Origin of the sequence: Streptomyces cupreus, from assembly GCF_014257025.1 — a bacterium.
GTDB classification, from domain to species: Bacteria; Actinomycetota; Actinomycetes; order Streptomycetales; family Streptomycetaceae; genus Streptomyces; species Streptomyces cupreus.
In genome coordinates this window covers 1-57671 of record NZ_JACMSF010000052.1, presented here as the reverse complement: position 1 = coordinate 57671, position 57671 = coordinate 1, and the positions used below count along the sequence as shown (strand labels likewise).

Here is a 57671-nt window from a genome sequence, read left to right as displayed (position 1 = left end):
CGAACGCCACGCCGCTGGCCCAGGTGGCCGCTTCGTTACAGGCATGCAGGGTCGCCTCAAGTGCCGCCGCCTGCAAGGGCGTCGGCAGCAGCCTGATCTGCACCACCAGCTTCACGATCACCGAACTTACACACGCGTACGACTGCCCGCCGTACGTTCACCACGCATCACCCGACCGAGTGAACCCGCCACCGCGTGGACGCGGCACCGGCTCCCGCTGGACACGGACGAGAGATAGCGAGCGCTAACGCTGCGCTGCGCGCCGCGACCACGAGGATGTGATTCCTCCCAGGGCTGAAGCCCTGGGGGTGCCTCGCAAGAATCAGCTGAAGAACGCCCAGTGCAAGTCGGGCACCTGCACCGGCACCTTCACGGGCACCCACCTCCGTCTCATCGACTGGAACGGCAAGTTCCAGACCCCGGACAAGGTGGTGAGCGCCCGCATCACCGGCGACATAGCGGTCCAGAAGGACGCCACGCTGACCTGGGTGTACGTCCCGGTGACTCCGTCGTACGCCAAGCCGCTCACGGGGGCGTCACCGATGTCGACGAGCCTGCGGATCGCGCGTCTGACGCCCTGACACGTCGACCCGTCCGTCCCCGACCCGGATCCGGGTCTCCTCACCGCCCGCCCAGCGAATGACGACCTCCTCGGCATTCACCGCACTCACCGCGGCCGTACCGGCCAGCTCAGCAGGATCCGGATCCGCGGTGAGTCGGGCGAGCGCGGCGAACACGGTGGGCCCGTCCCCCGTGACCCCCCTGAGGTCCTCGTTCAAGCCCACCGCCGGCACCAGTTCCGCCCGTACGCCCTCTCCCCCAGCCCACCCCGTCACCCGTACCGGCGTCCCCGGCTCCGCCCCCGCCACCAGATGCACCCGCACCTCCACGGCGTCGCGCACGAGCACCACGCTCGTCACCCGCGCTCCCGAGGCCACGCTGTGCCGCGAGGCCGCCCAGCCGTCGCCGACGCCCAGTGGCTCGATACCCGTGCGGCTCGGATCGTCGCCCACGAACACACTGTTGTCGTACGACGACGGCTCCGTCGCCGTCGAGTACGCGAGCCGCGTGTAGTACGGGTCGTAACGGACGTCCTCGCTGCCATGGTTGTGGAGGCGGACGACGCCGTCCGAAACGGTCGACTGGAGCAGCCAGTTGGGCGGGGCCACCGGATGGGCCGTGGACGAGCGCTCCGCCGGGCCCGGTTCCTCCGTCGCCGTCCACACCTCGTGGTCCGCCGGCAGCAGCAGGCCCACGAAGCCCTTGCTCGCCCAGTACGGGGACGCCGGGCCCGAATAGTTCTGCAGTACGGCCGGGTCCGGGCCGTGCCAGCCCAGGGTCAGCAGGTCCCGGTCGTCCACCGCACCTCGCTCCAGGAAGTAACGCAGGGCGCCCGAGGCGAGGCGTCGGGTCTCTCCCGGCGGCAGCGGTGTGTGGCCCGTCAGGGCGCCCAGCCACAGCGGGGCCGTCGTCGCGAAGCGGTACGTCAGGGAGCGGCCCTGATGCATGGGGGCGCCGTCGGCGGCGAACAGGTGGGCGTAGTCCCGAAGATGGCGGGAGAGCCGGTCGCCGTACAGGTCCAGCAGCTCGGCGTCGTCCGCCAGCCAGGCGTGCAGCACCGGGTACAGGTGCATCGCCCAGCCGTTGTAGTAGTCGAACTTGCGGCCGTCGCCGTCGGTGTACCAGCCGTCCCCGAGGTACCACTGCTCGATCCGTTCCAGGCCCCGGTCGATCGCCTTGCGGGACGCCTCCGGCTCATAGCCGATCGATCCCAGGAAGCCGCCCACCGTCACCGGGAACAACTCCCAGTTGCACGGCCAGGGTTCGGCGGTGAGCGCGTCGCCCAGCCAGGCCGCCGCCCGCTGCCGTACGTCGTCGTCCAGGCGGTCCCACAGCAGCGGGCGGGTCAGGCGCAGGGCGAGCGCGATGGACGCCGCCTCCACCAGGGGCTGGCTGCGGTGCTCGATGCGGGGCCAGACCCCCGAGACGCCGGCTGCCAGGCCTTCGGCGTAGCGTTCGAGGGCCGTCTCGTCCTGGCGGAAGGCCGCCGGCAGAAGCGTACGGGCGTAGCCCTCCAGGCCGTCGGAGAGACGCCCTGACCAGCTCTCCCGGTCGCCGGGGAGGTGGTAGAGGGCGCGGTCGGCGGTGGCGTACGGCTCCACCGCGGCGAGCAGGGCGTCGGCGGCCGCCTCCCAGTGGGCGCGGGTGTAGCCGGTGCGGGGGCTGAGGACGCGGTCGTCGGGAGGCAGCTGCATCGTTTCTCCAGATGGCTTGTGACACAGACCTGGGGCGCCCCGGTTCCGGTCGGGACGCCCCAGGAGTTCATCCCACCCTCACCAGGCCCTCGGGCACCAGACCCTGGGCGAGGAGTTCGTCGCGGACCAGCCCCGCGTACGCCGTGGCTCCGCGCACCGAGGTGTGGGTGTTGTCCCGCTTCTCGTTGTACAGGTAAAGGGACTTGGAGCCCTCGACCCCGAGCGACTCGACCAGTGCCTTGGTCTTCGCCGTCAGGTCGATCAGCGGGACGCCCTCGGCCGCCGCGACCGAACGGGCGACGGCCGGATGGTCCACGCCCAGGCCGTTGACCAGCAGTGCGGTGCCGTTGTTGAGCGTGCCGTCGGAGCTGAACCAGCGCCGCACGATCGGGGTGACGAGCACGGGTTCGCCGCCGCGCTCCCGCACGCCCGCCACCAGCGCCTCCAGGTTGGCGCGGTACGTCGCCTCGTCCGTCGTCTTGTCGTTGTGCGCGAGCTGGATGAGGACGAGGTCGCCGCGGCGGATCTGCGGCTGGACGGTGGCCCACAGCTGCGGGTTCCCCAGATAGGTGACCGTACTCTCGCCGGAATCGGCGTAGTTGGCGACCGACAGGCCCTTGCGCAGATACTGCGGGAGCCGCTGGCCCCAGCCGTAGTAGGGGTCGCCGGGCTGGTCGCAGACCGTGGAGTCGCCGACGAGGAAGATCTGGCGGGCGTGCCGGGCGGGGGTCACGCGGATGTCGGCCAGGGCGGGGGCCGAGCCGCCGAGCGTCAGGTCGAGGCCGGCGGTTCCGGCGGCGCCGGTGGGCTCGCCCTCGGGGGTGCGGACGTTCACGGTGAAGCTGCGGGCGACGCGCTCACCGGCGGCAACCGCCGTCTCGGGGAGCAGGGCGCGCCGGGTCTCGCCGGTGATCGCCGTGCTCGAATCCGCCTCGCCGCCCAGCAGCACCTTCACGTCGTACGTGCCGGGCGGGACGTCGAAGTGGCAGGCGGTGGCGGTGCAGTTGCCGAGGTCCGACGTCGATTCGCCGGCCTGCGCGGGTACCGCACTCAGTGCGGCGCTCAACGCCACCGCCGCCGACAGGGCGATGCTCATACGTCTCACTCGCGGCTCCTCCGTCACGGTGAACAAGGTCTGGCGCTGGACCGTACCCGCTTGCGGCAAGCGCTTTCCAGACCTTGGCTCGAATTCACATGATTCCCAACACCCAGCCTGCGAAAGCCCTTTCGCGAAAACGATTCAACTGTCAACCTCGGTCACACCCGCAACCCCCACACCTCCCGAAGGAGGTCCTCCCATGTCCGCATCCGGATCGGTCGGCCGCCGCACCTTCGTCCTCGGCACCGCCGCCGCCGTAGGCACCGCGGCCCTCACCGGCACCGCCTCCGCCGCCGCCTTCGGCTGGAGCGACGACGGCTCGAACTACGTCATCGACACCGGCGCCAACCTGGTCTTCAAGGTCAGCAAGTCCAACGGCGATCTGTCCTCGCTGGTCTACCGGGGCGTGGAGTACCAGGGCTACGACGGCAAGAACTCGCACATCGAGTCCGGCCTCGGCTCCTCCACCGTGACGATTCTCCAGTCCGGCTCGACGATCCTCGTGTCGGTCACGTACGGCACGCTTCGGCACTACTACGCGGCCCGCAGCGGCGAGAACAACATCTACGTGTGGACCAACAAGGCCGACACGTCCGTCTCCGCGACCCGCTTCATCCTGCGTGTGAAGGCCGGGCTCTTCCTCAACGACGAGCCCGACTCCTACACCTACGCCCCCACCACCATCGAGGCCTCCGACGTCTTCGCCAAGTCCGACGGCCAGACCCGCTCCAAGCACTACTCCAAGCTGCGGGTGATGGACTACAACTACGTCGGCTGGTCGGCCGGCGGCGTCGGCCTGTGGATCGTGCGCAGCAACCACGAGAAGGCCTCCGGCGGCCCCTTCTACCGCTCGCTCCTGCGCCACCAGAGCGCGGACGGCGGCGGCCTGTACGAGATCCTCTACTACGGCCAGAACCAGACCGAGGCCCAGCGCTTCGGCCTCCAGGGCCCGTACGTCATCGCCCTCACCGACGGCGGCGCGCCCTCCTCCTCGCTCTTCCCGGGGACCCTCACCACCTCCTGGGCGGACTCGCTCGGCATGTCCGGCTACGTCGGCGCGAGCGGCCGGGGCCGGGTGGCCGGAGTCGGCATCACCGGGCGGAACACGGCGTACACCTACACCGTGGGCCTCGCCAACTCGGCGGCGCAGTACTGGGGTTCGGCGCGCGCCTCGGACGGCTGGTTCTCCATCTCGGGTGTGCTGCCGGGGACGTACACGCTCACCGTCTTCAAGGACGAACTCGCCGTGCACACCGGCTCGGTGACGGTCACCGCGGGCGCGACGACCACCCTCAACACGATCGCGATCCCCTCCTCCAACGATCCGAGCAACGCCTCCGCGATCTGGCGGATCGGGGACTGGAACGGCACGCCCAGGGGTTTCAAGAACGCCGACCTGATGACGTACGCGCATCCGTCGGACGTCCGCGCCGCCGCCTGGACCGGGAACGTGGTGATCGGCAGCGGGACCGAGACCTCCGCCTTCCCCTGCTACCTCTGGAAGGACGTCAACAGCGGGATCGTCGTGTACTTCAGACTCACCGCCGCACAGGCCGCCGCCGCGCACACCCTGCGCATCGGCGTGACGACGGCCTATGCCAACGGCCGCCCGCAGGTCGTCGTGAACGACACCTGGACGTCCGCCATCCCCTCCCCGCCCACCCAGCCGAACACGCGGTCGCTGACCAACGGCTCGTACCGGGGCAACAACCACACCTTCACCTACAGCGTCCCGGCCTCCGCCTGGCTGACGGACACCAGCGCCTACAACACGCTGAGGCTCCATGTGGTGAGCGGTTCGGGGACGACGTCCTATCTCAGCGCCGGCACATCGATCGACGCGATCGACCTGCTCGCCTGAGGTACGTCAACTCCCACGCGTCCACTGCTGGTTCGTTCCTCCGTTGCAGGTGTACGTGATGATCGCGGCGGAGTTGGCGGTGGACCCGCCGTTCACGTCCAGGCACTCACCGGTGGCCCGGGAGACGACGTTGACGTACGAGCCGGTGGTGGTCACCGACCACTGCTGGCTCGTCGCCGAGGCATTGCAGTTCTCCTGGGTCACCGTGCTCGCGTTCTCCTGCACGCACAGGGAGCTGTGCCGGGCCATCAGCCGGTAGTAGCCGCCGCCGACGGACTTGAACCAGAACTTCTGGTTGGTGCCGCCGTTGCAGTCGTACTGCTTGATCTGGCCGCCCGGCCACTGCGACTGGCTGATCACGTCCGCGCACCGGCCCGAGTGCCGGGCGATCAGCGTGTTGTACGTGGCGCTCGTGCCGCTGATCGTCCCGGTGGCCGTGTCGACGGTGACCTCCGGCGACCAGGACATCGACATCGTGGTCGAGGTCGGGAAGGTCAGCGGCAGCCACACATACCGGGAGTCGTTGACGGTACCGCCGAAGGCGTTGCCCCAGCGGTCGCCCATGTACAGGTAGGAGGTGGTCGACGTCCCCTGCACGGGAAGGACGTACGCGGTCTGCGAGCCGTAGGCCGTGGAGTCGCCGACGTTCGCCATGGCGGTCCAGGGGCCGGAGAGGGAGGTCGCGGTCGCATACTGCTGCTGGTTCGGGCTCCAGCCGGTGGCACCCGAAGTGAGCATGAAGTAGACGCCGTTGCGCTTGAACAGCGCGGGCGCCTCGCGGTGACCGCCGTGCCAGGGGTCGGCGACCAGTGCGGCGATGCCCGTGTAGTCGCTGGTCAGGCGGTAGATGTGCAGGTCGTAGTTCTCGCGGGCCGCCGAGACCATGTAGCCGGTGCCGTCGGTGTCGACGAAGACCGTGATGTCCCGGGACATGTGCTGACCCAGCGGGCGGAAGCTGCCCTGCCAGGTGTAGTCGCCGTCCACGGTGTCGGAGACGGCGACGGCGGCGCGGGCCTCGCTGTAGTCGACGCCGTTCTCCTTGTGCATCCACATCACGAACTTGCCGGTGGCCGCGTTGTACATGACCTTGGGCCGCTCGATGTTGGCGGTGGCCAGCTCGGGGTCGGTGGCCTCGGTCAGGACGTGGTTGCGGAACTCCCAGTTCTTCAGGTCCGTGGAGCGGTAGGCGGAGACGTACCGGAAGGTGTTGTCGGCGTTGCGGTTCTCGCCGAACCAGTAGTAGTACGCGCCGACCTTGATGACTCCGCCGCCGTGGGCGTGCACCGGGTTCCCCGAAGTGTCGGTGAACTGCGTGCCGTTGGTGATGGTCTGGGGTGCCGCCTGGGCGGGGCCGGCGGTGGCCAGGGCGCCGGCGAGGGCCAGACAGAGGGCGAGCAGGACCGCGTACGCGCGTCTCATCTACGCACTCTCCTCAGTCGTGTCCGCCACGGGAATGCCGAAGTCCGGGGTGCCGTCGGAGTTCCAGCCGAGGGTCTGGATCCGGGTGTGCCGGTTGGGGTCGTTGAGCGGGTCGCCGACGATCTCCTTGTACTGGCGGGCGTGGTAGACGAGGACATCGGTACGGCCGTCCTCGGCGACGGTGAAGCTGTTGTGGCCGGGGCCGTACTGGCGGGTGGTGTCGTTGCTGGTGAAGACCGGGGTCGGGGACTTGGCCCAGTTCGCGGGGTTCATCAGATCGGCGTCCGCGTCGACGGTGAGCAGGCCCATGCAGTAGTTGAAGTCGGTGGCGCTGGCCGAGTACGACATGAACAGCCGGCCGTTGCGGGCGATGACCGAGGGGCCCTCGTTGACCTTGTAGCCGATGCACTCCCAGTCGTACTCGGGTGTGGAGAGCCTGACTTGAGGACCCGTCAGGGTCCAGGGGTTGGCCATCCTCGACAGCCACAGGGCGGTGTTGTTGGCCATGCCGGGCTCGTGCTGGGCCCAGGCGAGATAGCGGCTGCCGCGGTGGGTGAAGGTGGTCGCGTCCAGGGAGAAGGTCTCCCACTGTGTCTTCAACTGGCCGCGCTCCACCCAAGTCCCCTTGAACGGGTCGGCGTTCGCGTTCTCCAGCACCCAGATCCGGATGGCCCACACGTCCTCTGCGGGCGCCGAGGCGAAGTAGATGTACCACTTGCCGCCGATGCGGTGGATCTCCGGCGCCCAGATGTGGGCGCCCATGTTCCCGGTGGCGTGCTTGCGCCAGATGACCGACTCGGCGGCGGTGGTCAGACCGCCCAGGGTTCGTGAGCGGCGCAGGATGATGCGGTCGTACTCGGGCGCGGTGGCGGTGAAGTAGTAGTAGCCGTCGGAGTGGCGGTGGATGTGCGGGTCGGCGCGGTTGGGGACGAGCGGGTTCACGTACGGGGCGGCTTTCGGGGGTGCGGCGTGGGCGACGGCGGGGACGGCGGCGAGGGCGCCGGCGGCTGCGGCGCCCTTCAGCAGCAGTCTGCGGCTGGGGACTTGGGGCAGATCGTGATCGCGGCTCATGCGGCATGCCTCTCAGAAGGGGGATTGTTCGAAATGGAGAACGTCATCTGTGATTACGAACGGCTGAAAGGTAAAGGCGCGTCCTGAGGAGGTCAACGGGTCGGACGGGACAATCGCGGCCGTCTGCCGTACCGCTCACTCGAACGGCCATATGAACCGCGGCGCCTGAGAGCCGCCGCGCCGAATTTCTGTTATCGGCCGCCGCCCCTTCCGTCTCCAGGGGTGTGCGCAGCCATACCCACAAGACAGCCGCGGCCGTAGGAGCCCTCGCCGCCCTCCTCGTCGCCGCTCCCCAGTCGTCCGCCGCGGACGGCCCCCGCGACATCACCGCCGACGTGCTCGCCGACCGCGACGTGACCCTCACCGGGGACACGGTCGTCACCGTGCCGCAGGGGACGACGACGTACGACGGCGTCCTCCGCGGCGAGGGCACGCTCACCGTGCGCGGCACGGGGACGCTGATCCTCACCAAGGACAGCGACTTCACGCTGCCCAAGTCCCGGCAGCGGCAGAAGGTGAGCATCCTCGGCGGCAACCACCCGTACGTCACCACGACCAACGCCGATCCTCCCGCGATCACGGTCGCCCGCGGCGCGACCCTGCAGTACGGCAACGGCGGCACGAGCGGACTGATCGGGCACTTCCCGTACAACACTCCGGCGTTCCGGCTCAACCAGGACAACATCCGGGTCGACGGCACCCTGCGCCTGTCGCTGAAGAGCGCCTACAACCTCGGCACGATCAGCGGATCCGGCCTGATCACCCAGCCACGATTCCTCTGGGGCACCTGGGACCTCTCGGGGACCCACACCTTCTCCGGGGTCATCGACAACGGCACGCAGGTCAACGCCGGACGGCCGGAGTTCGCGACGTCGCTGCCGAACGTGCGCAAGATCCTCAACCAGGGCACCTACACCGTGGACACCCCGCTGGGCCAGACCGTCACCATGGGCATGGACTTCTACCAGCGCGAGTACGGCAGCGACATCAACGTCCAGTCCCGGCCGGGCAGCAAGGTCGTTCTCACCGGCCACTACAGCTGGTCGGACCAGGGCGGCGACACCAGCCCCTCGCTCAGCGACCCGGCCCTGAACTGGACTCCCGCGCGCAAGAACGTCAACAAGCGCGGTACCAACATCAAGGGCGCCAACGTGCAGTGGGGCGACGGGACGACGAACAAGATCTTCATGCCGGGCACCGCGGAGACCGTCTACATCAACCTGCTGGCGGCACGGTCCCGCTCGCTGCTCACCTTCGACTACAACGGCCCGGTCACCCTTGGCGCCCCCATCGGCGGCGGCCGCTTCCACGACACCCTGTCCGCACCCGGCGCCGGGGACATCGTCATCAAGGGGACCAAGGGCAACGACGTCACCTTCGCGGCCGTGCAGTACTACGACGGCTCCACGACCGTCGAGAAGGGCGCCGTACTGCGGCTCGGCAGCGGCAAGTCAGGCGGGGATGGCGGGCTCTACACCCGGGGTGCCGATTACCGGGTCGTCAACAACGGCTCGCTGGTGCTGCGCAACACCGCCCGCGCCCTCACCCTGTCCCGGATCAGCGGCACGGGATCCCTCGTCCAGTCCGGTAGGGCGACCACGACACTGACCGGCACCGCGGTGACGTACACGGGCACCACGACGGTACGCAGGGGCACCCTCGCGCTGCGGTCGGGGGCGACGCTCGACGGCAGCAGGGCCGTCCGGCTCACCTCGGCGACGGCACGGCTGGACGTGGGGACTGCCGGGCTGCGGGTGACGAAGACGCTGACCGGAAAGGGCACGGTGAAGGGGGCTGTGACCAACGACGGTGTGGTCGCAGGGGGTTTGACGGTCGCCGGTCACTACACGCAGCGCGCCGAGGGCCAACTGGTGCTCGGAAAGAGTCCGTTGAAGGTGACCGGCGCGGTCCGCCTGGCCGGTGACCTCGACCTCGCGTCCGCCGCGACCGGGCCGGCCGCGCGCGAGATCACCGTACTGGAGCACACGGGCCGGGCCCGGACGACGGGCGCCTTCAAGGGCCTCAAGGAGGGCGCACGGGTGAAGCTCGCCGACACCACGTACCGGATCAGCTATCGCGGCGGCGACGGCAACGACGTCACCCTGACCACGGCCACCGCCAAAAGCCCCTCCCCGAGCGCCTCCACGCGTCAGGCGGCCGGTGCCGCTCCCGCCGACCCGCGCACCGCGAGCGCCGAGAGCGAGGCCTTCGGATGGTGGCCGTACGCGCTGGGGCTCGGGATGCTGGGCGGGCTGATGGTGCCGGCGACGCGACGGGTGCGGGGTGGAAGGGGACGGCGCCGGGGTGGCCGGCACGCGGCGTAGCGCCGCACGGCTCTTGCGCGGTAGCGCACGGGCCCTTACGGAACAGCGCACGGACCATTGCGGCCGAACCCCCCGGCTGTGGAAGATTGATCTCATGACGGATCAGAACGTCGTCGTGGACGACGAGGTCGAGGTGTTGATCGTCGGCGGTGGGCCCGTGGGGCTCACCGCCCGTGCGTTACTCGAACGCTGGGGTGTACGCGTCCTGATGGTCGAGAGGCATTCCGAGCTGTCCCCCTTTCCCCGGTCGCGGCTGATCAATGTGCGGTCGATGGAGATCTTTCGTCAGCTCGCGCTCGACGAGAGGATCACGGGCAACGCTTTCGCCCCTGAGTTCGGCAACATCCGCTTCCGGGACACCCTGACCGGCCCCGACTACACCATGGCGAACTGGGTCGGGGTCCACGCACCGATACCCGAGAGCCCGGCGCTCGGCGTGATCACCTCCCAGGACCGGCTCGAACCCCATCTGCTGGCCGGGGCGGCCGCACCGGTGCGGTTCGGGGTCGAGCTCATCGACCTCACCGAAGAGGCGGACGGCGTCGTGGCCCTGCTCCTCGACCACGGGCGCGGGGCGCGGACCCGCGTCCGCGCCCGCTATCTGCTCGCCGCCGACGGCGCGAACTCCACCGTCCGGCAGTTGCTGGGGATCGGCACCGCCGGCCCCGGGGTGATCGCCGACATAAGCACCGTGGTGTTCGACGCCGACCTCGACCGTTTGTACGAGCGGCAGCCCAGCGGGGTCCTCTTCCTCGCGCACGGATCCTTCATCCGGATCTACCCCGAGGGGGGCTGGGCATGGCTCGGCCAAACCCCCGGGGAGGCCGACCGCGCCGACTGGCCCGGCTTCCTCTCGCGCGTCCTCGGCATCGACTCCGAGGAACCGATACATGTGCTGCGGGTGCAGCATTGGGAGATGAAGGCGTACGTCGCCGAACGCTTCGGCCACGGCCGGATCCTGCTGACCGGCGACGCGGCACACGCCATCCCCGTCACCGGCGGACTGGGCATGAACGCCGGGATCGCCGATGTGCACAACCTCTGCTGGAAGCTGGCAGGGGTGCTCCAGGGGTGGGCCGCGCCGACCCTGCTCGACAGCTACGAGCAGGAACGGCACCCCGTCGCCCACCGGACGCTCCGCCAGGCGGTGGCCAACGCCGAGCTGCTGTTCCAGGTGCAGGCCCGGCGCCGGGAGCATCTGGAGAGCGGTGCGGCGGCCTCCGAGGAGATCGAACTGCCGTGGTCGGAGCGGTACTTCGCGCAACTCGGGCTTGTGCTCGGGGTCGCCTACGACTCGGACGCGGTGCTGGCGGACGGCAGCGCCCCGCCCGATCCGGCCGACGAGGACGCGGACTACGTCCCCAGCACACACCCCGGCCACCGCATGCCGCACTTCTGGCTGGCACCGGACCGCTCCACGCTCGACACCTTCGGAGAGTGGTTCACCCTGCTCACCCCCGACCCCGCCGCCTGGGAAGGGCAGGTCACCCCACCCTGGCCGCTGCGCGTCGAATCCCTCCCCGCGGAACTGGGCGGCCTCGGTCCGCTCGGAGCGGTGCTGGTCCGCCCCGACGGCCATGTCGCCGCCCGCTGGCAGGACGGCCCGCCCGGCGACTCCGTCCTGAGCGAGGCCCTGACGGCGATCACCGGGAAGTGATCCCACATCGTGGGCGGCCTGCCCACGTTCTGGACGCAGGCGGTCGCACGCTCGCTGTTCGACTAACGTCATGACATGACCAGCGACACCACCCTCACCCAGGCCCTCGCCGCAGGTCCCGTCGTCCTGGACGGCGGGATGTCCAACCAACTGGAGTCCGCCGGGAACGACCTGAGCGACGAGCTGTGGTCGGCGCGACTGCTCGCCGAGCGGCCCGAGGCGATCACCGAGGCGCACCTCGCCTACTTCGAGGCCGGCGCCGATGTGGCGATCACCTCCAGCTACCAGGCCACCTTCGAGGGGTTCGCGGGGCGCGGGATCGGGCGGGAGCGGGCGGCCGAACTGCTCGCGCTGAGCGTGGAACTGGCGCGCGAGGCGGCCCGCCGGGCGAAGGCGGAGCGGCCGCTGTGGGTGGCGGCCTCCGTCGGCCCGTACGGCGCGATGCTCGCCGACGGCTCCGAGTACCGGGGCCGCTACGGCCGAAGCGTCGACGAACTCGAACGCTTCCACCGTCCCCGCCTGGAGGTGCTGGCCTCCGCCGGGCCCGACGTGCTGGCCCTGGAGACCGTTCCGGACGCCGACGAGGCGCGGGCGCTGCTGCGGGCGGTGCGCGGACTCGGCGTCCCGGCCTGGCTGTCCTATTCCGTGGCCGGCGACCGCACCCGCGCAGGCCAGCCGCTGGAGGAGGCCTTCGCGCTCGCCGCCGACGCGGACGAGGTGATCGCGGTCGGCGTGAACTGCTGTGCGCCCGAGGACGTGGACGCGGCGATCGAGACGGCGGCGCGGGTCACCGGCAAGCCGGTGGTGGTGTATCCGAACAGCGGGGAGTCCTGGGACGCCGAGTCGCGTTCCTGGCACGGGCGGTCCAGCTTCGCGCCGGACCGGGTGCGGACCTGGCGGGATGCCGGGGCACGGCTGATCGGCGGGTGCTGCCGGGTGGGGCCGGGGGCCATTTCCGGGATCTCGGAGGCCTTGCGGGGCTAAGGCCCTGTCGTCACATTCCCGCCTGCCGGGTTCCTGTGACCGAGAGCCGAGTCACACTGCTAGCCTCCGCACACCGGGAACCGGTTGCCACCGGTGTTGCCGCAGTTCCCGTGGGGTGAGAGAGGGCAGGGATGACGAGGAAGAGCGAGGACGCGGGCCGCAGCACGATCCGGGACGTGGCCACCCGCGCGGGGGTGTCCGCGTCGACGGTGTCCCGGGTGCTCGGCGGCGCGTACCCGGTGAGTTCGGCGACCCGTACCCGCGTGATGCGGGCGGTGCGCGAGCTGGACTACGTCGCCGACGCGCGGGCCAAGGCGATCGCCGGGGTGGGCACGCCCACACTGGCGTTCGTGCTGGAGGACATCACCGGACCGTCGTTCGCGCACATGGCGCACGGCGTGGAGCGGGAGGCGACCCGGCTCGGGCATCTGTGCCTGGTGTGCAGCACCGAGGGCGACGCTCGGCACGAGCTGGAGTTCGTCGAGATGATGCGCGCCCAGCGGGCCGCCGCCGTGATCCTGGTCGGCGGTACGGCGGACACCCCCGAGTACCGCGACCGCACCCGCCGTATGGCCGACTCGCTGGCCTCGGTGGGCTCCCGGCTGGTGCTGTGCGGCCGCCCGCCGCTCGGCCCGGGCGCCCCCGTGACGGTCATCGAGTACGACAACGAGGGCGGCGCCTACGCCCTGGTCGCCCATGTCCTCACCCAGGGCCACCGCCGGGTGCTGTTCCTCGGCGGCAAACCGGACCACACCACGGCACAGGACCGCGAGCGAGGCTATCTCGCCGCCCACCGCGCCCGCGGCATCGAGCCCGACCCGGCGCTGCTGCTGCACGGCGACTTCACCCGGGACTCGGGGCACCGGCTGATGCGCCGGGCCATCGAGGCGGGGCTGGAGTTCACGGCCGTGGTCGCCGCCACCGACATGGTCGCCGCGGGCGCGCTCACCGCGCTGCACGAGGCGGGCCTCGACGTGCCCGGCGACATCTCGCTGGCCGGCTACGACGACATCCCCTTCGCCCGAGATCTGCACCCGGCGCTCACCACGGTCCACGTCCCCTACGAGGAGCTGGGCCGCCTCGCCGTGCGCACCGCACTCGGCCGGACCCCGGAGACCCCGGACGAGCATCTGCTGCTGGGCACGCATGTGGTGGTACGGGACTCGGTGGGGCCGGTGTCCTGACGGGATCCTGTCCCGGGCTCGGACGTGGTCAGTGCCGCCGGTCGGCGCCGGGGAGCCGAAGGCGTCGTACGACTGACCGCAGTTCCGTACCACGCATGGGCGAACCGTCGGCAGGGGCCGATGCGGGTGTGGGTTCCTCGGGAGTGACATCGGCGGTCCACAGGGCCAGCTCGCGGTCGTGGGGGCCGCACGTGGTGTACGGCTCGCCGTCGCCGAAGATCCGCACCGGGTGCGTGTCGTCCCAGTGCTGCCAGCCGGGGTCGCCGTCCTCGGCGAACCGCACCCAGGCGCGGTGCATGACCTCGGAGAACTCGGGCGGGGCGCCCTCACCCGCGAGTTTCGCGGATTCGGGGGCGTCACCGGTGTCGAACACGAATCCGAGTTCCAGGGCGTGGCAGGCGCCGAGCCCTGGCCGGTTGGACGGCCAGGCGAACTCGTACACGTACGAGGTGTCCGGGCGGGCGTCGGCCAGACAGTGCAGGGGGATGCGCAGCAGGTGGTCCGTGACCATCTGGCCGACGATCTCGGCGGTGCCGGCCTCGGGGTGCAGGGTGCGATAGCCGCGGGGCACCTCGTGACCGCAGCGGCAGCGGGCCATGGCTCCGGCCAGCGCCACCGGGCCGAGCCGGTCGACGCGCTCCACGAGGCCTCCGGGCACCAGCCACAGCCGGTACTCGTCACTGGTCCAGCCCGTCATCAGCTCGACGCCCCGCGCCGCCCCGCCCTCGACCAGGGCCTCCAGGGGGTCGCACGGCACGAGATCGCCGTCGACCACGATCCCGAAGGCGGGCCCGCCGAGCACCGGGCTGCTGAGCCTGCCGACCTCGGCCTGGGTGCGCAGCAGCAGCTCCCGGTCGACCTCGGCGAAGGCGGCGGCGGTGGCGGCGATCTTCAGCCGAGTGGCCATACGGCGCACCATCTTGCGCACCTTGTCCCGCTCGGACGCCTCGGGCGCCCCGCTCTGCAGGATCGCCCGTCGCACCAGACCCTGGGCCTGCGGAGCGGCCAGCAGGGCCCCGGCACTGATGGCTCCGGCGGACTGCCCGGACAGGGTGATCCGGTCGGGGTCGCCGCCGAACGCCCCGATCGAGGCGTGCACCCACTCCAGGGCGGCGAGCTGGTCGCGCAGCCCGGGGTTGGCGGGGGCGTCCGGGAACAGCCCGTACCCCTCGACCCCCAGCCGGTAGTTGACCGACACGAGCACGACCCCGTCGCGGGCGAAGTGCCGCCCGTCGTAGACGGGCACACCGGAGGACCCACGGGTCAGCGCACCCCCGTGCAGCCACACCATGACCGGCAGCCGGGCGCCGGGGTCGGGCTCGGGCGTCCACACATTGAGGTTGAGACAGTCGTCCCCGGCCACCACCGGGTCGGACAGATACTGGGCGAAGGCCTCGGAGTACGGCGGTTTCGGCGCCGTCGGCCCGAAGGCCCCGGCGTCCCGCACACCGTCCCAGGGTTCCGGCGGCAGCGGTGGCCGGAACCGGCGGGGCCCGAAGGGGGGCGCCGCGTACGGAATGCCGCGGAACACCGCGACTCCCTGCTCGTACCTGCCACGTACAGCCCCGTAAGGGGTGCTGACCACGGGGTTCGTCGAGTCCGCCGGCATGCGCCCACCAGCCCTTCGCCACGCTCCTGCACCGTTCACATCAGAGCACCACATCGCGCGGATGTATTCCGGTGCAGGGCGTGAACGTTCGGCTACTTGGCGTACATCAGGGTGCCGAAGCCCAGCTGGTCGTAGCCGCCGCTGGTGGAGCCGTAGTCTCCGCCGCCGCCCTCGGGGGCGACGGAGAAGCACATCTGGGCGATGTACTTGTCGTCCAGATACAGGCGCCGGTTGTAGTGGTAGTGGAGCATCGCCCAGACCGGCCGGACCTGGCCCCGGCTCGCGGAGGAGATCGCGGTGTGGGACTGCTGGGCGCAGTTCTGTCCGGTGCCCCAGGTGTAGGTGGTGAAGGGCACGCTCTTGCCGAGGTTGTACTTGGCCACGTACTGGGCGGCCTTCATGAAGCGGCGGCCGTCGTAGGAGTACAGGTCGTCGCCCTGGTTCCAGGCCATCTCGCACAGGGCGCCCATCTGGCCCATGCCCATGACGGTGTGGCCCTGGTCGCGGCCGGACTCCTGCCACTGTCCGAGGGCGTAGCCGTCCGCGTCCGTGTGGAGGAACGGCACCGCGTGCTGGATGGAGCCGTTGCCCGCGCCCGACTTGAAGTAGTTGACGGCCTGGTCGTACTTTGCGGCGTCGTTGTTGAGGATCCCGATGGCCATGATCGAGGCCATGTTGCACAGGTCCCAGTTGGCCCAGTAGTTGGTGATGCAGGCGTCGTTGTGGCCGGTGAGGAACTGGTTGTTGAGCGGGTAGAAGACCCGGACCATCATGTCCTGGAAGCGGGCCAGGTCGAACCCGCTGTAGTCCCGCATGAGTTCGGCGGCGTTCGCGAACTCCCAGCCGTAGATACCGGCCGCGAGGAACCGGTCGGCGTTGCCGGTGACCGAGGTCAGCGTGGCCGACCAGGCGTTGAGGATCCTCGCCGCGCAGGCGGCGTTGGCCTCGGTGCCGCCGATGTGCCAGCGCAGGGCGTTCTGGTAGGCGGCGGCGATGTCGTTGTAGAGCTGGGGGTAGTTCTGGCCGTCGCCGCCGCGGATGATCGTGGCCGTGGCGCGGGGTGTCCAGGTGGACTGGGAGTGGGCGTTGGCGGTCAGCCGGTTCCAGCCGGACAGCCAGGGGTCGTTGCCCGCGGCCACCCGGACCCGGGCGCGGTTGATGTCACCCCAGTTGTGCAGCATGCCGGGGTGGGTGAAGGTCGCGGGCGCCGCGTCGGCGGCCGTGGCGGTCGCCCCGAGGGCGAGTGCGGCGGTGAGTCCGCCTGCGGTCTTGAGCAGACCGCGGCGGCTCACCTCGGTGTGTTGGAGGTGCTGGTGGGGGGATGTGCGGCTCATGGCTGGTGCATCTCCAATCCCTGTGGGGATCTAGTGGGAAATGATGCTCACCTCGTTGAACTCGGTGGTGCAGCGGGCCAGGGGGTTGCGCGAGCAGACCACGAGGCCCACGTAGTAGGGGGCGTCGCCGAAGTCCGGGATCTCGCCGGAGGCGAGGGCGGTCCAGGTGGCGCCGTCATCGGTGGAGACGGAGGCGGTGAAGGCGGTCCCGCTGCGCTTCAGCCGCAGCAGGCAGGGGAGTCGGGTGGCGCCGTTGCCGGTGAAGGTCGATCGTCCCGCGACCTTCGTACGGAGCATCAGCTGGGCGGTGGTGCCGCCGCTGACGATCGTTCCGGCGGCCTGGTCGAAGGGCGACAGTGACTTCGCCATCAGCAGGCCCACCCGGTCGGTCGTGGCCCCGGTACGGGAGACCAGCCGGGCGGTGACCTCGCAGTCGCCGGTCACCGGCCGTCGTACGAACTGGCCGGTCATCCCTTGGTTGTTGACGCTCAGGTCCGTGCCGGCGCCGCGCACCACGAAGGTCCCGTCCTCGTAGGCGGTGCTGCCGGGGGTGGCGACATACGCGACGCCGTAGGCGCCGAGGGCGCGTTCGTCGAGCACCACGTCGCCGAGATCGCCGTACGACCAGGGGGTGGGGGGCGGGGTGCCGACGGTGAGGGTGAGGGTGGCGGTTGCCGTGCCCGCAGCGTTGGCGGCGGTGCAGGTGACGGTGAACTCCCCCGTCTCGGTGGGTGTTCCGGAGATCAGGCCGGTGCGCGGGTCGAGGCTCAGGCCGTCGGGCAGGCCTCGGGTGGTGAAGCGGGTGGGGTGGTGGGTGGCCGTGAGGAGATGGCCGAACTCGACGCCACGGTTCGCGAACGCGGTGTCCCGGGAGCGGAACTCCGGCTTGGCCGGCGTGGGCATCGTGGCGTGGACGGGTTCCGAACGCGGGCCGCGCCCATCGGTGTTGGTCTTGACGACGCTGTAGTGGTACGTCGCGCCGGGCGTGCCGGTGGCGTCCGCGTACCGGAGGCGGGTGCCGAAACCGACCGGGGCGATGCCTCCCGCGAGCGTGACGTACGGTCCTGCCGGGTCCGTGGCCCGCAGCACGGTGTACATGGCCGAGAGGTCGGGGTCGGCCCAGCTCAGCTCGACGGCGTCGGCGCCGGTGACGGCCCGCAGGCCGGTGGCGGTGCGCGCGGGGCGCGGGGTGCGCCAGACCTCGCCGGTGGACGAACGCACGCTGACGTTGTCGAAGGCGCCGGTGCCGGTCTCGGCGTACTCCTCGTCGACGCCGAGACAGGAGGTGAGGACCAGGCCCGCGTGCGTCGTCCTGCCCAACTCGACCTCGGTGGAGCCGACTTCGGTCCAGTGGATGCCGTCCGGGGAGATGGACCCGGTGCAGCGTCGGCCCTTGCGTTCCACACGTACCCAGTACGGGGCACGCAGCCGGTAGCCGTCGCCCGCGCCCTCGACATACGGCGCTTCGAGCGGGGTCGCCGACTCGGGCAGTTCGCCGAGGTCGGAGATCGGGAACGAGGCGTTGCCGGTGATCGCCTGCTGCTGGGCGGGCGGCACGGGGGTGCTGCCGGTGCCGGAGACGGCGGCCCCGGCCGAGGGGCGGACGCTCCACACACCGCTCCAGGTGTGCAGCGGCAGTCCCTGGATGAGCATGGCGGCGTGCGGGGCGGCCGGGTCGAGGGAGTCGCGGACGGTGACGCCGATCTTGGAGTACTGGGAGCTGAGCGGCCACACGACGCGCGCGGTGACGGCGCCGTCGCCGTACAGGGGCAGGTGCGCCAGCCGGTAGGTGTGCGCGGTGCCGCTCGCCTCCAGCAGGAAGCGTTCGCCGTCGAAGGCGGCGGAGCCGGGGTGTTTCACCTCTCCGAGGTCCTGGGCCGACCAGGGTTCGGGCAGGCCGGCGGTGGCCGCGGTCCAGGCGGAACTCGCGCTGGTGCCGAGGGAGTTGGTGGCGGTGGCCGTGTAGTAGTAGGTGCGGCCGGGGCGGACGTCTTGGTCGGTGAACCTCGGCGCCTCGACGCCGGTCGCGATCCGCTCGTAGTCGCCGTCGGGTCTTGTGGACCGGTGGACCGTGTAGCCGGTCGCCCAGGCGGACGGCAGCCAGGACACGGTGACGGCCCGTTCGTCGCCTGCCGAGGTGATTCCGGCCGGGGCGGTCGGCGCGGTGGGCGCGGCCGTTGCCGTACCGGCGTAGGTCAGGGTGCCGTAGCCGGGGTGGTCCTCCTGGTAGCCCTCCACGACGCGTGCTCCGTCCGTGCCCCGGAAGACGGTCTTCTCCGTGTGGGGGGCGGGCTTGCCGAGGCGGCCCGCGTAGTGGGCGTACGCCATCTCCCACAGCGGGCGGTACACACCGCGCTGTCGGTCGGACACCGCCGACTTGATGTACTTGCCGGTGCGGTCGAGGTCGGGGGTGAACGGTACCGAGTTGTCGCCGAGGTTGTAGCGGGCGAAGTACTCGAAGTTGGCGAGGATACGGTCGTCGGCGAAGCCGTACAGGTCCACGCCCTGCTGCCAGGCGACCTCGGCTGCGTCCCCGAGGAGGCCGAGGGCGAGTTGCTCGTGGGCCTGGTCGCGGCCGGACTCCTGGCCCTGGCCTGCGGCGGTGACGATGCGGTGCAGCACCGAGCCGTTGCCGGCGCCGGCGGCCGCGAAGCGCAGCGCGTCCTCGAACATCACCCGGTTGTCGGTGAAGACGGCGATGGCGAGGATGGTGCGCAGGGCCGCGAGGTCCCAGTTGCCGTTGGCGTAGAGGCAGTAGCCGGACAGCGCCGGGTACCAGACGTCGGTGAGGGAGCGTTCGCAGCGGCGGACCGACTCCTCGGGCCAGCCGTCGTAGCCGGTGTGCCGGAGGATCTCGGCGGCGTTGACGAGCTTGAACCCCTGGATTCCGGCGCCGAGTTGGCCGTCGGCGCCGGTGATGCCGGTGAGGGAGACGGCCCAGACGTCGAGGATGTCGCGGGCCTTGTCGGCGTGGCGTATGTCGCCGGTGACGGCCCACATGAGGGCGTTCTGGTAGGCGGCTGCCGCGTCGGTGGCGGCCTGGCTGGTCCAGTTGGTGGGGCCTCGGCCCCAGGTGGTGATCTGTCCGGTGTTGCGGATGGCGTAGGTGTGCTGGGAGCGGGAGTCGGCGGCCAGCGCGGCGAAGCCGGAGGCGATGGGGGCGCGGCCGGCCGCGACCGCGGACTTCATTCGGGCCAGGTCGGCGCGGGAGTGGAGGAGGCCGGGGTGGGCGAAGGCGAACGCCGCGTCGGCGGCCTGGGCCCACGCGGGCGTGGCGGCGAGGGCGGACAGCAGTCCGCTCCCGGCCACGCCCGCGAGTCCCGCCGCGCCGAGGAACGTCCGTCGGCTGAGGGCATGCACGAGAGGTGACTCCTGGCTTACGGGTGCTGCACGGTGAGCGTGAGGGACTTGGTCGCGGTGCCCAGGCCGTTGGTGGCCGAGACGGTGACCTCGTAGCTGCCGGGCACCTGCGGGGTGCCGGAGATCAGGCCCGTGGCCTTGTCGACCGTCAGGCCGGGGGGCAGGCCTTCGGCGTCGTACGACCGGGGCAGCTGGGTGGCCGTGACGAGGTGGTTGAAGACCTGCCGTGCGGTGGCGGTGGCCGCAGTGGCGCTGGTGATCTCCGGGGTCGCGGTGCCGGCCTCGGTGGCGGCGTCCAGGAAGCGGAGGTCCTTCACATGCTCGTTGGCGAACATCGGCACCATGTCGGTCATCAGGTACCAGCCCGGCTTGCGCATCTTCTGGTGGATGACGGTGCCGTTGATCGCGAGGTTCTGGAAGGTGACGTTCTTGACGGCGCGGTCCGCGTCGTAGCCGACCATGATCGGCATGTGCTCGTTCTTGCCGTTGTAGGTGAGGTCGCGGACGTACACGTCGTGGATGCCGCGTCCGGGCGAGGCGTTGTAGCGGTTGGCCATGACGCGCATGTTGAACAGCTGGCCCCAGGTGAAGTCCTCCACCCGGACGTCCTGGATGCGGACGCCCCGGATGAGGTTGCTGTCGCCGGGGTTGAGCGCGAAGCAGCCCTGGTAGAGGACCTGCGGTTCGCGGTGCTGAAGGATGTCGATGTTGCTGAAGACGATGTTCTCGATCGTCTCGGGCTTCTCGGGGTTGCCGTGGGTGCCCATGTTCACGGGGTGGGCGATGTCGGCCCAGAGGGTGGAGTCGCGGACGGTGACGTTGCGGCAGTCGCCGTAGTAGTCCCAGCGGTGGGCGTAGATGGCGATGCAGTCGTCGCTGTTGCGCATCCACACGCCCTCGATGAGGACGTCCTCGCTGCTGAACACGTCGATTCCGTCGCCCCACTGGCCGGAGCTGTAGGAGTGCAGGTTACGGACGGTGACCTGCTTCGACTGGCCGATGGTGCAGGAGTAACCGGACTTCGGGTTGAGGACGAGGATGCCGTCGATCTCGATGTTCTTGGAGTACTGCACCAGCGTGGCGGCGTCGGAGTCCCAGATGATGCCCCGGCCGAGCAGGCGGGCGTTCTCCACCTTGACGAACTCCACGCGCGCCTTGAGGACCGCGCCGCCGGCCAGATAGACCGTCTTGCCGCTGGGCACCTTCACCACACCGCCCGTGGGGGTGTGGAGGCCGGGGCCGTAGTAGAGGACGTCGGGGTCGTCCGCCTCGGGCCGGGTCTTCTCGATGGGGTTGGCGTGCAGTTGGAGGTTGCCGTAGATGTCGCCGTCGATCTCGATGGAGAGGTTGCGCGGCTCGGAGAGGCTGAAGGTGATGGTGTCGCCGCTGACCTCGTGCGGGATGTCGTACGACAGCGGGCGGATCCGGGCGCTGCCGATGGCGCCCTTGGCGGACTTGACCTCGATCTCGACGGTGCCGGTGAAGTCGACATTGGCGACCGAAGTGGGGCGGACGATGCCGCCGCCGGTCTTCTCGTTGATGGTCTTGGTGGTGGCGCGCAGGACCGGCACCGGCTTCCACTGGCCGCCGGGGGTGCGGGCCTTGACGACATAGCTGGTGTTGATCGGCAGGGCGCCCGGCACGGAGTGGACCACCAGCCGGTCGGCGGCCTCCGGCCTGTCGTCGGCTCTGGCGGTGCCGGCCGTCGTGCCGATCAGGGAGTAGGCGGCAGCGGCGGCCCCCGCGGCCTGGATGACGGTGCGCCGGGACAGGCCGGAGCCCTGGGTGTCGTTCATGGGGAAGTTCCTTAAGAAGAAAGGGGAGTTAACGGGTGATCACTTCAGGCCGGATGTGGACATCCCGGCGACGAAGCCGCGCTGGGCGACGAGGAAGATCAGCAGGATGGGGACGACGTACATCACGGATCCGGCGGCCAGGAGGTTGTTCACGGGCAGTCCGCTCGGCGTGACGTAGGAGGTCATGAGGGCGACGGAGAGAGTGGTGCGATCGCTGGACAGCAGCAGCATCGGGGCGATGAAGTCGCCCCAGCTCCAGGTGAAGGCGATGACGAAGCTCGCGGTCAGGACCGGCCAGGACTGCGGCAGGAAGATCCGCCAGAAGATCCCGGTGTAGCCGCAGCCGTCGACGATCGCGGCCTCCTCCAGCTCGCGCGGCATCCCGGCGAAGAACTGCCGGAACAGGAAGACCAGATACGGCGCGGCCGACAGCCCCCAGAGCACCCATGGCCAGTAGGTGTCGACCATGCCGAGCTTCGCGAAGATGAGGTACGTCGGGAAGAGCGTGATCATCTGCGGCAGCATCATCGAGCCGATCAGCACCCCGAACAGAACCTTTTTGCCGGGGGCGCTCAGCCGGGCGAAGCCGAAGCCGACCCAGGCGGAGCTCAGGGTGACCAAGGTGGCGTAGATCAGGGAGATGATGAGGGAGTTGCGGGCGTAGCCGAGGAAGTCGATCTGGGTGAAGGCGTCGGCGAAGTTGTGCCACTGGATCTTGTCGGGCAGCCAGTGCACCGGGGAGGCCGCGAGCTCGGGGGTGGTCTTCAGACCGGTGATGACCAGCCAGCCGAAGGGGCCGAGCATCAGCCCGGTGATGACGACCAGGACGGTGTAAAGGACGAGGCGGGACGCGCGTACCCGCACACGTGCCCCGGAAGCAGGGGTCTTGGGGGTCACGGTGGTGGCGGTCACTTCTTCGCCTCCGGGTCGACGTTGTAGAACACGACACCGGACGTGAACTTGAAGATGAGTCCGGTCACGATGAGGATCAGGACGAAGAGCACCCACAAAAGCGCGGAGGCGTAGCCGTAGCGGCCGAGCGCGAAGTACTCCGCGAACACGTGCATCATGTACATGTAGTTGGTCTGCGGGATCGCGGTGACACCCTTGGGGGTGGGTTCGGCGGCGATCAGGAGCGGCATGATCGTCTGCACCGAGGCGATCATCCCGGTGACGGCCTGGAAGAGCAGCACCGGCGAAAGCAGCGGCACGGTGATGCTGCGGAAGGTCCGCCAGGCGCTCGCACCGTCGATCCGGGCCGCCTCGTGGAGTTCACGGGGCACGTCCTGGAGCCCCGCGAGCGAGATGATCATGACGTTGCCGGCGGCCCACAGCACCGCCATCAGGATCACGTAGCGGGCGTACGGGTCGTCGAGCCAGGCGATCGCGTCGATGCCGAAGATGTCCAGGACGCCGTTGGCGGCACCCGAGTCCCGGTTGAACAGCTGCTTGAAGATGAGACCCGCGCCCACCGGCGGCACCACTGCGGGCAGATAGAGCAGCGTGCGGAACAGACCGCGCGCCTTCAGGGGCCGGTTGACCAGGACCGCGAGGGCGAGCCCCGCGACGATCGACAGTGGTACGGAGGTGATGGCGAACACGCCCGCGCGGCTCAGGGAGTCCCACGTCACCGGGTCGGACAGCAGCTCGCGGTAGTTGTCGAGGCCGACGTAGCGCCAGTTGGGCGAGATGCCGTCGAAGGTGGTGAAGCTCAGCCACAGCGCATACGCCATGGGGCCGACGGTCAGCAGCAGGAACCCGATGACCCAGGGCGAGGTGAACATGTAGAACGCCCGCTGCCGGCGGGCTGTCATGGAGGTCCGGGGCAGGTCCGCGGAGGGCGCGGAGCCGGAGCGCGCGGAGGCCCGGGGCCTTGTCGCGGCTTCGGGGATCTGGCCGACTGTCATCCCACCTGCTCCTTACCGCGCTTCATCTGCTCGTTGACGGTCGAGTTGAGGCGTCCCGCGAGGATGTCGACGGAGATCTCGCCCCTCATCGCGGCCGGGATGACCTGGTTGATGAGGGCTTCGAGGGCGTCCCACTTGATGTAGGGGGTGAACGGTGTCACCGAGAAGTGCTCCAGCTCGGCCTGCTGCGTCTTCAGGACCCGCTGCTGGTAGGCCTCCTTGTCCGGCATCAGCGGGCGAAGCGATTTCAGGGTCGGGATCCCCCAGCCGCCCTCCGCGCGCGCTTTGGCCGGTGCCTCGCCGAAGAACCACTCGAAGACCCGCCAGGCGGCGTCCTTGTTGCGCGCCTTCTTCGGCATCCACAGGCCGGTGGCGCTCTGGCAGGAGCTGAGCCGTGGGCCGCCTTCGAAGACGGGGGCGGGGGCGAGCCGGGACACGGGCGCCACCTTGGGTTCGGGGTAGATCATGCCGCCGAGCCAGTAGCCGTTGCCCGACATGGCCATGCGGTTCGCGACGTAGGTGGGCCCGTCCCAGGCGTCGGGGTTGGGCTGGATGAGGCTCGGCCCGACCCTGGTCTTGGCGTAGTCGACGTACCAGGCCAGGGCCCTGCGGGCCTCGGGCGTGGTGAAGTCGACGCGGCTGAAGTCGGCGGAGAAGAGGCTGCCTCCGGCGGCGGCCGTCAGGTTGGTGAAAAGGATGCCGAGACCGAGGCCGTTGTAGCTGCCGCCGTAGACAGTGGTCTGGCCGTTCTTGCGTCGGACCAGCTGCTTGGCGTTGTCCAGCCACTCCTCGTAGGTGATCGGCTCGGTCTCGGAAGGGTAAGCGAGGCCCGCCTTGTCGAAGTGGGAGGTGTTGTACCAGAACATCGCGTCCTGGGAGAAGTCCTTCGCCATGCCGTAACGGGGGCCGTTGCCCTGGGTCTTCCCGTCGTAGCGCCACAGGTCGTTGGCCGGGTCCAGGTCGTCGACCTTGAGGATGGAGGACTTCGCGAAGTAGGGGTCGAGGTTCTCGGCCACGCCCCGGGCGGCGAAGTACGGCGCGTCCAGGGCACCGAGGCCGCGCACCAGGTCCGGAGGGTTGCCGCTGGTGATCATCGCGATCAGCCGGGTGATGTCGTTCTTCACCACGGTGATCCGGATACCGAGCTCCTTCTGGGCCTGCTGGATCAGTTCCGGGCCGAGGTCGTTGAGTTCGGCCATCACCGTGATGCTCTCGCCGCCTCCGCCGCTCGCAGCGCCGGCCACTTGCAGCGCGCAACCGCTCAGCGCCGCCGCACCGGCCGCGGCGCCGCCCGCGGAGAGGCTGAGGAATCGGCGGCGGCTCAGCGGGGCCCCGGCATGTGGGCGCATGGACGCACCACCTCCTGCTCTATGTGCTTGACGATCTGTTCGATATTTCGGCCGTCGATCGAAAAGGCGGCCGTGCGGCTCGGCAACCGGTTGTCACGCAACGGGGCAGAGCTTCTTCCTGTCGGAAGACCACGTCAAGAGTCTTGGCAGAATTTCGAAAAGGGTTTCTTGACAGAACGTGTGGGAACCGGTTGCCATCATCTCCCATCGTCGCCCCGCTCAGGGAGATCGATGTTCAGGCCGAAGGAGACCGAGTTGAGCCACCCCGCCTACCGCGACCCCGTCCACGACGGAGCCACCGACCCCACCCTCGTCCGCCACCGCACGACCGGCGAGTGGTGGATGTTCTACACCCAGCGCCGCGCAGGCCTGAAGTGCGAGGGCGTGGAATGGGTGCACGGCACGGACATCGGCGTCGCCGTCAGCACGGACGATTGCCGCACCTGGACCTACCGAGGGATCGCCCGGGGCCTGGAGTACCAGCCGGGCCGCATGACGTACTGGGCACCCGAAGTGATCGCCGACGACGACGGCACCCACCACATGTATGTCTCCTACCTCCCCGGCGTCCGGGACGACTGGCTCGGCGACGCCCACCTGCTGCACTACACCTCGGCCGACCTGCTCCACTGGGAGTTCCGCTCCCTGCTCGACCTGGACAGCGACCGGGTCATCGACGCGACGGTGCACCCGTTGCCGGACGGGGCGGGCTGGCGCATGTGGTTCAAGGACGAGCGGGACGACTCCCGCATCCACACGGCGGACTCCCCCGACCTGTACACCTGGACGCGCACCGCTCCCGCGGCCACCGACCAGCCGCAGGAGGGTCCGACGGTGTTCCGCCTGGCCGGCGAGTACTGGATGATCACGGACAACTGGAAGGGACTGTCCGTCTACCGCTCCCCCGACCTGGAGAACTGGACGCGCGAGCCCTACCAGCTGCTGGCGGCAACCCCCGAGGGCCATCACGCGATGGTGGTCGAGCAGGGCGCGTCCGCGGCGCTGTGGTACTTCACCGCGGACGAGGACGATCCGGCCGGCCGCCGGTCGGTCGTCCGCGCCGCCCGCCTCGAAGTACGCGACGGTGCTCTCGTCTGCGACCCGGATGCCGTCGCGGTGCCGCTGGCAGCCGGGGCGACGCCGTGGTACCGGGGTGGGAAAACCAAGTAACCGATTTCGCGCCGGGGCCGGACCAACCCTTGCACACCTGCTCCGCCGTACCGATTGACCGCTGCTTCCCGGCAGATCTACGGTAGAAGGCGCTTTCTGAAAATGTTTCCCCGATTCCACTCAGCGTGTCAGGAGAGTCATGCCCAGCCCCCAGCTGCCGCGGGCCGTGTTCGCGTTGGATCCGGTGCACCTCCCCCTGCTGTTCCCCCCGCCGCTCATGGCCAGGCTGCGCCAGGCGGCCGAGCTCGACCCCGCCCTCGTCGTACGGGACTTCACCGATCCGGCGGCGGCCGCCGCACTCGCCGAGGCCGAGGTGCTGATCACCGGCTGGGGCTGCCCGCACCTGGACGCCGGCGTCCTCACCGCCACCCCCCGGCTGCGCACCGTCCTGCACGCCGCGGGCTCCGTGCGCTCCCTGGTCGGCGACGCCCTGTGGGAACGCGGGATCACCGTTTCCAGCGCGGTCACCGGCAACGCGCTGCCCGTCGCGGAGTACACGCTCGCGATGATCCTGCTCGCCGGGAAGGACACGTTCACCCATCGCGAGCGGTTCCGCAGCACCCATGCGTATCCGTCACCCGTCGAGACGGCCCACACCGGGAACGTCGGACGGCAGGTGGGCATCATCGGGGCCTCGCGGGTGGGGCGGCGGGTGCTGGAGCTGCTGCGGCCGTTCGACTTCACGGTGCTGCTGCACGACCCCTATGTCAGTGCCGCCGAGGCCGCGGGCCTCGGGGCGCAACTCCTGTCGCTGGACGACCTGTTGAGCCGCAGCGACATCGTGAGCCTGCACGCGCCCGACATCCCTGAGACCTACCGGATGCTGGACGGCGAGCGGCTCGCCCTCATCCGGGACGGAGGTGTGCTGATCAACACTTCCCGAGGAGCCCTGGTCGATCCGGACGCCCTTGCCGACGAACTGGTCTCGGGGCGGCTGCACGCCGTGCTCGACGTCACCGAGCCCGAGCCGCTGCCGGCCGGATCGCCGCTGTACCGGCTGCCCAACGTCTTCCTCACGCCGCACATCGCGGGGTCGCTCGGCAACGAGCTGGAGAGACTCGGACGGATCGTGGTGGAGGAGTTGGAGCGGCTGGGGGCCGGCGCACCCCTGGCCCATGAGGTGCGGCACGCGGACATGGCTAGAGTGGCATGACCCACCAGGGCAAATACCGACCGACCCAGGGCACAAGCCCACCCACAGCCACGGTCCCCAGGCCACCGGCCGGGAGGGAGCCGAAGGGGCGCGCCGGTGTCGAGAGCACGAGCGCGCGGAGGCGCGCAGCGCTGAGCACGGTCGTGCTCTCGACACCGGCAAAGAGCGCCCCGCAGGCGACCGACCCATTCAAGAAGGAGCAAGGGTGAGTCAGCGCAAGGCGTCCGGTGACGTCGGTCGGGCCACCATCCGGGACGTGGCGGAACGGGCGGGCGTGTCCGTGGCGAGTGTGTCGCGCGTCCTGTCCGGCAACTACCCGGTGTCGGAGGACCTGCGCCGCAAGGTGATGAAGGTCGTCCGGGACCTGGACTACGTCACCAACGCCCATGCCCGGTCGCTGGCCGGCGGCGGTACGCCCACGGTGGCGATCCTGATCAACAACATCACCGGCGCGGCGTTCGCCCACGTGGCGAAGGGCGTCGAGGGCGCCGCGACGCTGCGGGGCTGGCTGTCGCTGGTGGGCACCACCGGCGACGACCCGGAGCGGGAACTCGCGCTGGTCAACCTGATGCGCCAGCAGGGCGTGGCGGCCGTGGTACTGCTCGGCGGCGCCTACGACTACGACGAGTACCAGCTGCGCATGGCTCGATTCGCCCGCTCTCTGGACGCGGCCGGCTCCCATCTCGTGCTGGTGGGCCGGCCCCCTCTGGAGGGCGATGTGCCGGCCACGACGGTGGACTACGACAACGAGGGCGGCGCCTATGCCATGGCCAGCCATCTGTTGTCGGCCGGGCACCGCAGGGTGCTGGTGCTGCCCGGGCATTCCGAACTGACCACCGCACAGGGGCGGTTGAGGGGTGCGCAGCGCGCCTTTGAGGCGTACGGCGTGCCCTTCGAGCCGGGGCTCGTCAGGCATGGCCAGTACTACTACGAGCACGGGTACGAGGCCGTGGAGAGCGCGCTGCGCGAGACGCCGGGCTTCACCGCTGTGCTGGCCGGGACGGATGTGGTCGCCGCCGGCGCCATGCAGGCGCTGCGTGCGGCCGGGCTGCGGGTGCCCGAGGACGTGTCGATCGTGGGCTACGACGACATTCCCCTGGCCTCGCAGCTGACGCCCCAACTGACCACCGTGCACGTGCCGTACGAGGAGATGGGCCGGGTCGCGCTGCGCGCGGTGGCGGACCGCCGTGAGGGCGGCGGAGGGCGCCGCAAGGGCAGCGACGGCGAGCATCTGGTGCTGGGCACCCATGTCGTCGTACGGGACTCCGTGCGGCCGCCCGTGCGCCATGGCTGAGCCTAGGCGGGTCGTCCGCTCAGGAAAACGTCATGAGCGATCGTTACGTAAGCGTTTTCCGAAGTAATTTCACGGCTGCGGGGCGCCCATCGAGGGCGCTGCCGGAGCCCGGACCAGGCCCTGCTCCACTGTCTCCGACCTGCGCATATGCCGTCCGAGGCGCGCGCTGCCGACAGGCTCTCCGCGCTAACCCGCCGGACAAGCAGTCGTAACAAATTTGCCCCCTGCCTCTTGCTATGAGCAGAGGCGTCGGCCTACCGTCCCTGCAACCGCTTACTACAGCTTCTGCTTGGCCTAATCCCCCGCAACCGCGAGCCGCTGGTTTCCGGCCGCCGTTCCTGGCCAGCACCCCGAGCCGCAGTCGTTCCGCAAGAACGCCTCCCATTCCGAAGGATCACGGTCAGATGAACTTCACCAGCCCCCGGAGAAGGTTCGCTTCCGCCGCCGTCGCGGGAATCGCACTGACAGGTCTGCTCGCCGCCTGTGGCGGATCCGACTCCGAGGACGAAGCCTCGGGCTCGTCCGGTCCGGTCACCCTCGACTTCTGGGGGTGGGCCAACGGCCAGGAGGCGGTCGTCAAGGCGTTCAACGCCTCGCACAAGGACATCCAGCTGAAGTACACGAAGGTCACGGACCAGCTGACCATGCAGAAGCAGCTGACCAACGCCGTCAAGGCGGGCAACGCGCCCTGCCTCCTGCAGAACACCGGCGAGTACGTGACGAGCTGGGTCTCGCAGGGCGCGCTCGCCGACATCACGCAGTACGTCGAGGGCAGCAAGGACCAGTTCAACGCCGGTTCCTGGGCGACCGCGCAGGTCCAGGGCAAGCTGTACGGCGTCCCCACCAGTTCGGCGCCGAACTTCACCATCTACCGCACGGACCTCTTCGAGAAGTACGGCATCGAGCCCCCCAAGACCTGGGACGACTTCATCGCCGCGGGCAAGGTGCTGAAGAAGCACGGGATCAAGATCACCAACTACGCCGGTGAGGACCCGAGCACCCTGGAGGTGCTCGCCATGCAGGCCGGCGCGCACTGGTACGCCATCGACGGCGACTCCTGGAAGGTGGACTTCCAGGACGAGGGCACGCTGAAGGCCGCGAAGGTGATCCAGGAGATCATCGACAACGACCTGAACTCCAAGCTGTCCTTCGCCGACTACGCGGCCGTGCAGCGCAACTACGACAACGGCGGCACCGCGACCCGGCAGATCTCCACCTGGCAGCAGGCCGGCATGGTGCAGAACTTCACCAAGTCCTTCGGCAAGTGGGCCCTGTCCCCGTGGCCGACGTTCGCGGGCGAGGCGGCCAAGACGCCGGCCCCCACCAACCTGACCGGCAGCGTCACCCTGGTGACCAAGGACTGCAAGAGCCAGGAGCAGGCCGCCGAGGCGGCACTGTGGATGTCCACCGACCCCGGCGCGGTCAAGACGATGGCGAGCCCGGAGACGGGCAACGGCGTGATGCCGGCCCTCAAGGACAGTGACACGTACGTCGCCGAGGCGACCTCCGAGAAGCTGCTCGGGAAGAACTACGACGCGGCGCAGACCGTCGTGAAGGACAGCCTGAACACGGTCACCACCGACTGGACCTTCGGGCCCAACTGGACCGCCATGTTCACCGAGATGCAGGCCGGCTGGGCCAAGGTGGTCAGCAAGGAGCAGACCGTGACCGAGCTGCTCGCGCACATGCAGGACTGGACGGTCAAGGACCTGAAGTCCCGCGGCATCAGCGTCAAGGGCTGAGGCAGAACCCGATGATTCGCTCTCTGCGCTGGAAGGGGGCCGCCTTCACGGTGCCCTTCCAGCTCGGCTTCGTCTTCCTGTACCTGCTCCCCATCGGTTACGCCGTCTACCAGTCGCTCTATCACGAGCAGCAGTCCGGTCTCGGGCTCGGCGGTGCCACCGAGGAGTTCGTCGGGTTCGACAACTACCGGCAGGGCCTGACGGATTCGAAGTTCATGGGGTCCGTCCTGCGTGTGGTGCTGTTCGCCTGTGTGCAGATCCCGGTGATGCTGGCCGTCAGCCTGGTGCTGGCGCTGTTCCTGGACGCGCTGGCCTCGAAGGCGGCGAGCCGGTTCCGGGTCCTGTTGCTGGTGCCGTACATGATCCCCGGGGTGGTCGCCGCCGTCGTGTGGATCAACCTGTACAGCCCGGACGTCGGTCCGCTCACCCCGATCGGCGAGCTCTTCGGCTTCGACTGGAACTTCTTCGCGCCGTCGATGGTGTGGCCGTCCATCGGCAACCTGCTGACCTGGCACGGCATCGGCTACAACATGGTGATCATCTACTCGGCGCTGCAAGGTGTGCCGCGTGAGCTGTTCGAGGCCGCCCGTCTTGACGGCGCCTCCGAGTGGCGTATCGCGCTCAGCATCAAGATCCCGTTCGTGCGGGGCGCGTTGGTGCTGACCGGCATGCTCTCGATCATCCAGATGCTCCAGATCTTCAACGAGCCGGCGCTGTTCCGGAACGTCACCCCGCAGACGGTCGACGACAGCTTCACCCCGATCATGATCATCTACAACCAGGCGTTCAACGCCGGCAACTACCACTACGCCGCGACTCTGTCGGTGCTGCTCGCCCTCATCCTCGGTGTCGCCTCCTTCCTGTTCTACCGGCTCACTTCGAGGGAGGCCGACTGATGACGCTCACCGAAGAGCGCGGCGTCAAGACGCGCACGGTCCATCGCCTGGGCCGCCCCGACCCCGCGGCCCGTTCGCGCGGCGGCCAGCGCTTCCTGCTCGTCGGGCTGGTGCTGGCCAGCATGTACAGCCTGTTCCCGGTGTGGTGGCTCATCGTCGCCTCGACCAAGGACCGCACGGGCCTGTACCAGTCCAACGGCCTGTGGTTCTCCGGCTGGCACCTGTGGGACAACCTGGAGCAGCTGTTCACCTACGAGGACGGCATCTTCCTGCGCTGGACCGCCAACTCGTTCCTGTACGCCGGTGTCGGCTCCCTCGGCGGCACACTGCTCGCCCTGGCGACGGGCTACGGCCTCGCGCGCTTCCAGTTCCCGGGCCGCAACCTGGTGTTCGCGTGCGTGGTCGGCTCGTTCCTGATCCCGATCGCCCTGCTGACGCTGCCGCTGTACCTGCTGTTCTCGGAGATCGGCCTGGTCGACACGCCCTGGGCGATGCTGATCCCCTGCCTGATCAACCCGTTCAGCGTCTACCTGGCGAAGGTGTACACCGAGGCCACGGTCCCCTACGAGCTGCTGGAGGCCGCCCGGATCGACGGCGCCGGCGAGCTGCGGATCTTCTTCAGCATCGTGCTGCGGATGATGACGACGGGCGGGGCGACCGTGTTCCTGCTCGCGTTCGTGAATACGTGGAACGCCTTCTTCCTGCCCCTGACCGTGCTGCGCGGCGAGGAGAACTGGACGCTCAACCTGGGCCTGTACAACTGGTCCGGCAAACGCCTGGAGTCCGGCGTCGACCTGACCAGCCTCGTCCTCACCGGCGCCCTGCTGTCCGTCGTCCCGATGGCGATCATGATGGTCGCGATGCGCCGCTACTGGCGCACGGGCGTGACGCTGGGGGCGCTGAAGTGACCCGGCTGCACAACCCCGTCATCCGCGGGTTCGCCCCCGACCCCTCGATGGTGCGCGTCGGCGACTGGTACTACCTGGCCACCAGTTCCTTCGAGTGGTTCCCGACGATCCCGCTCCACCGCTCCCGTGACCTGGCGCACTGGGAGTACGCGGGCCATGTCGAGGGCGCGGTCCCCGGCGGCTCCCTCGCCGGGGTGCCGGACTCGGGCGGCGTCTGGGCGCCGTCGCTGAGCTGGGACGGGGAGCGGTTCTGGGTGACGTACTCGATCGTGCGCTCGGTCGGGACGCCGTACTTCGACGTGGACACATACATCAGTACGTCCCCCATTCTCGGCTTCGCTCGAACGGGGGCACCCCCATCGGAGGCGGACGGCAAGTGGACGGCACCGCGCCGGATCGCGAGCCACGGCTTCGATCCCGCGCTCTTCCATGAGGAGGACCGGTTGTGGCTGCTCAATCTGCAGAACGACCACCGCCCAGGAGGCAGGCGGTTCGCCGGGATCGTCATGACCGAGCTGGATCGGGAGACGCTGAGTCCTGTCGGTGGGACCCACCTGCTCCTCCAGCACGAGCGGCTCGTCGAGGGACCGAAACTGGTGCGCCGGGACGGCTGGTACTACCTGGTGCTGGCCGAGGGCGGCACGGGGTTCGAGCACGGGGTGCTGGTGGCACGCAGCCGCGAACTCACAGGGCCCTACGAGCTCGACGACCGGCCGCTGTTGACGTCCCGGGACGACCCCTCGCTGCCGCTGCAGAAGGCGGGGCACGGCGAGCTGGTGCAGACCCCGGACGGCGACTGGGTGTTGAGCCACCTCGCGGCCCGACCGGTGGCAACGCCGAACGGCCCGCGCTGCACGCTCGGTCGGGAGACGGCGATCCAGGCGGTGACCTGGGACGCGGAGGGCTGGCCGAGAATGCGGCACGGGGGTCCGTATCCGACGATCGAGCTCGACGTGCCGACGCCTTCCGACCGGTCGACGCCTCCCAACCGGTCAGCGGCTGACGCCCGGCTGACGGCTGACGCCCGTCCGACGGCTGACGCCCGATCGACGCCTGCCGACCGACCGGCGACAGACGCCCGAGCAACACCTCCCGACCGGTCAGCGGCAGACACCCGGCTGACGGCTGACGCCCGTCCGACGGCTGACGCCCGATCGACGCCTGCCGACCGACCGGCGACAGACGCCCGAGCAACACCTCCCGACCGGTCATCGGCAGACACCCGCTCGACAGCTCCCGACGCGCTGACACCCACCGACCGACCGACCCTCACCGCCCGGTCGACGCCTCCCGACCAACCGACGCCGACCGACCGACCGACCCCCACCGACCCACCAACGCCCCCCGCCCCACCATCCTCCCGCCCCGCCACCCCCGACGACCCGTTGGGCTGGCCCTGGAGCAGCCTGCGCGGCGCGCCCGACCCGTCCTGGGCCGACGCGGCGGCGCGTGGCGGCCGGATCCGGCTGCGCGGCCGGCACGGGCCGGAGTCGCGCTGGGCGCACAGCCTGCTCGCCCAGCGGATCACCGAGCACCGGGCGGAGGCGCAGGTCACCGTCGAGGCACGGCCACGTACGTTCACACAGGCGGCCGGGCTGGTGCTCTGGTACAACACCGAGGCGTATCTGGCCCTCGACCTGACCTGGGCGGAGCCCGAGGAGGAGGAACAGCGCGGGCAGCAGTGGCGGGGCGCAGGCCGTACGGTCCTCAGCCTCGTGGAGCGCGAGGAGTTCGGCACCCGGCAGGCGGCAGTGGTCGACGTCGACGCGGAGGGGCCGCTGACCCTCGGGGCGACGGTCGACGGCTCCGAGGCGCGGTTCTGGTACGTCCACGGCGGTGCACGGACACCGGTCGGGCCTCCGCTGGACTTCTCCAGACTCTCCGACGACTACGGGTCCAAGCTGCGGTTCACCGGGGCGATGGCCGGCATCCACGTCGTGGACCTCGTCGACGCGGCGTTCACTGCCGACTTCACGGGGTTCCGCCTCACCTGCGGTGGGGCCTGATCCGCCGGACAGGCCCCAGCCCGTTCCCGCCCGTTCGAGGTTTCGAAAGCCGGAGCTCGTGGGGTCCTGCGAACTCCGGCCTCTTCCCGACGTCTTGCGACGAACCTAGGGTAGAGAGCGCTTACTATCCGGTCGGTCACCCGACCGCGGAAAACAGCGTTGGTCGAGACTTTCGATGGCCCTCGGGCGGGCCGGAGAGGTGGTTCCCGATGGTCCGTACGGGGAGTGCGCACGTGGCGGCCGGGCCGACCCTGGCGGTGGTCGCCCGTGAGGCGGGAGTGTCCGTGCCCACCGCCTCCAAGGTCGTCAACGGCCGCGAGGACGTCGCGCCCGAGACGCGCCGACGGGTCACCGAGGCGCTGGACCGGCTCGGTTATGTCCGCAGACCCCGCTTCGACGCGGTCAGGACATCCGGGTTCATCGATCTGGTGGTGCACGCCCTGGACACCTCCTGCTCCGGGGCGGTCCTGCACGGGGTGGAGGCGGCGGCGCACGACGCCGGCCTTGAGGTGGTCGTCTCGGCCGGGCTGCCCCGGGCCACCGGCGGCCGTCCGGAGCGCGGCTGGCTGGACAAGCTCACGGCGCGCGGCTCCTCCGGGGTGCTGTTCCATCTGACCGAGCTGACCTCCGCCCAGTACACCTGGCTCGATCAGCACCGCATCCCGTTCGTGATGATCGACCCGGTCCTCGAACCGCCGCCGGGCGTGGTGTCGGTGGGCGCGGCGAACTGGCAGGGCGGGGTGACGGCGACCGAACATCTGCTGGCACTGGGGCACGATCGGATCGCCGTGGTCGCGGGGCACCAGCGCACGATGGCCGACAGTGCCCGGGTTGCCGGCTACCGTTCCGCGCTCGCCTCGGCGGGCGTACGGCACCGGCCCGAGTACGTCCGGCACGCGGGCTCGGACGAGGACCTGGCCCGCCGCCGCACACTGGAGCTGCTGGACCTGCCCGAACCCCCGACGGCACTCTTCGTCTGCTCGGACCGCATGGCCCATGGCGTCTACGCGGCCCTCGCCGAACGGGAGTTGAGCGTCCCGGACGACATCAGCGTGGTGGGCTTCGACGATCTGCCGGAGTCCCGCTGGATCACCCCGGCGCTCACCACGGTCCGCCAGCCGCTGTCCGAGATGGCGGCGACGGCGCTGCGACTGCTGGTGCGCATGATGGCCGGGGACCGGCCGGAGAGCACCCGTACCGAACTGTCGACCCGGCTGGTGGAGCGGGCGAGCACGGCGGCGCCGAGCTTGGCATGTCCCGTAAGTCGTCCATAGGTTGACCCGATGGGTCTCATCGACAAGCTGACCGGCACCCGATACCCCGAGGACGGGGTCGTACCGCTGTCGGCGTCCGAGGTCCGGGCCGCACTGCTTGCGCTCAACGCCCCGGACGCGCCGTACCGCATACGCACCGCGCTGACCGCGGAGAAGGCCGACCTGGTGGCGGAGTGGCGGATCCCGCCGTCCGCCTCGCCTCGGCTTGAGCGGACCGTGAAGACACGGATGCTGCTGGTCCCGGAGCGGCGCGAGGTGCGCAGCGTCGACGAGCAGTGGGAGGTGAAGCGGACCGGGAACCCGCCGCGGTGGGTGGTCTCGCGCCGGCACTCCGTCGGGCAGGTGAACTGGGTGGAGCGGCAGTGGACGTACGAGCGGGGGCCCGACGGGCGGCGGCAGAAGGTCGAGACGTTCCGCTTCGGCTCCCGGGAGGTCAAGGACCCCTTGCGGGAGGCGGCCCTCGGCGCGGGGTGGACCTGGCGGGGGATGATGTTCAGGCTCGGGCCGCCCAGGTGATCCCGCCCTTGAGGTGGGCGCGGAAGTCGGGGTCGTCGTAGGCCTCGGACGCGTGGCCGAGGGCGGTGTAGAAGACGCGTCCGGCGCCCTGTTCGCGGCACCAGGCGAGCGGGTGGTCGGCGCCCATGCCGCCGCCTTCGTAGGACGACTCGTCGGCGGTCAGCAACACCCGAACCGTGTCACGGGGATTGGTGTCGAAGTCGTACCACTCGTCGGTGAAGTCCCAGGCGGGCGGAAGATGGCGGGTCGCCGGGTGGTCGTGGTCCTCGATCAGGGCGCGGCCGGGCTGGAACTGCGGGTGGCGGGTGAAGCGGGCGCCCAAGAGCTCGCCGTAGTAGGGCCATTCGTACTCGGTGCAGGCCGCCGCGTGCACGCCGACGAACCCGCCGCCCGCCTCGACGTACCCGGCCAGCCGCTCCCGCCCGGCCGGGGTCAGCACCTCGCCGCTGGTGGAGAGGAAGACGACGGCGGCGTACGGCTCCAGGGGCGCGGTGAGTGCGGCCGGGTCCTCGCCGTGGTCGATCTCGAAGCCGCCGAGGGTACGCAGGCAGGCGACGGCGGCCGGGATGGAGTCGTGCCGGTAGCCGGTGGTGCGGGTGTGGACGAGAAGTCGCGGGCCCATGGTCGACGACTCTAGGCCCTGCACCGTTCCTAATCAGTGAGCAGGGGTGAGTCTTGGACCCATACCTGGTCACTGCGGACATCCCGAACGGTTTTGGATGCCCTGGTCGCCCGCTTTCGCTCCGCGTCCGGTGACACGGATCGTGTCCGTGGTCCGGGGATGCAGGGGCGGGTTCCCTCACGCCCTCGGGCGTCCGGTCGGGCCTGGACGGTCCGATACCCGCGACGATCACTCTGGTCGTCGCGGGGCGGTGCCGTCCGTCGCCGGATCGGATGCCCGAGGGCGCGCCTGCCGATCGCGATGCTTGCGGCATCGTGTCGGGTGGGTTTCTGGTTGTTGCCGGTCAGGGGTTTCTGCCAGTGCTGGGCGCCCCACTTGCTCGTGTAGGCGGGGTCGACAGCGATGATGGTGAGGCCGAGTTCGGCGGCCATCGACAACAGCCGGGAGCGCAGCCTGGACGTGGGCATGCCGGAGATGAGGTGGCGGAATCGCTTGCGGCGGCCGTGCTTTTCGCGGGTTTTCTCCGCGCTGAAGTCCAGGTCCTCGATCGCGATGGCGAGGCCATGCCGCTGGGCGAAGTGCAGCAGGCGGATGAGGGCGTGGCGGACCTGGGCGTCGCGGTGGCCGGCGGTGCCGGTGAGGTCGTAGCCGAACCGGAGCGGTGCTCCGACCGGGTTGCCGTGCGTATCAAGGCGCCAGGCGGCGAGGTGGTCGGCGTTGGTGTCGACCCCGACCATCCCCCTCGCGCGGGCCGCCGACAGCGGCACGACCGTGGCCGGGGGGATGGTCCAGGAGGCGGTGAGATACCAGCGCCCGCGCACGGCGTCTTCGTGGATGCTGTAGGCGACGGCCCGGTCGGAGGTGATGCGGTCGCGCCACTGCTCGCCCCGGTGCGTGAACGCCACCCGCGCGGTGAGCACGTACCGCCCGTATGGGGCGTTCGCCAGGTGGGTGAGCGGGGCGGGGAGTTTGATGCTCAGCTCACCTGCCCGTCGGGGGTGACGCGGATGGTCTCGTTGCCGTACCGCTTGCCGGATTCGCCGTCGGCCTTGAGGAACCGGCGCCCGGCCTTCCATCGGGCCCGCCACTCGGCTTCGGTGAGCTGGGCCGCCTTAAGTTGGTGACGGGTGTTCAGCAACTGCTTTTTGCCGCGCACCACATGCACGATGCCGTCCTGCCAGTCGGCGCGTGCCGCCGTCAGCCGGTCTTCGAGGACGTGCAGGCGGCGGGACTTGGTGAACCACTCCCGCTTGCTGCGGTAGCCGCCCGGCGCATGCCCGCTGCCTTTCTCTCCCACGGGCAGGGACAGCCGGTGCGCGACCGTGCGCACTCCCTCCTCCAGGCCCCGCACGTGGGCGAGCTGCGCCCGCCGCGCCAGTGCCCACTGATCATGCGTGGCCTTCGTGATCGATCCCGCCCAGCGTGAGGACGACTGACCGGTCAGGATGCGCTTGCGCTCCGCCCATGCGTCAGCGTCATGGTCGAGCCCGGCCGCGCACCGAGTCCTCAGATCCCGGGAGGCGAGCGAGCCAAGATGGTCGCCGACCAGACGGAGCACCTGTTCGTCGTCGGCGGTCAGACGCTTGAGCCGGTCACGGACCGCCACCGCGGACGGGCCGGGCACCACGAAGGGCGCCGCAACCTTCCGCAGCCCACCCACCCCGACTACCCTCCCCTCCAGGCCCGCAGAACCCTGTCACCGAACTCAACGACCACGACCCGAAGAGGTCACCCATTCGATGAAAGAACTCCCATTCCCCGCACGCCCCACACAGCCCGGACACTCACTCATCCATGCCGCAACACACTCGCACGCTGTTCCGCGGCAGCAGTGCACAACCCCAACTGCCCCGCTGGTTGGGTCATTCGGGCTTCTCCTCCACACCGGGTTCACGACAATGCGTGCATGACCGATGACTGGCGGCAACGGATCGACGCGCTCCAGGAGGAGCTGATCCGCCGTGACGACCCCACCGCCTGGGTGCGGGAGGCCGACGCGGTGGACGCCTCGCTGCGCTATCCCCATCTCGCCCTGCGCGGGCCGGTGTTCGGGGTCGCCGTACTCGATCCGGCGGCGGGGCCGCGCTGGCGGCTGCTGAAGCCGGTGGTGGACCCCATGCCGCAGGTGACCCGGGACGGGCTCAACTCCCATCTGTGGTTCAAGGCGAAGGACGGCACCGACGATCCGGCCGTACGGCGTGAACTGCTGGCCGCGGTGGCGGTGCTGGACGGGGAGCCGGTGAACGAGATCGAGGCGTGCGGGGTGCGCTACCGGGTGGTGCGCGCCGACGAGTTCTCACGCGGCGACGGCGAGAACCTGGAGCCGCCCCGGCCGACCGACCCGGAGCCTGCCGAGCCGTCCTGGGAGCGGCCCCGCAAGCACAACCCCGGGCCGGACGTGGGCTTCGTCCTCGACCCCGCCCATGACGACGGCCCGATGGCCGGGGCGATCCGGCTGGGGCTGCGGGACTTCGCCTACAGCGGCGCCCATGTCCCCGCCGAGGTGTACGCCGACTCCGAGCGGGCTGTCGGCTCCCACCCGGACGTCGTGCTGCTGCCGACCTGCTTCGGCGTGGTGGAACGCGGCACGATCGGCTGGGAACCGTCCGGCGGGCTCGCCGCGACCCCGCACGACGCCCGGCGCCATCTGTACGACGGGATGGCCGAGGTCTGGGCCGTGCTGCACCGGTACGACGACGCCACGCGGGCCGTGTACGCGAAGGCGGCCGAGGAGTTCAGGGCGCTCGGCCGCGCGGACGAGTTCTCGGTGGCCGAGCGCCGCTTCCGGATCTGCCGGGTGGACCGCATGCTCCGCATGGGGCCCGACGGCCCCGAACCCCCGCGCCCCTCGGACCACGACGAGTACGGCCCCATGCGGATCCATCCTCAGATGGACGAGCACGGCACGATCGCCCACGACTGACGGCGGAGGGTCAACCGGTCGTGTTGGCCTCGTTGTTCGGCGCGCCGTCACCCTCCGGCGGCAGGTCCCCGCGCTCCACGGATCCGCCGCCCGCGGGAGCCTGAGGCAGCAGGGCGTCGAGCTCGTCCTCCGACGGCCGGTGCACGGCGAGGGCGGCTTCCCTCAGCACGTCCCGCTTCACCCCCTCCCCGCGCACCCGCACCACATGCCCCTTCTTCGGTACGGCGTACTCCTGACCGCGGTACCAGGCCTCCCCCTCGCGTTCGCAGGGCGCCGTCGTCCCCTGGGCGCAGGTGTCGGCGGTCATCGTGCCGCGGTCCACGGAGAGTTGGAGCTGGACTCCGCCCTCCTTGGAGACGTACACGGCGGAGAACCCGTCGTCGCCGATCACGCCCACGGACTGCTGGGCGAGGGTGAAGCCGGGGGCTTCGATGGCATAGACGTGTTCCGGCGCGATGCCCAACGCCTCGGCCCGGGAGGCGAGTTCGGCCGGGTCCGCGGCGGCGTCGCCCGACTTGTCGGAGCCACAGGCGGTGAGCAGAGCACAGGAGAGGAGAAGCGCCGGCAGGACACCCCGTTGACGGATCACGACCCCCATCCTGCCGCACAGCTGTTCCATTACGGCCGGGAATCCGCATAGCCTCGTGGTCGATGAACACGATTCCCGCCCTTCTGGACCACCTCGTCCTCGCCACCCCCGATCTGGCCGCTACGGTCGCCGACTTCGCCCGGCGCACCGGTGTGACGCCCGCCCCCGGCGGCGCCCATGTCGGGCTGGGCACGCGGAACCACCTGGTGGGCCTGGGCGGTGGCAGCTATCTGGAGATCATCGGCCCGGACCCGGAGCGGTCCGCGCCCGATGAACCGCCCCTCTTCGGCGTCGACGGGCCGACCGGTGCGCGCACGATCACCTGGGCGATCAGCCCGCCGGACCTGGACGCGGCCATCGCCAAGGCCCGCGCCCACGGCTACGACCCGGGCCCCGCGCACCCGATGAGCCGCCGCAGACCCGACGGCACTCTCCTTGAGTGGCGTCTGACCGACGGCGCCGCCGCACACCCGTCGGGTCTGGTGCCGTTCCTCATCGACTGGAGTACGTCGGCGCATCCCACGGCGTCGGGCCTGCCGACCGTGCCGCTGCTGTCGATGTCCGCGAGCGCCCCCGACCCGGACGAGCTCCGGCCCCTGCTGGCCGCGCTGGGCACCGACCTGGACCTCACCGAGGGCCCGGTGGGCATCTCGTTCACGCTGAACACCCCGAACGGGCCGGTGACCTTCGACTGAGCGACCGATGTCCGTTTCCTTCAAGACCGGCCGCCCGGCCCCTGCCTACGGTGGCCGCATGACTCCACGATTCGATGCCTTCGGCCTTCTGGTCTCCGACATGACCGCCGCGGTCACCTTCTACCGCCGCCTCGGTTTCGTCTTCCCCGAGGGCGCCGAGAACGAGGACCACGCCGAGGCCCAACTTCCCGGCGGGCTACGGCTGATGCTGGACACCGAGGAGCTGGCCCGCTCCCTGCACCCCGACTGGCAGCCGCCCTCCGGCTTCCGGCACTCACTGGCCCTGCGCTGCGACGACCCGGCCGAGGTCGACACGGTGTACGAGGAACTCGTCGGCGCCGGCTACCACGGTGAGCTCAAGCCCTGGGACGCCTTCTGGGGCCAGCGGTACGCGGTCGTGCACGACCCGGACGGCAACGGCGTCGACCTGTTCGCGCCGCTAGCGGCGGCCGAGTAGCTCGCCCAGCGGCACCCCGGCCAACTCCTTCACGTCCCGCGCCAGATGGGCCTGGTCGGCGAACCCGGCGCGGGCCGCCGCCTGAGCGAACGGCACCTCGGCGCGAGCGAGGCCCAGCGCCCGCCGGAAGCGCAGAATGCGGGCGAGCGTCTTGGGCCCGTACCCGAACGCGTCCAGCGCCCGCCGGTGCAACTGCCGTGCGCCGAGCCCGAGTTCATCGGCGGTGGCGCCGACGGCCCGTCCCTCGTCCAGAGCGCCCACCAGCCGTCGCAGCAGGGGATCGGGCGCCTCGGCGCGCTCCAGCACGACCTCCTCCAGCGCGGTCGGCAGGTCGGCCGCTCCTTCGATACGGCCGGACAGTCGCCGTACCTCGGAGGCGGGCCACAGTTCGGCGAGGCCGACGCGGCGGTCGCGCAGTTCGTGCGCGGGCACGCCCAGGAAGGCGGGCGCGGAACCCGGGTAGAAGCGCACGCCGAACCAACTGCCCTCCTCGCCTTCGGTGACGTAGGCCCGGGTGTCGGCGCCCGCGACGATCAGCCGCCCTTCGTGCCACAGCAGATCCATGCAGCCGTCGGGCAGGACGCGCCCGGCGCCGGACGACGTGGTCGCCCAGACGAAGGCGCCGGAGAGCCGGGACGGCCTTTCCCGGTACACGGGTCTACGTCCCCCTCACGCGATGCTCCTGTGGACTCACCCCGTAGACCCGCTTGAACGCGCTGGACAGCGCGAACGCGCTCCCGTATCCGACCCGTCGGGCGATCGCGTCGAGCGTGTCCTCGGTGTCCCGCATCGCGTCCGCGGCGAGGGCGAGGCGCCAGCCGGTGAGGTATGTCATCGGCGGCTCGCCGACCAGCTCCGTGAACCGCCGGGCCAGCGCCGCCCGTGACACCCCCGCCTTCGCCGCCAGCGACGCCACCGTCCAGGGGTGCGCCGGATCGTCCTGCACCAGCCGCAGCACCCGCCCCACCACGGGATCCGCCAGCGCCCGGTACCAGGCCGGCGCCTCCGCCTCCGGACGCGAGAACCAGGCTCGCAGCGCCGCGATGACCAGCAGATCCAGCAGCCGGTCCAGGACCACCTCCTGGCCCGGTTCGTCGCGGACGATCTCCTCCATGAGGTACGGGGTGAGCGGGCAGTCCCACACCTCGGCCGTGAGCGTCAGCAGCGGCGGCAGCGCGTCCAGCAGCCGCCCGCTGACCTCTCCCTGCCACAGATAGGTGCCGATCAGCATCACGGCCGAACCGTCGAGCCGGTCGCCCCAGGTCCGCACGCCGAGATCCATGACGCCGTTGAGCGAACGGCCGTCGGGGTAGCGGCACTCCCCGCCCGGCAGGATCAGCGCCTGTGGTGCCGTGTCGGGGTCGTCGGCGCAGGTGTACGGGTCGGGGCCGCGCGCGATGGCGATATCGCCGGGGCGCAGCCGCACCCGCTCCCCCGACTCCGGCATGATCCACGCCTCGCCGCGGACCATCAGCATCACGGTCAGCGGGGCGCGGTCCTCGATGCGGACGGCCCAGGGCGGGTCGAAGCACGCGCGGATCATGAAGGCGCCACGCGCGCGTGGGCCCTCCAGAAGGCCTGCCAGGGCATCCATGGCGCCAGCGTAGACGCGCGCGCATGGGAATGAGCCGTTCAGCGATGGGTTGTTGGGGCGCGCGGCCGTTGACTGAGGGACATGACGACGAACACGCGGAACACGACAGTGATGGTGACCGGCGCCTCGGGCCGTACCGGCAGCCGGGTGGCCCAGGCCGTACGGGCGGCAGGTCTTGACGTACGGGAGGCGACCCGGTCCCGGGGCTTCGACTGGGAGGACCCGACGACCTGGGCTCAGACCCTGCGCGGCGCCGATGCCGCGTACCTGATGTACCCGTCCGACGTCGGCTCCCCCGCCGCGGCCGAGGGCATCGGGGCGCTGGCACGGGAAGCGGTCGGCCTCGGCGTGAGACGGCTGGTGCTGCTGTCGGCGCGCGGCGAGGAGCAGGCGCTGCCGACCGAGGAGGCGCTGAGGTCCTCGGGCGCGGACTGGACGATCGTACGGGCCGCGTGGTTCGCCCAGAACTTCAGCGAGGGCCCGCTGGCGGACGGGCTGCGCGAGGGCGGGGAGCTGGTCTTCCCGGCGGGCGAGGTCGAGGAGCCGTTCATCGACGTACGGGACATCGCGGACGTGGTGGCGGCCGTGCTGACGTCCGGGGACCGGTATGTGGGGCAGACGCTGGAGCTCACCGGCCCGCGTCTGCTGTCCTTCCGGCAGGGGGTCGCGGAGGTGTCGGCGGCGACTGGCGCCGAGCTGACGTACCTCCCGGTGCCGGCGCGGGCGTACCGGGAGAACCTGACCGCCTTCGGCATCCCCCAGGAGGAGGCCGACTTCCTGGTCGAGGTCTTCGAGACCCTGCTGGACGGCCGCAACGCCCACCTGACGGACACCGTCCACGAGATCCTGGGCCGCGTACCGCGCGACTTCACGGAGTTCGCCCGGGAGGCCGCGGCGGCGGGCGCCTAGAAGGCGTGACGGCCGCGGTCAGGAGCCGTCCGGCTTGTGCGGGGGATGCGTGCTCTTGACGTGGGTGCGCAGGCGGGACGTGACGTCCTCGGGGGGCAGGAAGCGCGACCAGCGTTCCGGGAACTCCGAGGGCATGTCCGGGTCGTCCGGATCGTCGTGGGCGGCCTCGCGGTGGGCGGCCGCGCGGGCCACGTACTCGGCGACCTGCGCCTCGCGCAGCCGCTCGTTGGCGGCGCGCGCCGCGGCCGTCGAGGCGGCCGGCCAGACCCGGTCGATCGCCGCGTTCACCGCGGCCCCCACGAGCACCGCGAACGCGGACACACCGATCCACAGCAGTACGGCGACGGCCGCGGCGAGGGAGCCGTAGATCGTGGCGCCTTCGACGGTGTTGGTGAGGTAGATCCGCAGCAGGAAGCTGCCGAGGACCCACATGCCGAGGGCCACCAGGGCGCCGGGGACGTCCTCGATCCACGGGGAGCGGACGGGCACGGAGACGTGGTACAGCGTCGTGAGGAAGGCGATGGACAGCAGGATGACCACCGGCCAGTACAGAACCTGGACCAGGGTCTCCGACCATGGCAGGACGTTGAGCACCGCGTCCGGGCCCGCCACCATCAGCGGCAGCGCGATCGAGCCGATCACCAGGGCGACCAGGAACAGCACGAAGGCGACAAGACGCGTCTTGACGATGCCGCGGACACCGTCGAGGCCGTACATGACGGTGATGGTGTCTATGAAGACGTTCACCGCGCGGGAGCCCGACCACAGGGCGAACAGGAAGCCGATGGAGATGACGTCGGGGCGGCCGCCCTTCATCACGTCGTCGAGGATCGGCTGGGCGATCTGGCGCACGCCCTTGTCGGACAGGACCGTGCGGGAGGCCTCGATGAGGTTGGCCTCCAGGCTGCTGATGGTGTCGGTGCCGGTCCAGTCGTCGACGTGGCCGAGCAGTCCGATCATGCTCAGCAGCAGCGGCGGTACGGACAGCAGCGTGAAGAAGGCCGCCTCCGCCGCGAGCCCCAGGATCCGGTACTCGATGCACGAGTTGACCGTGTCCTTGAGCAACAGCCAGGCGGTCCTGCGCTTCGAGACGTTCCGGTAGAGGGCACGCGCCCGGTGGAGACGGCCGGAGGGCCTCTGGGGGGGTTCACTTGCTGGCTGCACGACCTAACGGTATCCGCCGCCGGGCCCGCTCCCGTTCCGCCCCGGGGACGGCCGCGTCGGTGTGGTGACCGGCCCGATACGGAGGGGTAGGTTCGCAGTCATGGACGGCTCCACCCACACCGTGACGAACCAGCCCCCGCCCCTGGTCGGGTACGACGTCTACACCGCCGACCTGGCACTGACCTCAGCCGTCGAACGGCACCTCGATCCGGAGCTGCTCGACGAGGCGCACGGCGATCTGTCGGCGCTGGGGAGGTCGGCCGGCTCGTCGCAGCTCCAGGAGTGGGGTGTGCTGGCCAACGAGAACCCGCCACGGCTGCGCACCCACGACCGCTACGGCAACCGCGTCGACGAGGTCGACTTCCATCCGGCCTGGCACCGGCTGCTCGGCAAGGGGGTCGCCGCGGGGCTGACCGCGGCCTGGAACCGCCCGGGCGGGCATGTGCGGCGGGCCGCCGGGTTCCTGGTGTGGACGCAGGTCGAGGCCGGCAACGGCTGTCCGCTGTCGATGACCCACGCCGCCGTGCCCGCGCTGCGCACCGACCCGGACCTGGCCGCCGAATGGGAACCGCGGCTGACCTCCACGATCTACGAGCGTGAGCTGCGGCCTGCCCGGCACAAGGCCGGGGCGCTGTTCGGGATGGCCATGACGGAGAAGCAGGGCGGCAGCGACGTACGGGCCAACACGACGGCCGCACGGCCGCTGCCCGACGGGGAGTCCTACGAGCTGACCGGGCACAAGTGGTTCTGTTCGGCGCCCATGTCCGACGGGTTCCTGGTGCTCGCCCAGGCCCCGGGCGGACTGACCTGCTTCCTGGTGCCCCGGGTCCTGGAGGACGACACCCGCAACCCCTTCCACCTCCAGCGGCTCAAGGACAAGCTCGGCAACCGGTCCAACGCCTCCGCGGAGGTCGAGTTCGCGGGGACCTGGGCGCGCCGGGTCGGCGAGGAGGGGCGCGGGGTGCGGACCATCATCGAGATGGTGGCGGCGACCCGGCTGGACTGTGTGCTGGGCTCGGCGGGGCTGATGCGGCAGGCGGTGGCCCAGGCGATCCACCACTGCGACCACCGCGAGGCCTTCGGCGGCAGGCTGGCCGACAAGCCTCTGATGCGCAACGTCCTGGCCGACCTCGCCGTGGAGTCCGAGGCGGCCACCACCCTCGCACTGCGGCTCGCGGCCGCCTACGACGACGACGGCGAGCAGGAGCGGGCGCTGCTGCGGATCGCGGTGCCGGCCGCCAAGTACTGGGTGACCAAGCGCTGTACGCCGGTGACGGTCGAGGCGGCCGAGTGCCTGGGCGGCAACGGCTATGTCGAGGAGTCCGGAATGCCCCGGCTGGTACGGGAGTCGCCGCTGAACTCGGTCTGGGAGGGCGCGGGAAACGTCCAGGCCCTGGACGTACTGCGGGCCCTGCGCCGGGAACCGGACGCCCTCGACGCCTACCTCCAGGAGATCGGCCGAGCCCGCGGCGCCGACCACCGCCTGGACGGCGCGATCAAGGCCCTGCTGACCGAACTGGCCGACCTGGAGGGCGTAGAGGGCCGGGCCAGGAGGCTGACGGAGCGGCTCGCGCTGGTACTCCAGGGTTCGCTGCTCGTACGTTTCGCACCACCGGAGGTGGCTGACGCGTTCTGTGCGTCACGCCTGGGCGGCGACGGAGGCGCGGCCTTCGGAACGCTGCCGTCAACACTGAACCTGGCGTCAGTGGTGGACCGGTCGAGGCCGGAGGCCTGACCGAGGGGCGCGGGGCTGCATCGATGTGCCAACCGCCGGATGGTCGGGGGTGGTGCTGCGCCGACACGGCACCACCCCCGCACCGGCCCGTTCGAGGCCGCGAACGCCGCTCGGGACGGCGTTGCTCAAGTTTCAGTCAGCCCATGGCGGACCACCAGGGTTGCAAGGGGTTGCAACTTGTCAATCACTGTGGACGGAGTGTGCCCTTCCGCCGAGGATGGGCGTCACTATGAGATGACCAGTCACGAATCGACCGACGCACCCCCGGGGAGGGACTCGTGGCGCTGTCACCGATGGACGTGACGCAGCTGGCCGCCGTCGACACGGCACGCGCGGCGCGAGTGCTCAACGACGTGCGCAACGCCACGCTCTCCGGGCAGCGCGCGCCGGTCGCGCCGCGCCCGGTGATCGAGCAGTCCTGGGACCGGATGCTGCGCAGCGGGGTCGACCCCGACCATGACTTCCGCTCGGGGCTGCTCTCCCGCGAGGAGGTGCAGCGACGCCGGGAGACCGGCGCGCTGCGGCATGTGCTGCCGGTCCTGCGCGAGGGGCTGCTGTCGGTCGCGGACGTCGCCCACCACATCATGGTCGTCGCCGACGAGGACGCCCGGGTGCTGTGGCGGGAGGGCAGCGCGCCGGTGCTGCGCAAGGCCGACGGGCTGGGCCTTGAACTCGGCGCGGACTGGCGGGAGGACATCGTCGGCACCAACGGCGTGGGCACCCCGGCCGTTGTGCGCCGCCCGGTGCAGGTGTTCGCCTCCGAGCACTTCGTGCGCACCCACGCCACCTGGACCTGTGCCGGTGCCCCCATCACGGATCCGCGGGACGGCCGGCTGATCGGCGTGGTGGATGTCAGCGGACCGCTGGAGACCATGCATCCGGCGACCCTGGCCTGGGTGGACACCGTCGCCAAGCTTGCCGAGGCGCGGCTGCGGGAGCTGCATCTGACCTCGCTGGAGCGGCTGCGCGCGGTGGCGGCGCCGGTGTTGTCCCGGCTCGCGGGGCGGGCGCTGGTGGTGGACCGGGACGGCTGGTGCGCGGCGGTGACGGGGATGCCGTACATGAACCGGATCGCGCTGCCCAAGTCGCTTGCGGCGGGCCGTCGGTGGCTGCCGCCGCTCGGGCTGTGCGCGGTGGAGCCGCTGGCGGGCGGCTGGCTGCTCAGGCCCGCCGACGAGCCGGTGCCGCGCGGGCGCACCCGGATCGTGCTCGATCTGTCGCAGCCGCGCCGCTGGTCGATGACGGTGACCGGCGGAGCGGGCACCTGGACCCATGAACTGAGCCCCCGGCACGCCGAGTTGCTCTGTCTGCTGGCCCTGTACCGGGGCGGTCTGAGCGCGGCGGGCCTGGCCGAGGAGATGTTCGGCGACGCGGGCCGCACGGTGACGGTCCGGGCCGAGATGTCACGGGTACGGCGCTACCTCGGAGGGCTGCTGGAACACCGACCTTATCGTTTCTGCGAGGACGCGGAGGTGGATGTGCTGTTCCCCGAAAACCCACGGGATCTGCTACCGCACTCGACGGCGCCCGGGGTGGCAGACGGCCGGGGGGCGCCCCGATAGGGGCGCGGGGAACCGCGCGACCAGCCACGAGGGCGCCGCGGACGAACGACGACGCGTCTCGGCCCTTCCAGCGGAGCGTTTTGCGAGGTCTTCGTCCCCGACCGTGCCCCACTGCCGTAGCATCCTCCATGGGCCACCCCACCTGCTCCTTGGTCAACGCACGGATCAACAGGCGCAGTTGGCCCGCCCTCGGGAGGACGTCATGACACAGCATCGCGGCAGGCACCGCCGGCGCAAACGGGGCCGTGCGCTGCGCGGAGTGCTGGCCGGGACCGCCCTCGCGCTCACCGCTGCCGCCACCATGATCAGCGCCTCCCAGGCCACGGTCGACCACGATCCCGGGGCGCTCAAGCCCCTCACCTCCCGCGCCGAGCTGAACACCCTGAGCCTGCGCGAGGACCTGGTGCCCGGGCAGGCCCTGGACCGGCTCTCCTCGGAGCTGGGCCGGCCCGTCGGCGTCGGCGCGGCCCTCGACGACGCCGACGGCACCCTGAGCGACCCCGCCGACTGCCTGGCCACCGAGCGCGAGGCGCTGCCGGTGTCGCCCGCGGCCACACGCGCGTACTGCTGGGACCCCGCCGACACCCGGGGCCTTCGGTCCGGCGCGGTCACCACCTCCGGGGACGCCGACGACGACGGCCGCTGGGGCGAGCACCGCGTGGTGCTGTCCGCCTGGTCCGACGACCGGCTCTCCCGGGTCGCCTTCGTCGACGCGGACGACCTCGACCGCCTCCGCTACACCTGGGTGCGGCTCACCGTCCCGACGGACGAGGGCCGCGCCTGGCGCCCGCTGCGCTCGGCGGTCTCGGGCATGGTCTGGTACCAGGACAAGCTGCTGGTCACCGCGCGGGACGGGTTGTACGTCTACGACATGCACCGCGTCCAGCGCGCGTCCGGGGCGGACGGGTCCCGGTTCGCGCTGCCGGCCGTCGGCGTGTACCGCTCGGCCGGACAGGCCCCCGTGGGCCTCTCGCTGGACCGGAGCACCTCGCCGGACAGCCTGGTGGCGAGCGGGGGCGACCGGCTGTGGCGGTACGCGTTCAGCACGGACCCGGGCCGCACCGGGCTGCTCGCCACCGGGAACGCCAGTGAGGCGTACGCGACCGAGGCGGAGGACCTCGGCGGGGTGCTGTCGTACCGCTCCCGCTGGTATCTGACGCAGACGGCCGAGGAGGAGCGCGGCACGCTGTGGCGGCAGGACAGGAGCGGGGCCGAGGCCACGCGCTGCGGGTCCGACGAGACGCGTCGGTGCTGGAGCGGGCGGACGCCCTCCCTCTCCTACTGGGAGGAGACCGGCGAGGTCTGGTCGCAGTCGGGACGGACCCTGTTCTCGCTGCCGCTGAACACGATCGACAGATCGCTGGGGTAGATGATTCCCTGGGCGACATGCCCAACATCCCCGTGACCACCTGGTCCCTGGAGCAGACGGCGCCGTCCGACCTGCTGTCGGCCGCAGCCCCCGAGGGGGACGTGCGGATCGTCCGCTCCGAGGTCCCCTCCCCCGAGTTCAGCCGCTTCCTGTACGCCTCCGTCGGCGGCGACATCCGCTGGATCGACCGGCTGGGCTGGAGCTACGCCCAGTGGCAGGAGCACCTGGAGCGCCCCGGCGTGGAGACCTGGGTCGCCCACGACCATGGCACGCCCGCCGGATACGTGGAGCTGAACCCGCAGGACGACGGGGTCGTGGAGATCGAGTACTTCGGCCTGATCCCCGCCTTCCGGGGCCGCCGCATCGGCGGCCACCTGCTCTCCTACGGCGTCGCCCGCGCCTGGGACCTCGCGGAACGCTGGCCCGGCCGGGCGGAGACGAAGCGGGTGTGGCTGCACACGTGCAGCCTGGACGGCGAGCACGCGATGGACAATTACCGGCGCCGGGGCTTCAAGCTGTTCGACACCAAGGTCGAGGAGCAGTCGCAGGTGGCCGCTCCGGGGCCGTGGCCGGGGGCATACCCCGCCTGACCTGCACAAGGCGACCTTTCTCCGCCATGTGACCAAGGACACCCTTGTCTCGCCCCTCGGGACAAGGGTGTCCGCATGTTGGACGAAGCTGGACTGTGTCCAGATCGCCATGCCACGCTTCCGTCATGTCTGGAACTGGAATTGCCTTGGTGAGTCGGCGGCACGTCGACCTCGGCCGCATGTCCAGCGCCATCTGTCCGGCGCGCTGAGAGCACGTTCAGCACCGCCCGACACATCCCCCTTTGCCTGCTTTCCTGCGCAAAGACGCGCACGTCTGCCGTGCGCGCATGCGCAGGCCAGAGCCGCTTTCCCGCCTGTCCCGAAGGACGTAGAACCATGGCCGCCTCCCCGCAGAACCCCGCCGCCGCGACTCCCCGCCGCAAGGCGAGCCGTCACCGCGGCGAGGGACAGTGGGCCGCGGGGCACTTCACCCCGCTGAACGGCAACGAACAGTTCAAGAAGGACGACGACGGTCTCAATGTGCGGACACGCATTGAGACGATCTACTCCAAGCGCGGTTTCGACTCGATCGACCCCAACGACCTGCGCGGCCGCATGCGCTGGTGGGGCCTCTACACCCAGCGCAAGCCCGGGATCGACGGCGGCAAGACCGCGATCCTGGAGCCGGAGGAGCTGGACGACGAGTACTTCATGCTGCGCGTCCGCATCGACGGCGGCCGGCTCACCACCGAGCAGCTGCGCGTCATCGGCGAGATCTCGCAGGAGTTCGCGCGCGGCACCGCCGACATCACCGACCGGCAGAACGTCCAGTACCACTGGATCCGGATCGAGGACGTGCCCGAGATCTGGAACCGCCTGGAGGCGGTCGGCCTGTCCACCACCGAGGCCTGCGGTGACACGCCCCGTGTGATCCTCGGCTCGCCCGTCGCCGGTATCGCCGCCGACGAGATCATCGACGGCACCCCGGCGATCGACGAGATCCACCGCCGGATCGTCGGCAACAAGGCGTTCTCGAACCTGCCCCGCAAGTTCAAGTCCGCGATCTCCGGCTCGCCGCTGCTGGACGTGGCGCACGAGATCAACGACATCGCCTTCGTCGGGGTGAACCACCCCGAGCACGGACCCGGCTTCGACGTCTGGGTCGGCGGCGGTCTGTCCACCAACCCCAAGATCGGCGTCCGGCTCGGCGCCTGGGTCCCGCTGGACGAGGTCCCGGACGTCTACGAGGGCGTCATCTCGATCTTCCGCGACTACGGCTACCGGCGCCTGCGCACCCGCGCCCGCCTGAAGTTCCTGCTCGCCGACTGGGGCGCGGAGAAGTTCCGCCAGGTGCTGGAGGACGAGTACCTGGGGCGCAAGCTCGTCGACGGCCCGGCCCCGGCCCAGCCGGTCGAGCGCTGGCGCGACCACGTCGGTGTGCACCGGCAGAAGGACGGGCGTTTCTACGTCGGTTTCGCCCCGCGCGTGGGCCGTGTGGACGGCACCACCCTGACGAAGATCGCCGAGCTGGCCGAGGCGCACGGCTCGGGCCGGGTGCGCACCACCGCCGAGCAGAAGATGCTCGTGCTGGACGTCGAGCAGGACCGGGTCGACTCGCTCGTCGAGGGCCTGGAGGCGCTGGACCTCACGGTCAAGCCCTCCCCCTTCCGGCGCGGCACCATGGCCTGCACCGGCATCGAGTACTGCAAGCTCGCCATCGTCGAGACCAAGGCGCGCGGCGCCTCGCTGATCGACGAGCTGGAGCGCCGGATCCCGGAGTTCGACGAGCCCATCACCATCAACATCAACGGCTGTCCGAACGCCTGCGCCCGTATCCAGGTCGCGGACATCGGTCTCAAGGGCCAGCTGGTCCTCGACGACCAGGGCCGGCAGGTCGAGGGCTACCAGGTGCACCTGGGCGGCGCGCTCGGCCTGGAGGCCGGCTTCGGCCGCAAGGTGCGCGGTCTGAAGGTGACGTCGGAGGAACTCCCCGACTATGTCGAGCGGGTCCTCAAGCGGTTCCAGGCCGAGCGCGAGGACGGCGAGCGCTTCGCCACCTGGGCCGCGCGTGCTTCCGAGGAGGCCCTGTCATGAGCGAGCGGGCCGCCCCCTTCTACTGCCCCTACTGCGGCGACGAGGACTTGCGTCCCAGCGAGCAGGGCCACGGCGCGTGGGAATGCGCGGCGTGCAACCGGGCTTTCCAGTTGAAGTTCCTCGGGCTGCTGGCCCGGGGCGTGAGCGGGAGGAGCGCGCCGGTTTCGAGCGACCGAGCGCGCGGAGGCCCCGACGAAGGAGGGGCTGAGCACGGTCGGTCGCTCGAAACCGGCTTCAGCGCTCCGGAGGCGAGCGCCCTTCAAAAGAGGAGCCTTCAGCCGACCGAAGCAGGGGGAGACGAGGCATGACGACCACTCGGGAAGACCGCACCACCGAGGACTTGAAGGCGCTCGCCGAGCAGGCGGGCCGCGATCTGGAGGACGCCGACGCGCTGGAGATCCTCCAGTGGGCCGCGGACACCTTCGGCCGGCGCTTCTGTGTGACGTCCTCCATGGAGGACGCGGTCGTCGCCCATCTCGCCTCCCGCGCGTTGCCCGGTGTTGACGTGGTGTTTCTCGACACCGGCTACCACTTTCCCGAGACCATAGGTACACGTGATGCGGTGGAGGCGGTGATGGACGTCAACGTCATCACCCTCACCCCGCGTCAGTCGGTCGCGGAGCAGGACGCGGAGTACGGCCCCAAGCTGCACGACCGCGATCCGGACCTGTGCTGCAAGCTGCGCAAGGTCCAGCCGTTGGAGGAGGGCCTCAAGGGCTATCTGGCGTGGGCGACCGGCCTTCGCCGCGACGAGTCGGAGACCCGGGCGAACACCCCGGTCGTCGGCTGGGACGAGAAGCGGCAGAAGGTCAAGATCTCGCCGATCGCCAAGTGGACCCAGGACGACGTGGACGCCTACGTCGCCGAACACGGTGTCCTCACCAACCCGCTGCTGATGGACGGCTACACGTCCGTCGGATGCGCCCCCTGCACCCGCCGCGTCCTGGAGGGCGAGGACGCGCGTGCCGGCCGCTGGGCGGGCCGCGCCAAGACCGAGTGCGGGCTGCACCTGTGACCACGACCCCGTTTCCGGAGACCGCCCCGGAGAACAAGGAGAACCACGTGACGACCGGAGCCACCGTCTGGCTCACGGGTCTGCCGAGTGCCGGCAAGACCACCATCGCGTACGAGCTGGCCGACCGGCTGCGCGAGGAGGGCCACCGTGTCGAGGTGCTCGACGGCGACGAGATCCGCGAGTTCATCTCCGCGGGCCTCGGCTTCAGCCGGGAGGACCGCCACACCAACGTCCAGCGCATCGGCTTCCTGGCCGACCTGCTCGCCCGTAACGGCGTCAAGGCGCTGGTGCCGGTGATCGCGCCGTACGCCGACAGCCGTGAGGCGGTGCGCAAGCGACACCAGGAGAGCGGGGCGGCGTACCTGGAGATCCACGTGGCCACTCCGGTCGAGGTGTGCTCCGTACGCGATGTGAAGGGCCTGTACGCCAAGCAGGCGGCGGGCGAGCTGTCCGGGCTCACCGGGGTCGACGACCCCTACGAGGAGCCCGAGTCGCCCGACCTGCGCATCGAGTCGCAGAACCAGACCGTCGGTGAGTCCGCGGCGGCCGTGTACGCGCTGCTCAGCGAAAGGGGCCTGGCATGACGACGACCGTCTCCTCGGTCGAGGAGGGTACGGAGACCCCGTACGCCCTCTCCCACCTGGACGCCCTGGAGTCCGAGGCCGTCCACATCTTCCGCGAGGTGGCGGGCGAGTTCGAGCGGCCGGTGATCCTTTTCTCCGGCGGCAAGGACTCCATCGTCATGCTGCATCTGGCGCTGAAGGCGTTCGCGCCGGCGCCGGTGCCGTTCTCGCTGCTGCACGTGGACACCGGGCACAACTTCCCCGAGGTCATCGAGTACCGCGACCGCGCGGTGGCGAAGAACGGGCTGCGGCTGCATGTGGCCTCCGTGCAGGACTACATCGACCGCGGGGTGCTCAAGGAGCGTCCCGACGGCACCCGTAACCCGCTGCAGACGCTGCCGCTGACGGAGAAGATCCAGGCGGAGAAGTTCGACGCGGTGTTCGGCGGCGGGCGCCGGGACGAGGAGAAGGCGCGGGCCAAGGAGCGGGTGTTCTCGCTGCGGGACGAGTTCTCGCAGTGGGACCCGCGTCGGCAGCGGCCGGAACTGTGGAATCTGTACAACGGGCGGCACGCTCCCGGTGAGCATGTGCGGGTGTTCCCGCTGTCCAACTGGACCGAGCTGGACGTCTGGCAGTACATCGCCCGTGAGGGCATCGAGCTGCCCGAGATCTACTTCGCGCACGAGCGTGAGGTGTTCGCGCGCAGCGGCATGTGGCTGACGGCGGGCGAGTGGGGCGGCCCGAAGGACGGCGAGACCGTGGAGAAGCGGCTCATCCGCTACCGCACGGTCGGCGACATGTCCTGCACCGGCGCCGTCGACTCGGACGCGACCACGCTGGATGCCGTCATCGCCGAGATCGCCGCCTCCCGGCTCACCGAGCGGGGCGCCACCCGCGCGGACGACAAGCTGTCCGAGGCCGCGATGGAAGACCGTAAGCGCGAGGGGTACTTCTAAGCATGAGCACGACCACGGAACTCTCCGAGACGACCCTTCTGCGTTTCGCCACCGCGGGCTCCGTCGACGACGGCAAGTCCACGCTCGTGGGGCGGCTGCTGCACGACTCCAAGTCGGTGCTGGCCGACCAGCTGGAGGCCGTCGAGCACGCCTCCCGCAACCGCGGCCAGGACGCCCCCGACCTGGCGCTGCTGACCGACGGTCTGCGCGCCGAGCGGGAGCAGGGCATCACCATCGATGTCGCCTACCGCTACTTCGCCACCCCGCGCAGGCGGTTCATCCTCGCCGACACCCCGGGGCATGTGCAGTACACGCGGAACATGGTCACGGGCGCCTCCACGGCCGAGCTGACGGTGATCCTGATCGACGCCCGCAACGGCGTCGTCGAGCAGACCCGCCGGCATGCCGCGCTGGCCGCGCTGCTGCGCGTCCCGCATGTGGTCCTCGCCGTCAACAAGATGGACCTCGTGGACTACCAGGAGTCCGTGTTCGCCGCCATCGCCGAGGAGTTCACGGCGTACGCGACCGAGCTGGGCGTCCCGGAGGTCACCACGATCCCGATCTCGGCGCTCGCCGGTGACAACGTGGTGGAGCCGTCCGCCAACATGGACTGGTACGGCGGCCCGACGGTGCTGGAGCACCTGGAGACCGTCCCGGTCACCCACGACCTGAGCCACTGCCACGCCCGTCTGCCCGTGCAGTACGTGATCCGCCCGCAGACCGCCGAGCACCCCGACTACCGCGGTTACGCCGGTCAGATCGCCGCCGGTTCGTTCCGGGTCGGCGAGCAGATCACCGTGCTGCCGTCGGGCCGCTCCACGAAGGTCTCCGGTATCGACCTGCTCGGCGAGCCGGTCGACGTCGCCTGGACCACCCAGTCGGTGACCCTCCTGCTGGAGGACGACATCGACATCTCGCGCGGCGACCTGATCGTGCCCAGCAAGGACGCGCCGCCGACCACCCAGGACATCGAGGCGACCGTGTGCCATGTCGCCGACGCCCCGCTCACCGTCGGCCACCGGGTGCTGCTCAAGCACGGCACCCGCACGGTCAAGGCGATCGTGAAGGACATCCCGTCCCGGCTCACGCTGGACGATCTGTCCCTGCACCCGCACCCGGGACAGCTCGTCGCCAACGACATCGGCCGGGTGAAGATCCGTACCGCCGAGCCGCTGCCCGTCGACTCCTACGCCGACTCGCGGCGCACGGGTTCGTTCATCCTGATCGACCCGAACGACGGCACGACGCTCACCGCCGGCATGGTCGGCGAGTCCTTCGCCTCCCCGGAGCCCGTCAAGGACGAGTCCGAGGACGACGGTTGGGACTTCTGACCATGAACTCGACCTGGGAGGGCGGGGTGCCGCGATGTCCGCGCTGACCCCGTACCCGTACATCTGCCGTATTCCCGGCCACGCTCGGTAAGGGCGTGAGAGCCGGGCCACCGAGAGGAACACCTTCCCGTGCCTGCCATCCCCGCCCTGCGCCGTACCCTCGCGGTACTGGCCGTGCTGCCGCTGCTCGCGCTCGCGGCCGCGTGCGGCTACGGCTCCCAGGCCGTGGAGAACACCGAGCACGCGATACCGGGGGCGGCGAAGGTCGACGGTCTGGACTCGGTGCGCATCGGCTACTTCGGGAACCTCACCCACGCCACGGCCCTGGTGGGGCGGCACGAGGGGATCTTCCAGAAGCAGCTCGGCGGTACGACGGCGAAGTACTCCGCGTTCAACGCCGGCCCCTCGGAGATCGAGGCGCTGAACTCGGGGTCCATCGACATCGGGTGGATCGGTCCTTCGCCCGCGATCAACGGGTACGTCAAGGCGAACGGCAAGAACCTGCGGATCGTCTCCGGTTCCGCGTCCGGTGGCGTGAAGCTGGTCGTGAACCCGGAGAAGATCAAGTCCCTGAAGGACGTCAAGGGCAAGCGGATCGCCACTCCGCAGCTCGGCAACACGCAGGACGTGGCGTTCCTCAACTGGGCCGCCGAGCAGGGCTGGAAGGTCGACGCGCAGAGCGGCGAAGGTGATGTGTCTGTCGTCCGCTCCGACAACAAGGTCACGCCCGACCTCTACCAGTCCGGCTCGATCGACGGCGCCTGGGTGCCGGAGCCGACCGCGTCCAAGCTTGTCGCCGAGGGCGGCAAGGTGCTGCTGGACGAGGCCGACCTGTGGCCCGACAAGAAGTTCGTGATCACGAACGTGATCGTGTCGCAGAGCTTCCTGAAGGAGCACCCGAAGGCCGTCGAGGCCGTCCTGAAGGCCTCCGTCGAGGCCAACAAGTGGATCAACGCCAACCCGGAGAAGGCGAAGGCCGCGGCCAACGCCCAGTTGGCGGCGGACACCGGCAAGGCGCTGCCCGCCGACGTCATCGACCAGGCCTGGCCGTCCATCCGGTTCACCGACGATCCGCTGGCGGCCACGCTCGACGCGCAGGCGAAGCACGCGGTCGCGGCGGGCCTGCTGGAGCAGCCGGACCTGACCGGCATCTACGACCTGACACCGCTGAACAGGGTCCTCAAAGCCGAGGGCGCACCCGAGGCCGACGACGCCGGCCTCGGCGTCGAGTAGCCACGAGTCCAGATGAGTTCCCAGGAGGTGACGACCATGGCAACCGCCCTCGCCAAGGCCGCCGACACGGATACGTCCGTGGAGCACGCCGCGCGCATCGACCACGTGTCGAAGTCCTTCGCCGGCCCCGCCGGGCAGCAGCTCGTCCTCGACGACATCACG

Annotated in this window: 48 protein-coding genes and 3 pseudogenes (1 of these 51 running past the window's edge); 33 read left to right on the top strand and 18 right to left on the bottom strand. The window is 70.4% G+C overall.

Annotation, left to right across the window (positions count from 1 at the left end):
• Positions 1–115 carry the 5' end (the start) of an RNA-guided endonuclease TnpB family protein gene (locus tag H4N64_RS34280; RefSeq protein ID WP_186286436.1) on the bottom strand. It extends 1124 nt beyond the left edge of the window, so the window shows 115 of its 1239 coding nt (coding positions 1–115); it begins with the start codon at positions 113–115; the stop codon falls past the left edge of the window.
• A 193-nt stretch (positions 116–308) separates the two neighbouring features.
• Here H4N64_RS34280 and H4N64_RS34275 point away from each other — a divergent pair, with 193 nt between their 5' ends.
• Complete coding sequence (locus H4N64_RS34275) at positions 309–581, top strand: hypothetical protein (protein ID WP_260860141.1); 273 nt, start codon at positions 309–311, stop codon at positions 579–581.
• On the opposite strand, the gene H4N64_RS34270 is transcribed toward H4N64_RS34275, so the two are convergent.
• Positions 537–2255 carry a DUF2264 domain-containing protein gene (locus H4N64_RS34270; RefSeq protein WP_186286435.1) on the bottom strand — a complete coding sequence of 573 codons (1719 nt, stop codon included), beginning with the start codon at positions 2253–2255 and terminating at the stop codon, positions 537–539. The two genes, H4N64_RS34275 and H4N64_RS34270, sit on opposite strands and share 45 nt — an antisense overlap.
• 67 nt (positions 2256–2322) lie before the next feature.
• Complete coding sequence (locus H4N64_RS34265; protein ID WP_222109744.1) at positions 2323–3351, bottom strand: rhamnogalacturonan acetylesterase; 1029 nt, start codon at positions 3349–3351, stop codon at positions 2323–2325.
• A gap of 202 nt (positions 3352–3553) precedes the next feature.
• On the opposite strand from H4N64_RS34265, the gene H4N64_RS34260 reads away from it, so the two are divergent.
• Positions 3554–5215 carry a rhamnogalacturonan lyase B N-terminal domain-containing protein gene (locus tag H4N64_RS34260; protein ID WP_186286433.1) on the top strand — a complete coding sequence of 554 codons (1662 nt, stop codon included), beginning with the start codon at positions 3554–3556 and terminating at the stop codon, positions 5213–5215.
• Between the two features lie 6 nt (positions 5216–5221).
• Here H4N64_RS34260 and H4N64_RS34255 read toward each other — a convergent pair whose 3' ends face one another.
• Together H4N64_RS34255 and H4N64_RS34250 are read right to left on the bottom strand one after the other, a co-directional pair.
• Positions 5222–6634, bottom strand: a complete 1413-nt coding sequence (locus H4N64_RS34255) for an RICIN domain-containing protein (RefSeq protein ID WP_186286432.1) — start codon at positions 6632–6634, stop codon at positions 5222–5224.
• Positions 6635–7705, bottom strand: coding sequence for a glycoside hydrolase family 43 protein (locus tag H4N64_RS34250; protein ID WP_186286431.1), 1071 nt, complete (start codon positions 7703–7705; stop codon positions 6635–6637).
• 224 nt (positions 7706–7929) lie between these two features.
• Here H4N64_RS34250 and H4N64_RS34245 point away from each other — a divergent pair, with 224 nt between their 5' ends.
• The 5 genes from H4N64_RS34245 (at position 7930) to H4N64_RS46960 (ending at position 14001) form a co-directional block, all read left to right on the top strand.
• Positions 7930–10029 (top strand): autotransporter-associated beta strand repeat-containing protein, encoded by a 2100-nt coding sequence (locus tag H4N64_RS34245; RefSeq protein ID WP_186286430.1) that lies wholly within the window; start codon positions 7930–7932, stop codon positions 10027–10029.
• A 94-nt stretch (positions 10030–10123) separates the two neighbouring features.
• Positions 10124–11686: an FAD-dependent monooxygenase gene (locus tag H4N64_RS34240; RefSeq protein WP_186286429.1), complete on the top strand. Its 1563-nt coding sequence runs from the start codon at positions 10124–10126 to the stop codon at positions 11684–11686.
• Between the two features lie 75 nt (positions 11687–11761).
• Positions 11762–12670, top strand: a complete 909-nt coding sequence (mmuM, locus tag H4N64_RS34235) for a homocysteine S-methyltransferase (RefSeq protein ID WP_186286428.1) — start codon at positions 11762–11764, stop codon at positions 12668–12670.
• Positions 12671–12801: 131 nt separating this feature from the next.
• The gene (locus H4N64_RS34230) at positions 12802–13854 is read left to right on the top strand and encodes a LacI family DNA-binding transcriptional regulator (RefSeq protein ID WP_186286427.1); all 1053 of its coding nucleotides are present in this window, start codon (positions 12802–12804) and stop codon (positions 13852–13854) included.
• A gap of 24 nt (positions 13855–13878) precedes the next feature.
• Entirely contained in the window at positions 13879–14001 is a 123-nt protein-coding gene (locus H4N64_RS46960; RefSeq protein WP_418896317.1) for a hypothetical protein, read from the top strand.
• 151 nt (positions 14002–14152) lie between these two features.
• Here H4N64_RS46960 and H4N64_RS34225 read toward each other — a convergent pair.
• The 7 genes and pseudogenes from H4N64_RS34225 to H4N64_RS34195 all read right to left on the bottom strand — a co-directional run.
• Positions 14153–15463: pseudogene (locus H4N64_RS34225) on the bottom strand (carboxylesterase/lipase family protein); the annotation flags it as partial.
• Positions 15464–15555: 92 nt separating this feature from the next.
• The gene (locus H4N64_RS34220) at positions 15556–16797 is read right to left on the bottom strand and encodes an alginate lyase family protein (protein ID WP_186286425.1); all 1242 of its coding nucleotides are present in this window, start codon (positions 16795–16797) and stop codon (positions 15556–15558) included.
• A 30-nt stretch (positions 16798–16827) separates the two neighbouring features.
• Positions 16828–20157 carry a putative Ig domain-containing protein gene (locus H4N64_RS34215; protein ID WP_336246877.1) on the bottom strand — a complete coding sequence of 1110 codons (3330 nt, stop codon included), beginning with the start codon at positions 20155–20157 and terminating at the stop codon, positions 16828–16830.
• Positions 20158–20174: 17 nt separating this feature from the next.
• Complete coding sequence (locus H4N64_RS34210) at positions 20175–21953, bottom strand: Ig domain-containing protein (protein ID WP_186286424.1); 1779 nt, start codon at positions 21951–21953, stop codon at positions 20175–20177.
• A gap of 39 nt (positions 21954–21992) precedes the next feature.
• Entirely contained in the window at positions 21993–22865 is an 873-nt protein-coding gene (locus H4N64_RS34205) for an ABC transporter permease subunit (protein ID WP_186286423.1), read from the bottom strand.
• A complete protein-coding gene (locus tag H4N64_RS34200) occupies positions 22862–23860 on the bottom strand; it encodes a carbohydrate ABC transporter permease (RefSeq protein WP_186286422.1) in 999 nt (332 codons plus the stop codon). Before H4N64_RS34200 ends, H4N64_RS34205 begins: the two co-directional genes overlap by 4 nt.
• Complete coding sequence (locus tag H4N64_RS34195) at positions 23857–25209, bottom strand: extracellular solute-binding protein (protein WP_186286421.1); 1353 nt, start codon at positions 25207–25209, stop codon at positions 23857–23859. The genes H4N64_RS34200 and H4N64_RS34195 overlap by 4 nt, the downstream gene beginning before the upstream one ends.
• 231 nt (positions 25210–25440) lie before the next feature.
• Between H4N64_RS34195 and H4N64_RS34190 the strand changes: the two genes are divergently transcribed.
• From H4N64_RS34190 to H4N64_RS34145, 9 genes are all read left to right on the top strand, one after another.
• A complete protein-coding gene (locus H4N64_RS34190) occupies positions 25441–26379 on the top strand; it encodes a glycoside hydrolase family protein (protein ID WP_186286420.1) in 939 nt (312 codons plus the stop codon).
• Between the two features lie 139 nt (positions 26380–26518).
• A complete protein-coding gene (locus H4N64_RS34185) occupies positions 26519–27532 on the top strand; it encodes a hydroxyacid dehydrogenase (RefSeq protein WP_186286419.1) in 1014 nt (337 codons plus the stop codon).
• A 205-nt stretch (positions 27533–27737) separates the two neighbouring features.
• Positions 27738–28826 (top strand): substrate-binding domain-containing protein, encoded by a 1089-nt coding sequence (locus H4N64_RS34180; protein ID WP_186286418.1) that lies wholly within the window; start codon positions 27738–27740, stop codon positions 28824–28826.
• A gap of 404 nt (positions 28827–29230) precedes the next feature.
• Positions 29231–30568, top strand: coding sequence for an ABC transporter substrate-binding protein (locus H4N64_RS34175; protein ID WP_186286417.1), 1338 nt, complete (start codon positions 29231–29233; stop codon positions 30566–30568).
• Between the two features lie 11 nt (positions 30569–30579).
• The gene (locus tag H4N64_RS34170) at positions 30580–31464 is read left to right on the top strand and encodes a carbohydrate ABC transporter permease (protein ID WP_186286416.1); all 885 of its coding nucleotides are present in this window, start codon (positions 30580–30582) and stop codon (positions 31462–31464) included.
• Positions 31464–32372: a carbohydrate ABC transporter permease gene (locus H4N64_RS34165; RefSeq protein WP_186286415.1), complete on the top strand. Its 909-nt coding sequence runs from the start codon at positions 31464–31466 to the stop codon at positions 32370–32372. The genes H4N64_RS34170 and H4N64_RS34165 overlap by 1 nt, the downstream gene beginning before the upstream one ends.
• Entirely contained in the window at positions 32369–34378 is a 2010-nt protein-coding gene (locus tag H4N64_RS45820) for a family 43 glycosylhydrolase (RefSeq protein WP_336246876.1), read from the top strand. Before H4N64_RS34165 ends, H4N64_RS45820 begins: the two co-directional genes overlap by 4 nt.
• 209 nt (positions 34379–34587) lie before the next feature.
• A complete protein-coding gene (locus H4N64_RS34150) occupies positions 34588–35652 on the top strand; it encodes a LacI family DNA-binding transcriptional regulator (RefSeq protein ID WP_186286414.1) in 1065 nt (354 codons plus the stop codon).
• Positions 35653–35661: 9 nt separating this feature from the next.
• A complete protein-coding gene (locus H4N64_RS34145) occupies positions 35662–36168 on the top strand; it encodes a hypothetical protein (protein ID WP_186286413.1) in 507 nt (168 codons plus the stop codon).
• On the opposite strand, the gene H4N64_RS34140 is transcribed toward H4N64_RS34145, so the two are convergent.
• Both H4N64_RS34140 and H4N64_RS34135 read right to left on the bottom strand, forming a co-directional pair.
• Positions 36146–36790 carry a ThuA domain-containing protein gene (locus tag H4N64_RS34140; RefSeq protein ID WP_186286412.1) on the bottom strand — a complete coding sequence of 215 codons (645 nt, stop codon included), beginning with the start codon at positions 36788–36790 and terminating at the stop codon, positions 36146–36148. The genes H4N64_RS34145 and H4N64_RS34140 overlap by 23 nt on opposite strands.
• Positions 36791–36819: 29 nt before the next feature.
• A pseudogene (locus tag H4N64_RS34135) lies at positions 36820–38450 on the bottom strand (IS200/IS605 family accessory protein TnpB-related protein).
• 246 nt (positions 38451–38696) lie between these two features.
• Between H4N64_RS34135 and H4N64_RS34130 the strand changes: the two are divergent.
• Positions 38697–39713, top strand: coding sequence for a DUF5954 family protein (locus tag H4N64_RS34130; protein WP_186286411.1), 1017 nt, complete (start codon positions 38697–38699; stop codon positions 39711–39713).
• 10 nt (positions 39714–39723) lie between these two features.
• Here H4N64_RS34130 and H4N64_RS34125 read toward each other — a convergent pair whose 3' ends face one another.
• Positions 39724–40302, bottom strand: coding sequence for a hypothetical protein (locus tag H4N64_RS34125; RefSeq protein WP_186286410.1), 579 nt, complete (start codon positions 40300–40302; stop codon positions 39724–39726).
• A gap of 62 nt (positions 40303–40364) precedes the next feature.
• On the opposite strand from H4N64_RS34125, the gene H4N64_RS34120 reads away from it, so the two are divergent.
• Positions 40365–40997, top strand: a complete 633-nt coding sequence (locus tag H4N64_RS34120) for a VOC family protein (protein WP_186286409.1) — start codon at positions 40365–40367, stop codon at positions 40995–40997.
• Positions 40998–41055: 58 nt separating this feature from the next.
• Positions 41056–41454 (top strand): VOC family protein, encoded by a 399-nt coding sequence (locus H4N64_RS34115; RefSeq protein WP_186286408.1) that lies wholly within the window; start codon positions 41056–41058, stop codon positions 41452–41454.
• Here the strand turns inward: H4N64_RS34115 and H4N64_RS34110 are convergent.
• Positions 41437–42108: a DUF6597 domain-containing transcriptional factor gene (locus tag H4N64_RS34110; protein ID WP_186286407.1), complete on the bottom strand. Its 672-nt coding sequence runs from the start codon at positions 42106–42108 to the stop codon at positions 41437–41439. The genes H4N64_RS34115 and H4N64_RS34110 overlap by 18 nt on opposite strands.
• Positions 42109–42112: 4 nt before the next feature.
• Entirely contained in the window at positions 42113–43048 is a 936-nt protein-coding gene (locus H4N64_RS34105) for an AraC family transcriptional regulator (protein ID WP_186286406.1), read from the bottom strand.
• An 81-nt stretch (positions 43049–43129) separates the two neighbouring features.
• Here H4N64_RS34105 and H4N64_RS34100 point away from each other — a divergent pair, with 81 nt between their 5' ends.
• Positions 43130–43957 carry an NmrA family NAD(P)-binding protein gene (locus tag H4N64_RS34100; protein ID WP_186286405.1) on the top strand — a complete coding sequence of 276 codons (828 nt, stop codon included), beginning with the start codon at positions 43130–43132 and terminating at the stop codon, positions 43955–43957.
• Between the two features lie 18 nt (positions 43958–43975).
• Here the strand turns inward: H4N64_RS34100 and H4N64_RS34095 are convergent, their stop codons facing one another.
• The gene (locus H4N64_RS34095) at positions 43976–45121 is read right to left on the bottom strand and encodes a YhjD/YihY/BrkB family envelope integrity protein (RefSeq protein WP_186286404.1); all 1146 of its coding nucleotides are present in this window, start codon (positions 45119–45121) and stop codon (positions 43976–43978) included.
• A 100-nt stretch (positions 45122–45221) separates the two neighbouring features.
• Between H4N64_RS34095 and H4N64_RS34090 the strand changes: the two genes are divergently transcribed.
• From H4N64_RS34090 to H4N64_RS34035, 13 genes and pseudogenes are all read left to right on the top strand, one after another.
• On the top strand, positions 45222–46856 hold the full coding sequence (locus tag H4N64_RS34090) for an acyl-CoA dehydrogenase family protein (protein ID WP_186286403.1): 1635 nt from the start codon (positions 45222–45224) through the stop codon (positions 46854–46856).
• Between the two features lie 278 nt (positions 46857–47134).
• Positions 47135–48418: a GAF domain-containing protein gene (locus H4N64_RS34085; RefSeq protein WP_186286402.1), complete on the top strand. Its 1284-nt coding sequence runs from the start codon at positions 47135–47137 to the stop codon at positions 48416–48418.
• Between the two features lie 202 nt (positions 48419–48620).
• Positions 48621–49787 (top strand): hypothetical protein, encoded by a 1167-nt coding sequence (locus tag H4N64_RS34080; protein WP_186286401.1) that lies wholly within the window; start codon positions 48621–48623, stop codon positions 49785–49787.
• A 17-nt stretch (positions 49788–49804) separates the two neighbouring features.
• Positions 49805–50377: a GNAT family N-acetyltransferase gene (locus H4N64_RS34075; RefSeq protein ID WP_186286400.1), complete on the top strand. Its 573-nt coding sequence runs from the start codon at positions 49805–49807 to the stop codon at positions 50375–50377.
• A 125-nt stretch (positions 50378–50502) separates the two neighbouring features.
• Entirely contained in the window at positions 50503–50586 is an 84-nt protein-coding gene (locus tag H4N64_RS46955; RefSeq protein WP_310591794.1) for a putative leader peptide, read from the top strand.
• A 127-nt stretch (positions 50587–50713) separates the two neighbouring features.
• On the top strand, positions 50714–52411 hold the full coding sequence (locus H4N64_RS34070; protein ID WP_186286399.1) for a nitrite/sulfite reductase: 1698 nt from the start codon (positions 50714–50716) through the stop codon (positions 52409–52411).
• On the top strand, positions 52408–52719 hold the full coding sequence (locus H4N64_RS34065) for a hypothetical protein (RefSeq protein WP_186286442.1): 312 nt from the start codon (positions 52408–52410) through the stop codon (positions 52717–52719). Before H4N64_RS34070 ends, H4N64_RS34065 begins: the two co-directional genes overlap by 4 nt.
• Positions 52716–53426, top strand: a complete 711-nt coding sequence (locus tag H4N64_RS34060; RefSeq protein ID WP_186286398.1) for a phosphoadenylyl-sulfate reductase — start codon at positions 52716–52718, stop codon at positions 53424–53426. Before H4N64_RS34065 ends, H4N64_RS34060 begins: the two co-directional genes overlap by 4 nt.
• On the top strand, positions 53423–54010 hold the full coding sequence (gene cysC, locus H4N64_RS34055) for an adenylyl-sulfate kinase (RefSeq protein WP_186286397.1): 588 nt from the start codon (positions 53423–53425) through the stop codon (positions 54008–54010). Before H4N64_RS34060 ends, cysC begins: the two co-directional genes overlap by 4 nt.
• On the top strand, positions 54007–54945 hold the full coding sequence (gene cysD, locus H4N64_RS34050) for a sulfate adenylyltransferase subunit CysD (RefSeq protein WP_186286396.1): 939 nt from the start codon (positions 54007–54009) through the stop codon (positions 54943–54945). Before cysC ends, cysD begins: the two co-directional genes overlap by 4 nt.
• Positions 54946–54947: 2 nt before the next feature.
• On the top strand, positions 54948–56276 hold the full coding sequence (locus tag H4N64_RS34045; protein WP_186286395.1) for a sulfate adenylyltransferase subunit 1: 1329 nt from the start codon (positions 54948–54950) through the stop codon (positions 56274–56276).
• A gap of 129 nt (positions 56277–56405) precedes the next feature.
• Positions 56406–57509 (top strand): aliphatic sulfonate ABC transporter substrate-binding protein, encoded by a 1104-nt coding sequence (locus H4N64_RS34040; protein WP_186286394.1) that lies wholly within the window; start codon positions 56406–56408, stop codon positions 57507–57509.
• 36 nt (positions 57510–57545) lie between these two features.
• Positions 57546–57671, top strand: a pseudogene (locus H4N64_RS34035) (ABC transporter ATP-binding protein); the annotation flags it as partial.

Coding starts and splice junctions, on each gene's coding strand:
- H4N64_RS34270 (WP_186286435.1), bottom strand. CDS start 2,255: ATGCAGCTGCCTCCCGACGACCGCGTCCTCAGCCCCCGCACCGGCTAC.
- H4N64_RS34265 (WP_222109744.1), bottom strand. CDS start 3,351: ATGAGCATCGCCCTGTCGGCGGCGGTGGCGTTGAGCGCCGCACTGAGT.
- H4N64_RS34260 (WP_186286433.1), top strand. CDS start 3,554: ATGTCCGCATCCGGATCGGTCGGCCGCCGCACCTTCGTCCTCGGCACC.
- H4N64_RS34255 (WP_186286432.1), bottom strand. CDS start 6,634: ATGAGACGCGCGTACGCGGTCCTGCTCGCCCTCTGTCTGGCCCTCGCC.
- H4N64_RS34250 (WP_186286431.1), bottom strand. CDS start 7,705: ATGAGCCGCGATCACGATCTGCCCCAAGTCCCCAGCCGCAGACTGCTG.
- H4N64_RS34240 (WP_186286429.1), top strand. CDS start 10,124: ATGACGGATCAGAACGTCGTCGTGGACGACGAGGTCGAGGTGTTGATC.
- mmuM (WP_186286428.1), top strand. CDS start 11,762: ATGACCAGCGACACCACCCTCACCCAGGCCCTCGCCGCAGGTCCCGTC.
- H4N64_RS34230 (WP_186286427.1), top strand. CDS start 12,802: ATGACGAGGAAGAGCGAGGACGCGGGCCGCAGCACGATCCGGGACGTG.
- H4N64_RS34220 (WP_186286425.1), bottom strand. CDS start 16,797: ATGAGCCGCACATCCCCCCACCAGCACCTCCAACACACCGAGGTGAGC.
- H4N64_RS34210 (WP_186286424.1), bottom strand. CDS start 21,953: ATGAACGACACCCAGGGCTCCGGCCTGTCCCGGCGCACCGTCATCCAG.
- H4N64_RS34200 (WP_186286422.1), bottom strand. CDS start 23,860: ATGACAGTCGGCCAGATCCCCGAAGCCGCGACAAGGCCCCGGGCCTCC.
- H4N64_RS34195 (WP_186286421.1), bottom strand. CDS start 25,209: ATGCGCCCACATGCCGGGGCCCCGCTGAGCCGCCGCCGATTCCTCAGC.
- H4N64_RS34190 (WP_186286420.1), top strand. CDS start 25,441: ATGTTCAGGCCGAAGGAGACCGAGTTGAGCCACCCCGCCTACCGCGAC.
- H4N64_RS34185 (WP_186286419.1), top strand. CDS start 26,519: ATGCCCAGCCCCCAGCTGCCGCGGGCCGTGTTCGCGTTGGATCCGGTG.
- H4N64_RS34175 (WP_186286417.1), top strand. CDS start 29,231: ATGAACTTCACCAGCCCCCGGAGAAGGTTCGCTTCCGCCGCCGTCGCG.
- H4N64_RS34170 (WP_186286416.1), top strand. CDS start 30,580: ATGATTCGCTCTCTGCGCTGGAAGGGGGCCGCCTTCACGGTGCCCTTC.
- H4N64_RS34165 (WP_186286415.1), top strand. CDS start 31,464: ATGACGCTCACCGAAGAGCGCGGCGTCAAGACGCGCACGGTCCATCGC.
- H4N64_RS34150 (WP_186286414.1), top strand. CDS start 34,588: ATGGTCCGTACGGGGAGTGCGCACGTGGCGGCCGGGCCGACCCTGGCG.
- H4N64_RS34145 (WP_186286413.1), top strand. CDS start 35,662: ATGGGTCTCATCGACAAGCTGACCGGCACCCGATACCCCGAGGACGGG.
- H4N64_RS34140 (WP_186286412.1), bottom strand. CDS start 36,790: ATGGGCCCGCGACTTCTCGTCCACACCCGCACCACCGGCTACCGGCAC.
- H4N64_RS34130 (WP_186286411.1), top strand. CDS start 38,697: ATGACCGATGACTGGCGGCAACGGATCGACGCGCTCCAGGAGGAGCTG.
- H4N64_RS34120 (WP_186286409.1), top strand. CDS start 40,365: ATGAACACGATTCCCGCCCTTCTGGACCACCTCGTCCTCGCCACCCCC.
- H4N64_RS34115 (WP_186286408.1), top strand. CDS start 41,056: ATGACTCCACGATTCGATGCCTTCGGCCTTCTGGTCTCCGACATGACC.
- H4N64_RS34105 (WP_186286406.1), bottom strand. CDS start 43,048: ATGGATGCCCTGGCAGGCCTTCTGGAGGGCCCACGCGCGCGTGGCGCC.
- H4N64_RS34100 (WP_186286405.1), top strand. CDS start 43,130: ATGACGACGAACACGCGGAACACGACAGTGATGGTGACCGGCGCCTCG.
- H4N64_RS34090 (WP_186286403.1), top strand. CDS start 45,222: ATGGACGGCTCCACCCACACCGTGACGAACCAGCCCCCGCCCCTGGTC.
- H4N64_RS34080 (WP_186286401.1), top strand. CDS start 48,621: ATGACACAGCATCGCGGCAGGCACCGCCGGCGCAAACGGGGCCGTGCG.
- H4N64_RS34075 (WP_186286400.1), top strand. CDS start 49,805: ATGCCCAACATCCCCGTGACCACCTGGTCCCTGGAGCAGACGGCGCCG.
- H4N64_RS46955 (WP_310591794.1), top strand. CDS start 50,503: ATGTCTGGAACTGGAATTGCCTTGGTGAGTCGGCGGCACGTCGACCTC.
- H4N64_RS34070 (WP_186286399.1), top strand. CDS start 50,714: ATGGCCGCCTCCCCGCAGAACCCCGCCGCCGCGACTCCCCGCCGCAAG.
- H4N64_RS34065 (WP_186286442.1), top strand. CDS start 52,408: ATGAGCGAGCGGGCCGCCCCCTTCTACTGCCCCTACTGCGGCGACGAG.
- H4N64_RS34060 (WP_186286398.1), top strand. CDS start 52,716: ATGACGACCACTCGGGAAGACCGCACCACCGAGGACTTGAAGGCGCTC.
- cysD (WP_186286396.1), top strand. CDS start 54,007: ATGACGACGACCGTCTCCTCGGTCGAGGAGGGTACGGAGACCCCGTAC.
- H4N64_RS34045 (WP_186286395.1), top strand. CDS start 54,948: ATGAGCACGACCACGGAACTCTCCGAGACGACCCTTCTGCGTTTCGCC.